The 56,179-nt window shown below is 65.4% G+C and carries 55 protein-coding genes (1 of these 55 cut by a window edge); 14 read left to right on the top strand and 41 right to left on the bottom strand.

The genetic code is table 11. The features are described from left to right. Positions 1–69: the start of a Dps family protein gene (locus LPW26_RS19505; RefSeq protein ID WP_238737268.1), read on the bottom strand. It extends 459 nt beyond the left edge of the window; 69 of the gene's 528 nt are visible here — the first part of the coding sequence; the start codon lies at positions 67–69; the stop codon falls past the left edge of the window. A 272-nt stretch (positions 70–341) separates the two neighbouring features. Here LPW26_RS19505 and LPW26_RS19500 point away from each other — a divergent pair, with 272 nt between their 5' ends. Continuing rightward, positions 342–1,037, top strand: a complete 696-nt coding sequence (locus LPW26_RS19500) for a class I SAM-dependent methyltransferase (protein WP_238737267.1) — start codon at positions 342–344, stop codon at positions 1,035–1,037. Positions 1,038–1,257: 220 nt separating this feature from the next. On the opposite strand, the gene LPW26_RS19495 is transcribed toward LPW26_RS19500, so the two are convergent. Both LPW26_RS19495 and LPW26_RS19490 read right to left on the bottom strand, forming a co-directional pair. Then, a complete protein-coding gene (locus tag LPW26_RS19495) occupies positions 1,258–2,367 on the bottom strand; it encodes an ATP-dependent DNA helicase (RefSeq protein WP_238737265.1) in 1,110 nt (369 codons plus the stop codon). A 57-nt stretch (positions 2,368–2,424) separates the two neighbouring features. Beyond that, a complete protein-coding gene (locus LPW26_RS19490; RefSeq protein ID WP_238737263.1) occupies positions 2,425–3,276 on the bottom strand; it encodes a transglutaminase-like domain-containing protein in 852 nt (283 codons plus the stop codon). Positions 3,277–3,497: 221 nt separating this feature from the next. On the opposite strand from LPW26_RS19490, the gene LPW26_RS19485 reads away from it, so the two are divergent. The 3 genes from LPW26_RS19485 (at position 3,498) to LPW26_RS19475 (ending at position 4,333) form a co-directional block, all read left to right on the top strand. Beyond that, positions 3,498–3,767, top strand: a complete 270-nt coding sequence (locus LPW26_RS19485) for a hypothetical protein (protein WP_238737262.1) — start codon at positions 3,498–3,500, stop codon at positions 3,765–3,767. Positions 3,768–3,809: 42 nt separating this feature from the next. Then, positions 3,810–4,085, top strand: coding sequence for a DUF1488 family protein (locus LPW26_RS19480; protein WP_238737261.1), 276 nt, complete (start codon positions 3,810–3,812; stop codon positions 4,083–4,085). A 92-nt stretch (positions 4,086–4,177) separates the two neighbouring features. Then, on the top strand, positions 4,178–4,333 hold the full coding sequence (locus LPW26_RS19475; RefSeq protein WP_238737260.1) for a hypothetical protein: 156 nt from the start codon (positions 4,178–4,180) through the stop codon (positions 4,331–4,333). A 112-nt stretch (positions 4,334–4,445) separates the two neighbouring features. On the opposite strand, the gene flbD is transcribed toward LPW26_RS19475, so the two are convergent. The 16 genes from flbD to hyfB form a co-directional block, all read right to left on the bottom strand. Then, a complete protein-coding gene (gene flbD, locus LPW26_RS19470; RefSeq protein WP_238737259.1) occupies positions 4,446–5,825 on the bottom strand; it encodes a sigma-54-dependent transcriptional regulator FlbD in 1,380 nt (459 codons plus the stop codon). Between the two features lie 49 nt (positions 5,826–5,874). Further along, the gene (gene fliN, locus LPW26_RS19465; protein WP_238737258.1) at positions 5,875–6,216 is read right to left on the bottom strand and encodes a flagellar motor switch protein FliN; all 342 of its coding nucleotides are present in this window, start codon (positions 6,214–6,216) and stop codon (positions 5,875–5,877) included. A gap of 22 nt (positions 6,217–6,238) precedes the next feature. Further along, on the bottom strand, positions 6,239–6,853 hold the full coding sequence (locus LPW26_RS19460; RefSeq protein WP_238737257.1) for a FliH/SctL family protein: 615 nt from the start codon (positions 6,851–6,853) through the stop codon (positions 6,239–6,241). Continuing rightward, positions 6,853–7,941, bottom strand: a complete 1,089-nt coding sequence (gene fliG, locus LPW26_RS19455) for a flagellar motor switch protein FliG (RefSeq protein WP_238737256.1) — start codon at positions 7,939–7,941, stop codon at positions 6,853–6,855. The genes LPW26_RS19460 and fliG overlap by 1 nt, the downstream gene beginning before the upstream one ends. Positions 7,942–7,947: 6 nt before the next feature. Continuing rightward, complete coding sequence (gene fliF / locus LPW26_RS19450; protein WP_238737255.1) at positions 7,948–9,549, bottom strand: flagellar basal-body MS-ring/collar protein FliF; 1,602 nt, start codon at positions 9,547–9,549, stop codon at positions 7,948–7,950. Between the two features lie 174 nt (positions 9,550–9,723). After that, complete coding sequence (sciP, locus tag LPW26_RS19445) at positions 9,724–9,999, bottom strand: CtrA inhibitor SciP (protein WP_002714638.1); 276 nt, start codon at positions 9,997–9,999, stop codon at positions 9,724–9,726. Positions 10,000–10,337: 338 nt separating this feature from the next. After that, positions 10,338–11,237: a universal stress protein gene (locus tag LPW26_RS19440; RefSeq protein ID WP_238737254.1), complete on the bottom strand. Its 900-nt coding sequence runs from the start codon at positions 11,235–11,237 to the stop codon at positions 10,338–10,340. 43 nt (positions 11,238–11,280) lie between these two features. Further along, entirely contained in the window at positions 11,281–14,016 is a 2,736-nt protein-coding gene (locus LPW26_RS19435) for a cation-transporting P-type ATPase (protein WP_406677940.1), read from the bottom strand. Positions 14,017–14,257: 241 nt separating this feature from the next. After that, a complete protein-coding gene (locus LPW26_RS19430; protein WP_238737251.1) occupies positions 14,258–14,608 on the bottom strand; it encodes a hypothetical protein in 351 nt (116 codons plus the stop codon). A 214-nt stretch (positions 14,609–14,822) separates the two neighbouring features. Then, entirely contained in the window at positions 14,823–16,790 is a 1,968-nt protein-coding gene (locus LPW26_RS19425; RefSeq protein ID WP_238737250.1) for an autotransporter outer membrane beta-barrel domain-containing protein, read from the bottom strand. Positions 16,791–17,022: 232 nt separating this feature from the next. Continuing rightward, positions 17,023–17,556, bottom strand: coding sequence for an NADH-quinone oxidoreductase subunit B family protein (locus tag LPW26_RS19420; RefSeq protein ID WP_238737249.1), 534 nt, complete (start codon positions 17,554–17,556; stop codon positions 17,023–17,025). A gap of 2 nt (positions 17,557–17,558) precedes the next feature. After that, on the bottom strand, positions 17,559–19,070 hold the full coding sequence (locus tag LPW26_RS19415; protein WP_238737248.1) for a hydrogenase large subunit: 1,512 nt from the start codon (positions 19,068–19,070) through the stop codon (positions 17,559–17,561). A gap of 15 nt (positions 19,071–19,085) precedes the next feature. Further along, complete coding sequence (locus LPW26_RS19410; protein ID WP_238737247.1) at positions 19,086–20,537, bottom strand: hydrogenase 4 subunit F; 1,452 nt, start codon at positions 20,535–20,537, stop codon at positions 19,086–19,088. Then, positions 20,534–21,196, bottom strand: coding sequence for a hydrogenase-4 component E (locus LPW26_RS19405; protein ID WP_238737246.1), 663 nt, complete (start codon positions 21,194–21,196; stop codon positions 20,534–20,536). The genes LPW26_RS19410 and LPW26_RS19405 overlap by 4 nt, the downstream gene beginning before the upstream one ends. A gap of 2 nt (positions 21,197–21,198) precedes the next feature. Then, the gene (locus LPW26_RS19400; protein ID WP_238737244.1) at positions 21,199–22,155 is read right to left on the bottom strand and encodes a respiratory chain complex I subunit 1 family protein; all 957 of its coding nucleotides are present in this window, start codon (positions 22,153–22,155) and stop codon (positions 21,199–21,201) included. Next, positions 22,146–24,164 (bottom strand): hydrogenase 4 subunit B, encoded by a 2,019-nt coding sequence (hyfB, locus tag LPW26_RS19395; RefSeq protein ID WP_238737242.1) that lies wholly within the window; start codon positions 24,162–24,164, stop codon positions 22,146–22,148. The genes LPW26_RS19400 and hyfB overlap by 10 nt, the downstream gene beginning before the upstream one ends. Positions 24,165–24,599: 435 nt before the next feature. On the opposite strand from hyfB, the gene cobS reads away from it, so the two are divergent. Next, positions 24,600–25,394, top strand: coding sequence for an adenosylcobinamide-GDP ribazoletransferase (cobS, locus tag LPW26_RS19390; protein ID WP_238737241.1), 795 nt, complete (start codon positions 24,600–24,602; stop codon positions 25,392–25,394). 150 nt (positions 25,395–25,544) lie between these two features. Here cobS and LPW26_RS19385 read toward each other — a convergent pair whose 3' ends face one another. The 7 genes from LPW26_RS19385 to urtA all read right to left on the bottom strand — a co-directional run bounded on the left by LPW26_RS19385 (position 25,545) and on the right by urtA (position 32,592). Next, positions 25,545–25,889: an FmdB family zinc ribbon protein gene (locus LPW26_RS19385; protein WP_238737240.1), complete on the bottom strand. Its 345-nt coding sequence runs from the start codon at positions 25,887–25,889 to the stop codon at positions 25,545–25,547. 229 nt (positions 25,890–26,118) lie between these two features. Further along, on the bottom strand, positions 26,119–27,348 hold the full coding sequence (gene fmdA / locus LPW26_RS19380) for a formamidase (protein ID WP_238737239.1): 1,230 nt from the start codon (positions 27,346–27,348) through the stop codon (positions 26,119–26,121). 45 nt (positions 27,349–27,393) lie between these two features. Next, entirely contained in the window at positions 27,394–28,083 is a 690-nt protein-coding gene (urtE, locus tag LPW26_RS19375) for an urea ABC transporter ATP-binding subunit UrtE (protein WP_238737238.1), read from the bottom strand. Positions 28,084–28,296: 213 nt separating this feature from the next. Further along, positions 28,297–29,052 carry an urea ABC transporter ATP-binding protein UrtD gene (urtD, locus tag LPW26_RS19370; RefSeq protein ID WP_238737237.1) on the bottom strand — a complete coding sequence of 252 codons (756 nt, stop codon included), beginning with the start codon at positions 29,050–29,052 and terminating at the stop codon, positions 28,297–28,299. A gap of 10 nt (positions 29,053–29,062) precedes the next feature. Further along, entirely contained in the window at positions 29,063–30,214 is a 1,152-nt protein-coding gene (urtC, locus tag LPW26_RS19365; RefSeq protein ID WP_238737236.1) for an urea ABC transporter permease subunit UrtC, read from the bottom strand. A gap of 13 nt (positions 30,215–30,227) precedes the next feature. Further along, entirely contained in the window at positions 30,228–31,154 is a 927-nt protein-coding gene (urtB, locus tag LPW26_RS19360; protein WP_238737235.1) for an urea ABC transporter permease subunit UrtB, read from the bottom strand. A 175-nt stretch (positions 31,155–31,329) separates the two neighbouring features. Continuing rightward, positions 31,330–32,592, bottom strand: a complete 1,263-nt coding sequence (gene urtA, locus LPW26_RS19355; RefSeq protein ID WP_238737233.1) for an urea ABC transporter substrate-binding protein — start codon at positions 32,590–32,592, stop codon at positions 31,330–31,332. A 155-nt stretch (positions 32,593–32,747) separates the two neighbouring features. On the opposite strand from urtA, the gene LPW26_RS19350 reads away from it, so the two are divergent. Further along, positions 32,748–36,116 (top strand): hybrid sensor histidine kinase/response regulator, encoded by a 3,369-nt coding sequence (locus LPW26_RS19350; RefSeq protein WP_238737230.1) that lies wholly within the window; start codon positions 32,748–32,750, stop codon positions 36,114–36,116. Next, positions 36,106–37,035, top strand: a complete 930-nt coding sequence (locus LPW26_RS19345; RefSeq protein WP_238737228.1) for a response regulator transcription factor — start codon at positions 36,106–36,108, stop codon at positions 37,033–37,035. The genes LPW26_RS19350 and LPW26_RS19345 overlap by 11 nt, the downstream gene beginning before the upstream one ends. 125 nt (positions 37,036–37,160) lie before the next feature. Here the strand turns inward: LPW26_RS19345 and LPW26_RS19340 are convergent, their stop codons facing one another. Genes LPW26_RS19340 through LPW26_RS19320 form a run of 5 tightly spaced genes read right to left on the bottom strand, consistent with a single transcriptional unit; the run spans position 37,161 to position 40,287 of the window. Further along, on the bottom strand, positions 37,161–37,316 hold the full coding sequence (locus LPW26_RS19340) for a hypothetical protein (RefSeq protein WP_238737227.1): 156 nt from the start codon (positions 37,314–37,316) through the stop codon (positions 37,161–37,163). Positions 37,317–37,318: 2 nt separating this feature from the next. Then, the gene (locus LPW26_RS19335; RefSeq protein ID WP_319942185.1) at positions 37,319–38,035 is read right to left on the bottom strand and encodes a hypothetical protein; all 717 of its coding nucleotides are present in this window, start codon (positions 38,033–38,035) and stop codon (positions 37,319–37,321) included. Then, positions 38,032–38,433: a phage holin family protein gene (locus tag LPW26_RS19330; RefSeq protein WP_238737226.1), complete on the bottom strand. Its 402-nt coding sequence runs from the start codon at positions 38,431–38,433 to the stop codon at positions 38,032–38,034. The genes LPW26_RS19335 and LPW26_RS19330 overlap by 4 nt, the downstream gene beginning before the upstream one ends. Before the next feature lie 2 nt (positions 38,434–38,435). Further along, entirely contained in the window at positions 38,436–39,044 is a 609-nt protein-coding gene (locus tag LPW26_RS19325) for a hypothetical protein (RefSeq protein WP_238737225.1), read from the bottom strand. Between the two features lie 19 nt (positions 39,045–39,063). Beyond that, positions 39,064–40,287 (bottom strand): hypothetical protein, encoded by a 1,224-nt coding sequence (locus tag LPW26_RS19320; protein ID WP_238737224.1) that lies wholly within the window; start codon positions 40,285–40,287, stop codon positions 39,064–39,066. Between the two features lie 348 nt (positions 40,288–40,635). Here LPW26_RS19320 and LPW26_RS19315 point away from each other — a divergent pair, with 348 nt between their 5' ends. After that, a complete protein-coding gene (locus LPW26_RS19315) occupies positions 40,636–42,147 on the top strand; it encodes an AMP-binding protein (protein ID WP_238737223.1) in 1,512 nt (503 codons plus the stop codon). 296 nt (positions 42,148–42,443) lie between these two features. Here LPW26_RS19315 and LPW26_RS19310 read toward each other — a convergent pair whose 3' ends face one another. Then, positions 42,444–43,121, bottom strand: a complete 678-nt coding sequence (locus tag LPW26_RS19310) for a glutathione S-transferase family protein (protein ID WP_238737221.1) — start codon at positions 43,119–43,121, stop codon at positions 42,444–42,446. Between the two features lie 285 nt (positions 43,122–43,406). On the opposite strand from LPW26_RS19310, the gene uvrB reads away from it, so the two are divergent. Further along, positions 43,407–46,406 (top strand): excinuclease ABC subunit UvrB, encoded by a 3,000-nt coding sequence (gene uvrB, locus LPW26_RS19305; RefSeq protein ID WP_238737219.1) that lies wholly within the window; start codon positions 43,407–43,409, stop codon positions 46,404–46,406. 9 nt (positions 46,407–46,415) lie between these two features. Here uvrB and LPW26_RS19300 read toward each other — a convergent pair whose 3' ends face one another. Then, on the bottom strand, positions 46,416–46,991 hold the full coding sequence (locus tag LPW26_RS19300) for a hypothetical protein (RefSeq protein WP_238737217.1): 576 nt from the start codon (positions 46,989–46,991) through the stop codon (positions 46,416–46,418). A 130-nt stretch (positions 46,992–47,121) separates the two neighbouring features. Between LPW26_RS19300 and LPW26_RS19295 the strand changes: the two genes are divergently transcribed. Continuing rightward, a complete protein-coding gene (locus LPW26_RS19295; RefSeq protein WP_238737215.1) occupies positions 47,122–47,406 on the top strand; it encodes an addiction module antidote protein in 285 nt (94 codons plus the stop codon). Positions 47,407–47,434: 28 nt separating this feature from the next. Here the strand turns inward: LPW26_RS19295 and LPW26_RS19290 are convergent, their stop codons facing one another. Next, positions 47,435–47,761 (bottom strand): (2Fe-2S) ferredoxin domain-containing protein, encoded by a 327-nt coding sequence (locus LPW26_RS19290; RefSeq protein WP_238737214.1) that lies wholly within the window; start codon positions 47,759–47,761, stop codon positions 47,435–47,437. A gap of 183 nt (positions 47,762–47,944) precedes the next feature. Further along, positions 47,945–49,198, bottom strand: coding sequence for an acetyl-CoA C-acetyltransferase (locus LPW26_RS19285; RefSeq protein WP_238737213.1), 1,254 nt, complete (start codon positions 49,196–49,198; stop codon positions 47,945–47,947). Positions 49,199–49,374: 176 nt separating this feature from the next. Between LPW26_RS19285 and LPW26_RS19280 the strand changes: the two genes are divergently transcribed. The 3 genes from LPW26_RS19280 (at position 49,375) to LPW26_RS19270 (ending at position 51,285) form a co-directional block, all read left to right on the top strand. Beyond that, the gene (locus tag LPW26_RS19280) at positions 49,375–49,836 is read left to right on the top strand and encodes a hypothetical protein (RefSeq protein WP_238737212.1); all 462 of its coding nucleotides are present in this window, start codon (positions 49,375–49,377) and stop codon (positions 49,834–49,836) included. Positions 49,837–50,239: 403 nt separating this feature from the next. Next, complete coding sequence (locus LPW26_RS19275; protein ID WP_238737211.1) at positions 50,240–50,671, top strand: nuclear transport factor 2 family protein; 432 nt, start codon at positions 50,240–50,242, stop codon at positions 50,669–50,671. A gap of 173 nt (positions 50,672–50,844) precedes the next feature. Beyond that, on the top strand, positions 50,845–51,285 hold the full coding sequence (locus LPW26_RS19270) for a hypothetical protein (protein ID WP_238737210.1): 441 nt from the start codon (positions 50,845–50,847) through the stop codon (positions 51,283–51,285). 209 nt (positions 51,286–51,494) lie between these two features. On the opposite strand, the gene LPW26_RS19265 is transcribed toward LPW26_RS19270, so the two are convergent. The 3 genes from LPW26_RS19265 to LPW26_RS19255 all read right to left on the bottom strand — a co-directional run bounded on the left by LPW26_RS19265 (position 51,495) and on the right by LPW26_RS19255 (position 52,752). Next, positions 51,495–51,644, bottom strand: coding sequence for a hypothetical protein (locus tag LPW26_RS19265; RefSeq protein ID WP_238737208.1), 150 nt, complete (start codon positions 51,642–51,644; stop codon positions 51,495–51,497). Positions 51,645–51,792: 148 nt separating this feature from the next. After that, the gene (locus LPW26_RS19260; RefSeq protein ID WP_238737207.1) at positions 51,793–52,272 is read right to left on the bottom strand and encodes a MaoC family dehydratase; all 480 of its coding nucleotides are present in this window, start codon (positions 52,270–52,272) and stop codon (positions 51,793–51,795) included. A gap of 18 nt (positions 52,273–52,290) precedes the next feature. Further along, on the bottom strand, positions 52,291–52,752 hold the full coding sequence (locus tag LPW26_RS19255; RefSeq protein ID WP_238737206.1) for a MaoC family dehydratase: 462 nt from the start codon (positions 52,750–52,752) through the stop codon (positions 52,291–52,293). An 81-nt stretch (positions 52,753–52,833) separates the two neighbouring features. Between LPW26_RS19255 and LPW26_RS19250 the strand changes: the two genes are divergently transcribed. Beyond that, positions 52,834–53,127, top strand: coding sequence for a DUF4282 domain-containing protein (locus LPW26_RS19250; RefSeq protein WP_238737204.1), 294 nt, complete (start codon positions 52,834–52,836; stop codon positions 53,125–53,127). Between the two features lie 245 nt (positions 53,128–53,372). Here the strand turns inward: LPW26_RS19250 and ychF are convergent, their stop codons facing one another. The 3 genes from ychF to LPW26_RS19235 all read right to left on the bottom strand — a co-directional run bounded on the left by ychF (position 53,373) and on the right by LPW26_RS19235 (position 55,885). Continuing rightward, on the bottom strand, positions 53,373–54,470 hold the full coding sequence (ychF, locus tag LPW26_RS19245) for a redox-regulated ATPase YchF (protein WP_238737202.1): 1,098 nt from the start codon (positions 54,468–54,470) through the stop codon (positions 53,373–53,375). Between the two features lie 77 nt (positions 54,471–54,547). Then, positions 54,548–55,165 (bottom strand): aminoacyl-tRNA hydrolase, encoded by a 618-nt coding sequence (gene pth, locus LPW26_RS19240; protein WP_238737200.1) that lies wholly within the window; start codon positions 55,163–55,165, stop codon positions 54,548–54,550. An 18-nt stretch (positions 55,166–55,183) separates the two neighbouring features. Further along, positions 55,184–55,885, bottom strand: a complete 702-nt coding sequence (locus LPW26_RS19235; RefSeq protein WP_238737198.1) for a 50S ribosomal protein L25/general stress protein Ctc — start codon at positions 55,883–55,885, stop codon at positions 55,184–55,186. Positions 55,886–56,179: the final 294 nt, after the last annotated feature.

Here is a 56,179-nt window from a genome sequence, read left to right as displayed (position 1 = left end):
CGCCTCCTGCGGCAGGTCGGTGGGGGTGTCGAGGTCGGAGGCGACGGAAGCGGATTTGGCTTTGGTCACGGGCGTGATCCTATGCTGATACGAAATGCGGGGGTCGGAGGCTTGCGGCCGTCGGGACCGAGCATGACGGCCGGAAATTCCGCCGTCTTGCCGAAATCTGCGGTTTTTGTTTCCCTCGGTCGGCAAACGCTCTAGACCCCTGTCAACGCGCCGACATCCGACGCGTTCCCGGGAGGGAACAAAATCGGGACGGCGTCTGCCATCCTCGAGGATGTGGCGCCGGCGCCGCAGTGTGCGCCGGGCGGAATGCTTGCGGTGCTTTGCGAGGCCTGATGGACGACTGGATCGACTATTACGACTCGACCCACACGATCTACGTCAGCAAGCTGCATCGGGACGTGCATTTCGACGAAATCGCAACCGACATCATCGGTTATGTTCCTGCGCCGGATGCGACGGTGCTCGATTACTCCTGCGGCGAAGCGCTATCGGCCGCCAAGGTTGCGGCGGCTTGCGGCACGCTGATCCTGGCCGAACCGGCCCCGGGCGTGCGCGGCCGACTGAGCGCGCGCTTCGCGCATCATCCGAACATCAAGGTCCGGGCACTCGACGAATTGCCGGCGCTGCCGGACGGCTCGATCGACCTCGTGGTGATGAACTCGGTAGCGCAGTACATGAAGCCGGACGAGCTGGACCGCGCGCTGGGTCTGGTCCGCCGCCTGCTGAAGCGCTCCGGCAAGCTGGTGCTCGGCGACATCCTCGATCCGAAGGTCGGGATGGGCCGCGATGTCGCCGCGCTGCTGAAGATGGCCGCGCGCCATGGCTTCCTCACCGACGCGCTGTGGGGCCTGGCCCGGACCGCGCTGTCGGACTACCGCCAGCTCCGCACCAAGATCGGCCTGCAGCGCTACAGCGAAGCCGAGATGCTCGCCAAACTCACCACCGCGGGCTTTTCGGCGATCCGTGCGGATACGAATGTCGGCCACAATCCGTGGCGGATGACGTTCGTGGCGAAGCGGGCGGCGTAGCCCCAAGCACCGTTAGAAGTTGTTTACGCAGGCACACTGCCTGGGGCACCCTCACCCCAGCCCTCTCCCGCAAGCGGGAGAGGGAGCGCGCAGTGCAAGCGGCAACGTCGTGCGCAACAAGCGCCGCTCAAGAACAAAGGCCTTACCCCAGGCACGGCGAGCCCCCTCTCCCGCTTGCGGGAGAGGGTTGGGGTGAGAGCGACGCGGGCACGGCCTCGCGCTACACCACCACGCTCAGCCGCTTCGCCGCGCGGGTGATGCCGGTGTAGAGCCAGCGGGCGCGGCTGTCCTGGAACGCGAAGCTTTCGTCGAACAGCACGACGTCGTCCCATTGCGAGCCCTGGCTCTTGTGCACGGTGAGCACGTAGCCGTAGTCGAACTCGTCATAGGGCTTGCGCTGATCCCAGCTGATATCCTCGATGCCGCCGGCGAAGCATTCCTGGCGCACCGAGACCTTGGTGAGACGGCCGCCGAAATCCTCGTCGGGCGTCACCCGCATGGTGATGATCTTGGTCTTGATCGGCGAGCGCGATTTGACCCGCCACAGGCCGCCGTTGAACAGCGCCTTCTTGCGGTTGTTGCGCAGGCACACCAGCTTGTCGCCACCGACCGGGAACGGGTCTTCGATGTTGAGCCGCTGGCGGAAGCGGGCGTTGTAGGCGCGGCGGGTGTTGTTGCGGCCGACCAGCACCTGGTCGGCGTCCATCACCCGCTGCGGATCGAGCTGGTCGCGGGTCACCACCTCGGTCTCGCCGTAGCGACCGCGTTCGAGGCTCCTGCCCTCGCGCACGTCCATCGACAGCCGCACGATCGGATCGTCCTGCGCCTGGCGATGCACCTCGGTGAGCATCACGTCGGGCTCGGCATTGGTGAAGAAGCCGCCGCCCTGGATCGGCGGCAACTGCGCCGGATCGCCGAGCACCAGCAGCGGGCAATCGAACGACATCAGGTCGCGGCCGAGTTCCTCGTCGACCATCGAGCATTCGTCGATCACGATCAGCTTGGCCTTCGACGCGGGCGCATCATCCCACAATTCGAAGCTCGGCTGTTCGACGCCGCTCTCCTTGGTGCGATAGATCAGCGAATGGATGGTCTGGGCGTCGTCGCAGCCCTTGTTGCGCATCACGAGCGCGGCCTTGCCGGTGAAGGCGGCGAACTTCACCTCGCCGGACACGCCCTCGGCGATCTCGCGCGCCAGCGTGGTCTTGCCGGTGCCGGCATAGCCGAACAGCCGGAACACCAGCGGCGTCCCGTTACGGCCGGGCCTGGCTTTCAGCCAATCGCCCACGGCTTTCAGCGCCGCGTCCTGAACTGGGGTGAAGGTGGTCATGCGATCTCGCGGGCGGACACGCCGCGGGCTCACCCGCGGCGATTCGATTCCGGCAAGCTAGCGCGTCGCGCGCTCAGCGCAAGCCGGTGCCGCATCGGCGCTTTCGTCGATCGCGTCGGTCCAGACCTTGAAGCTGACCAGCGTGTTGGGGCCGAAGGTCTGGGTCAGCGGCACATCGGCCGCGTCGCGGCCCTGCGCGATCAGCACACGCGCGATCCGCGGCACGTTGTTGCGCGGATCGAAGGTGTACCAGTGGCCGCCGATGAAGGCTTCGAACCAGCCGGCGAAATCGCCGGCTGCCCATGGCTTCGGCGTGCCGACGTCGCCCAGATAGCCGGTGCAATAGCGCGCCGGAATGTTCATGCAGCGGCACAGCGCGATCGCCAGATGCGCGTAGTCGCGGCAGACGCCGCGGCCCTCGTCGAACGCTTCATGCGCGGTGCGGGTCGCGCGCGCGTGCTGATAATCGAACTTGATGTGGTTGTGGACGAAATCGCAGATCGCCTGCACGCGCGGCCAGCCCGGCGTCGTGCGCTCGAACATCTTCCAGGCGGTGTCGGACAACAGATCGGTTTCGCAATAGCGGCTGCCCAGCAAGTACACGATGGTGTCGGCCGGCAGATCCTCGATCGGATGCTGGATCGCCGACGGCACCACCGGATCGGGCACGCCGAGATCGCGGACGATGCCGTCCGCCGCCAGCCGCACGCGGCCGGCCGGCGCCACCATGCGGCTGCACCAATTGCCGAACATGTCGCGATACGGGTTGATCTGCACCGGCGGATCGACGGTGAGGAAATCCGGAACGATGACGTCGGACGCGCGACTGAAATGGGTTCCGAGTACCACGATCATCGGCGTCGGCTGCGCGAAGTCGTAGATCATCTCGTAACCGACGCGGAGTTTCATGGGGGTGGTCTCCGCAAAGGGCGTGGCAAGAACGGGAGTGATCGCCAGCTGTCCCCTTTAAATGGCGATCGAGAGCCAAAAAGCAAGTCATTGCGTCGCAAGCGGCGCGTAGCCGACGAATTCGATGGCTATCGCGGGCGAAAGGGCGCAGCATCAACCACAATCGTGGGGCGCGAAACGAAGCCGCCGACGCAAGGACGCAGCGGCCAGAAGGAGCGTCCATGACCACACGCACACGCCGCGAGACCATCGTCTTCGCTCATCCGTTTCGACTGCGCGGCCTCGACCGCGAGCTCCCGGCCGGCGCTTACGATCTCGTCACCGACGAGGAACTGATCGAAGGCTTGTCGTTTCCGGTGTTCCGCCGCGTCGCCACAATGATCACCGTGCCGTGCGCGCCGCCGCATCACAGCGCGGTCGAGATGATCGCGATCGACCCCGACGCCGTCAGCGACGCGCGACAAGCCGACAGCGGCACCAGCCGGTCCTAACCTGCGCTCCGCGCGGACGGCCAAACACGAGGATGATCCACCATGACGTTCACCAGCGGCAGCTTCCGCGGCTACGACGAGGACCGCTCGGTCGTGCTGTTTTCGATGATCGATGGTCACAGCGAAGTGCCGTGCGCGATCAGTTCGGATGCGATGGATTTTCTCGACGGCGCCAAGCGCACGGCGCCGGCGCAACGCGAGCAGCAGTTCATGCGGCTGCGCGCCAGCATCGAGAGCCGCGCCGAGCGCAAATTCGCCAATGCGGAGCTGGAAGGCAGGCCCGCGGGGATCATTCTGCGCAGCATCGACTTCCGCTGACGCGAAGCGTGCGCTGACGTTTTACGCCGCAGTGTGATCCGCGTTTGACATTTTCCGGACCTTCGCCATCTGTCGCGAAGGAGGATCGGCGAATGCGACGTGTGGCGACCTGGCTGTTGTATGCGATCGGCGCGCTCGCCTGCGCCTATCTGGCGCTGTACGCCTATGCGGTGCTGACTGCGCCGAAGCTCGAGCCGGGCGCCCCGATCAAGATCTTCCGCAATCCGGACGCGCCGAAATATTCATGAGCGATGACGTCGTAGGGTGGGCAAAGCGAAGCGTGCCCACGCGGACGATGCATTGTGCGCAGCACGCGTGGGCACGGCGCTTCGCGCCTTTGCCCACCTTACTTGATGAGCATTATCCCATCGACACGAATGCGCGCGGTTCGCCGGCGCCGGCGGGGGTGATGGGGAGGCCGCCATCGGCATATTCGTTGAGCTTGTTGCGCAGCGTGCGGATCGAGATGCCGAGGATGTTGGCGGCGTGGGTGCGGTTGCCGAGGCAGTGCTTCAGCGTCTCGAGGATGAGGTCACGCTCGACGTCGGCGACGGTGCGGCCGACCAGCGCGCGGGTGACCTGCTCGGCCGCGAACGTGGCGTGCGCCACGGCCGGCGGCGTCTTGGTCTGATCGAGGCGGTCGCCATCCGGGGTCAGGATCGCGTCGGCGCCGATCTCGTCGCCCTGCGCCATCAGGACGGCGCGGTGAATGGTGTTCTCCAGTTCGCGGACGTTGCCCTGCCAGCGATTGGCGGTCAGCACGCGGCGCGCATCGGCCGAGATCGGCCGCAGCGGCACGCCGTTGGCGTCGGCGTATTTCTTGGCGAAGTGCTGCGCCAGCTCGAGAATGTCGGCGGGGCGCTCGCGCAGCGGCGGGATCTTCAGATTGACGACGTTGAGCCGGAATAAGAGATCCTCGCGGAAGGTGCCGGCGCGGACCGCCTCTTGCAGGTTGCGGTTCGAGGTGGCGATGATGCGGATATCGACCGGCACTGGGCGGCTGCCGCCGACGCGGTCGATCACCCGCTCCTGAATGGCGCGCAGCAGCTTCGACTGCAGCCGCACGTCCATCTCGGAGATTTCGTCGAGCAGCAACGTGCCGCCGGTCGCCTCTTCGAACTTGCCGATACGCCGCGCCACCGCGCCGGTGAAGGCGCCCTTCTCGTGGCCGAACAGTTCGGACTCCAGAAGATGCTCCGGGATCGCCGCGCAATTGATGCTGATGAACGGCTTCTTGGCGCGGTGCGAGCGGGTGTGGACGTAGCGCGCCAGCACTTCCTTGCCGGTGCCGCTCTCGCCGGTGATCATCACCGAGGCTTCCGAGCCGGCGATCTGCTGCGCCAGCTTGACCACCTTGGCCATCGCCTCGTCGCGATACACCAGCTCGCGGGAATCGTTGGCGACCGCCGCCAGCACCGCGGCGATCAGCTCCGGATCGGGCGGCAGCGGGATGTACTCCTTGGCGCCGGCATGGATCGCCGCCACCGCGGCCCGGGCGTCGCTGGCGATGCCGCAGGCGACGATCGGCACAGCGATGTGCTCGGCCTCGAGCCGCATCACCAGATCGCGGATGTCGAGCGCGACGTCGACCAGCAGCAGGTCGGCGCCCTTGCCGCCGCGCAGCACCGCCATCGCCTGCTCGTGGTCGGAGGCGTGGGTGACCGCGGCGCCGTTGTCGATCGCGATCTTGGTTGCGGTGGTGAGCTGGCCCTTGAGGGTGCCAACGATGAGAAGCCGCATGGTTTGCTCCTGTGATCCTTAAGTCTGCCGCGCCGCCGAACGGCTGCGATTAGTTGTCCGCCTTGATGATTTCCGTCATGGTCACGCCGAGCTTGTCCTCGACCAGCACCACTTCGCCGCGCGCCACCAGCCGATTGTTGACGTAGATGTCGATCGCCTCACCGACGCGGCGGTCGAGCTCCAGCACCGCACCGGGCCCGAGCTTGAGCAGCTCGCCGACATCCATCTTGGAGCGGCCGAGCACGGCCGAGACCTGCACCGGGACGTCGAAGACCGCTTCGAGATCGGCGGCGACGCGCGAGGTCTGCTCTTCCTCGTTGTAGCCGACATCCGCCAGCGGCGGCGCGTCTGCGCCGTTCAGGTCCGGAAGCGGCAGGTCATTATCGCCCATGTGAAATCCTCAGATCCGTTGGCTACTTGCGAGACGCCATGTAGCGCCCGACCAGTTCGTTGATTTTCGCTTCGATCGCGGCGCGCTCCAACACCATGCCGCCGTCGGCCCATTCGACCTTGCAGTCGCCGCTGATGATCTCCGGATCCGACAGCAGCACCAGCCGGCCGGCAAAGCCGCTCTGCTTGGCGAGCAGTTCGATGCGTTCGCGCGCGGCTTCGTAGAGGCCGTCGCTGATCCGCACGACCAGATGCGGCGTCGAGACCAGATGCCGGAAGCATTCGCCGACCAGCGCGGTGATTTCCGCGAGCGGTTCGGCGGCGACCAGCTCGGCGCACAGTTTGCGCGCCACCGCCATAGCGACCTCGACCGCCTCGGTCTCCATCCTGCCTTCGACGCTGCCGATGCCGGCCGCGATCAGCTGCATCGCCTGTCCGATCTGCTCCAGCGCCATCGCGCTGCGGCGCTCGGCCTCGAGCTGCATCTCGCGCTGCGCCTGGGCGAAGCCGGACTGATAGCCGCGCTGCTCGGCGGCGGCGACAGCCTGCTGCAACTCGGCGGCGGCCGCGGCCTTTTCGCGTGCCTTATCGGGGGCGCCGAAATCATTGTCGAACAGGAATTTCTGGGCGGCGGCCATCAGTACACCAACTCGTCGTCGGCGCGGTTCTTGGTGAGCACGATCTCGCCCTTGGCGGCGAGGTCCTTGGCGAGATTGACGAGCAGCGCCTGCGCCTCGTCGACGTCGCGCAGCCGCACCGGCCCGAGCGCGCCCATGTCGTCGAGCAGCATCTTGCCGGCGCGTGACGACATGTTGCCGAGGAAGAAGCCGCGAACGTCTTCGTTGGCGCTCTTGAGCGCGATCGCCAGCTTGTCGCGGTCGATGTTGCGCATCAGCGTCTGCGCCGAGCCGGCGTCGAGCTTGACCAGATCGTCGAAGGTGAACATCAGCGCCTTGATGCGCTCGGCGGCTTCGCGATTGTCGTCTTCCAGCGAGGTGATGAAGCGGGTCTCGGTCTGACGGTCGAAATTGTTGAAGATCTCCGCCATCACCTCGTGGGCGTCGCGGCGGCGGGTCTGCGACAGGTTCGACATGAATTCGGAGCGCAGCGTGCGCTCGAGGCTCTCGACCACTTCCTTCTGCACCGACTCCATCCGCAGCATGCGGTTGATGACGTCGAGCGCCATGTCGTCGGGCAGGATCGCCAGCACCTTGGCGGCGTGTTCGGGCTTGAGCTTGGACAGCACCACCGCTGTGGTCTGCGGATATTCGTTCTTCAGATAGTTGGCGAGCACCTCCTCCTGAACGTTGGAGAGCTTCTCCCACATGTTGCGGCCGGCGGGGCCGCGGATCTCTTCCATGATGCCGCTCACCCGATCGGCCGGCAGATAGCGCTGCAGCAGCCGCTCGGTGGCATCGTAATTGCCCATCAGCGCGCCGGAGGCGGACATCCGCGACACGAATTCGAGCAGCAGATCCTCGACGACTTCCGGCTCGATGGTGCCGAGCGTCGACATCACGGCGGACAGCTCGCGCACCTCGTCGTCGTCGAGCATGCTCCAGATCTTGCCGCCATATTGCTCGCCGAGCGCCAGCATGAGGATCGCCGCGCGCTTCGGGCCGGGCAACGGCTTCGACGCCGGGCGGCCGCTCTGACGCTGCGCAAGCGTCGCAACGACACTGGCGATGTCTTCCGAGCCGGCGGTGAGGGCGGGAGTTTCGGCCATGGCTGATTAGGCGGGCTCTGCCAGCCATTGGCGAACAATGGCGGCGGTTTCGTTGGGATTGCGCTCGGCCAGTTCGCCGACGCGGTGGACGGATTGGGCGTGGACCTGGCCCTGCACCTGGGCGATGTCGATCATGTTCGGCTGCGCGACCGGCTGCCCGTCGGAGCCGATCTGCGGCAGGGTGCCGTCGGTCAGCGCCGGCACGCCGGCTTCCGGCGCCGTTTCGGCCGCCAGCACCCGCTTGACCAGCGGCCGGATCACCATGAACAACACCACCAGGCCGAGCACGAACAATACAGCGAGCTGAATCATGTTCATGATGTCGTCCTTGGTGAATTGAAGCATGCCGAGCAGGCCGGCCGGCTCCGGCAGCTTCTCGACCAGCGGGGCTTCGGCGAATTTCAGATTGACGACCTCGACCTGGTCGCCACGCTTCTGATCGAAGCCGATCGCCGAGCGGACCAGCGCGGCGATGCGGTCGAGCTGCTCCTTGCTGCGCTCGGCGTAGACCAGCTCGCCCTTGTCGTTCTTGGTGTAGCTGCCATCGACCAGCACGGCGACCGACAGCCGGTTGACGCGGCCGGCCTCGGTGACTTCGGTCTTGGTGATGCGCGAAATCTCGTAATTGTTGGTCTCTTCCGACTTCTTGCTCTGGTCGCGCGGACCGGCGGCGCCCGCGCCCTGATTGCCGGGCAGCTCATTGTTGACGGTCACCTGGCCGTCATTGGCCTGGGTTTGCGACTGCTCTTCGCGAGTCTGGCTGGAGCGCAGCACCCGGCCTTCGGGGTCGAACTTGTCGGAGGTCTGGGTGATCTTGTTGTAGTCGAAGTCGGCGGTGACCTGGACGCGGGCGCGGCCCGAGCCGACCACCGACGACACGATGCCCTCGACCTCGTTGCGCATCCGCTTTTCGAAAGCGCTGCGGCGCTCGTCGCCAGCGGAGCTGTCGGCCGCATTGGCGGTGGCCGAGCCATCGGCGAGCAGTTGCCCGCCCTCGTCGACGATCGACACCCGCTGCGGCTTGAGGCCATTGACCGCCGAGGCGGCCAAATGGCGGATCGCGCGGACCTGCTGCGGCTCCAGCGCGCCGCGTACCCGCAGCACGATCGAGGCCGACGGCTCCGGCGCTTCGCGCGAGAACAGCGGCCGCTCCGGCAGCACCAAATGCACCCGCGCCGCCTGAACGCGATCGATCGCGCGAATCGTCCGCGACAATTCGCCTTCCAGCGCGCGCAGATGATTGATGTTCTGCACGAAGCTGGTGGTGCCGAGCGCATCCGACTTGTCGAAGATCTCGTAGCCGACGCCGCCGCCCTTCGGCAGGCCGCCTTCGGCCAGCTTCATGCGCAGCCGGGTGACCTTGTCCTTCGGCACCATCAGGGTGGAGCCTTCGTTGCGCATTTCGAACGGGATTGCCTGCCGCTCCAGCTCCTTGATGATGCTGGAGGCGTCTTCGTTGCTGAGGTCCGTATAAAGGGTGGTCATCTGCGGCTGGGACACCCGCATGATGACAAAAGCAAAGAAGCCGAGCAGCGCCACCGTGACGGCGATCATCGCCATCAGCCGGGCGGCACCCAACCCTTTCAGGAAACCCAACACGTTCTGCAAGACCAGCCCCTTGGATTCGGCGCGAAAGGCCGACTAGGCAAATCTTGCCTATGGGATGGTTTCCAGAAGGTTAATAAATCTTAACGAGACGGAAATTGCTTCAGACATGACGAAAGCCGGCTTCCCGTAAAGGCGCCGGCTTTCCGAAATTCGTTAAGCTCCCGGTAACGAAGGTTACTGGCGATATTGCTGGATTCGGGTGGTTCGCAGCCCGGCCAGCCCATGCTGGTCGATCGAGAACTGCCAGGACAGGAACTCGTCCACGGTCAAAGTATAGCGGCTGCAGGCCTCTTCGAGGGAGAGAAGACCACCTCGAACGGCGGCGACCACTTCGGCCTTGCGGCGGATCACCCAGCGCTTCGTCCCCGGGGCAGGCAAATCCGCAATCGTTAACGGACTTCCATCGGGCCCGATGACGTATTTAACCCGCGGGCGGTGGGGTTCTGTCATGGCTTACTCACAACTCTCAAGCACTCAACATACTGTGTGATGAACGTACGTGGGCCGACTTAAAATTTGGCTAAGCCGCATGCAGCAATGTGATGCGCGGTGTTAGTAAAGTCGTAAGCATTGGTAGCCGGCACGCCGGCGGCCGCGAAAGCGCCTGTGCCGGCGGAATTTCCGCCTTTTCGACAAGGCGCGGGCCGGGACGATGAGGAGCGCGGCTGTCACGCCAAGACACCTGGTGAACCGATGTGATCGAGCGTGATCGGGCCCGCTGTGCACGCAACCGTCAACAACAGAGGCGGCGCCGCCTCCGGAATGCGGGTTATCGACGACGGACGCTGCTACGCGGCGTCGCGCGCCGGCACGACGAGAATGTCGCGATTGAGCCGGCGCAGGACTTCTTCGGTGACGCTGCCGAGCAGCAGCCGCACTGCGCCTCGGCGGCCGTGGGTGCCGATCACCACCAGATCCGGCCGCAGTTCGGCGGCAACGTCGACGATCGCGGCCTGCGCGATGCCTTCGCGGACGATGGTCGAGTAGTCGACATCGCCGAGATCGAGCGGCTCGAGAAAGTGCATCAGTTCGCGCACCGCCTCGACACGCGCATCGGCGAGGTAGTCTTCGACATTGCCCTTGTCGACGCCTGCGTAGCTCAGCATCCCGATGGCCGCCGCATCATAGACGTGCAGGATGACCATGCGCAGGTTGACCAGCAGGCCGAGCCGCCGTCCTGTTTTCAGCGCCTGCAAAGAGCAGTCCGACAGATCGACCGGCGCCAGGCAATGGGCGTAGCGCAGCGCCGGATCGATATTGGCCATCAGCACCGGCACCGGACTGTTGCGGATCACCCGCTCGGCCGTGGTGCCGACGAAGATGTCTTTCAGGAACGCGCGGCGGTGACTGCCGATCACGCAGAGATCGGCGCCCTGCTGCTCGGCCGCCTGCACGATGCCGGCGAACGGCGTGCCGCACACCACGAGTGGGCTGCATTGCAGGCCGGCCAGATACGCGTGCTCGCGGATCGCATCGACCAGCGCGGTCTCGGCGAGGTCGCACTCCGCCGCGACGATGCGCTCGGGCTGATCGTCGTCGACCACATGGGTCAGTACCAGACGCGCGCCCGTGTCTCGCGCGATCGCGGCAGCGCGGCGCACCGCGCGATCCGAGCGGGCGGAGAAATCCGTGGCGACGAGCACGACCTTCATATCGGGCCTCATGATCTCGGACGGCACCTGGTCCATCTGCACCTCCTGTTGATTCCTGGATGTCGAGAGATCGCGTGCGCTAGGGCTCGAGCCGGCGCAGCAGGCCGACACGCCGCATCACCAGCTTCTCCAATTCGAGCACCGCCATCATCACCACGCCGGCCACGATGATCACCGCGCCTTCGAGCAGCGACAGCGGCGTGGTGTCGAACAGGGCCTGCATCACCGGCGCGTAGGTGAAGGCGAGCTGCGCTGCGATCACCACGATCAGCGCCGCCAGCACCGCCGGCGTGCCGAGCGCGCCGCGCAGCGAGATCGACGACGTGTGCAGATAGCGGACGTTGAACAGATAGAAGATCTCGAACACCACCAGCACATTGACAACCATGGTGCGGGCCGTCTCGACGGACAGCCCGCTGCCGAGCGCGTAGAAGAAGATCCCCAGCGCTCCGACGGTGAACAGGAACGACACGAAGAAGATGCGCCAGACCAGGAAGCGCGACAGCAGCGGCGCATTCGCCGGGCGCGGCGGCCGCTTCATGACGCCAGGCTCCGGCGGCTCGAACGCCAGCACCAGGCCGAGCGTGACGGTGAGGATCAGATTGATCCACAGGATCTGCACCGGCGTCATCGGCATGGTGAAGCCGATCAGGATCGCCATGATGACGGTGAGCACCTCGCCGCCATTGGTGGGGATCGTCCAGGCGATCACCTTGCGGATGTTGTCGTAGACGGTGCGGCCCTCCTGCACGGCGGCGACGATCGAGACGAAATTGTCGTCGAGCAGCACGACCTCGGAGGCTTCCTTGGCGGTCTCGGTGCCCTTGTGGCCCATCGCGATGCCGACATCGGCCTGCTTCAGCGCCGGGGCGTCGTTGACGCCGTCGCCGGTCATCGCCACCACCGCACCGGTCGACTGCAGCGCCCGGACGATACGCAGCTTGTGCTCGGGATTGGTGCGGGCGAACACGTCCGAGCGCATGACGACGCTGGTGAAATCCGCATCCGCAATGGCGTCGAGATCGGCGCCTGTGACGACGTCCGGGCTCTCGGTGAGCGCGAGCTGGCGGGCGATCGCGGCCGCTGTGGCGGCGTGATCGCCCGTGATCATCTTGACCACGATGCCGGCCGAGCGGCATTCGGCGATCGCCTGGATCACCTCGTCGCGCGGCGGATCGATGAAGCCGACCAGCCCCATGAAGGCGAGGCCCTCGTCGAGATCGGCAAAGCCGAGCTGGTCGCTGACACGCGCCGGCGAGCGCACCGCGAAGCCGAGCACGCGCTCGCCTTCCGCGGCCGCACGCGCGATCTGCTCGGTCCAGAATTCCTGATCGAGCGGCGCGAGGCCGTCGTGGCTGATCTGCGACGCGCACATCGCGAGCAAGCGCTCGGGCGCGCCCTTGACGAAGATCACCTGCCCGCCGGACGCGGCGGCATGACGCGTCGCCATGAAGCGATGCTGCGCGTCGAACGGAATTTCGTCGGAGCGCTTCCACGCGCCGCGCTCCTGCGCCGGATCGAGCCCGGCCTTGATCGCCAGCGCGACCAGCGCGCCTTCCATCGGATCGCCGTCGACCACGTAGTGACCGTTGGCCTCGCGAAGCTGCGCGTCGTTGCAGAGCAGGCCCGATCGGATCAGCTGCAGCGCCGCGGCGACGGCAGCGGGATCGTCGCGACCATCGACGGTCAGCTCGCCCTTCGGGACGTAGCCCGAGCCGGCGACCAGGATGGTGTGCTCTGCGGTGACGATGCGCCGTGCCGTCATCTCGTTGCGGGTCAGCGTGCCGGTCTTGTCGGAGCAGATCACCGAGGTGGCGCCGAGCGTCTCCACCGCCGGCAGGCTGCGGATGATGGCGTTGCGCCGCGCCATCCGCTGCACGCCGATCGCCAGCGTGATGGTGATGACCGCCGGCAGCCCCTCGGGAACGACGCCGACCGCGAGCGCCACCACGGCGATCAGCGCTTCGCTCCACTCATAGCCGCGCACCAGCGTGGCGAAGGCGAAGATCAGCGCGGCGGCGGAGATCGCCACCCAGGTGAAGCGCTCGCCGAACCGGTTGATCTGGCCGAGCAACGGCGTGGTGAGTTGTTCGACGCCCTGGATCAGTGTCGAGATGCGGCCGATCTCGGTGCGTTCGCCGGTCGCGACGACGACGCCGAAGCCCTGCCCGGCCGACACCAGCGTGCCGGAGAACGCCATGCACAGCCGGTCGCCGAGCGGCGCCTCGGGCGCGGCAGGCTGATCATGTTTCTCGGATGCCACCGACTCGCCGGTCAGCATCGCCTCGTCGATCAGCAGGCCGCGGGCGCGGGTCAGCCGCAGATCGGCCGGGACGCGATCGCCGGCCTCGATCATCACCACGTCGCCGGGCACGAGTTCGGCGGCGGGGATGGCGACGCGGTGGCCGTCGCGCCAGGCATGGGCGCGCGGCGAGATCATCTTCTTGATCGCCACCAGCGCCTTCTCGGCCTTGTCCTCCTGCAAATAGCCGACGACGGCGTTGATCGTCACCACCGCGACGATCACGGCAGCGTCGATGCGATGGCCCAGCACCGCCGCGGCGACCGCGGCGGCAAGCAGGAAGTAGATCAGCGTGTTGTTGAACTGCGCCAGGAAACGCAGCACGGCCGAGCGGCGCGGCGGCTCCGGCAGTGCATTCGGCCCCACCGTCGCGAGGCGCTTCGCGGCCTCTGCGCTGCCGAGCCCGCCGCGGCTCGTCTCCAGAGCCGCCAACACGCGGTCGGCATCGATCGCGTGCCACATCTCCTCCGAGGCCTGATCGTTCGGGCCCTTGATCGTGGCTTCCATCGGCATGGTCATGCGTGTGTCCGGGATGTCGGAGTTGAAAGATCGGCGTTGCACGAGATGATCGCGCGGCGCGCTCGGCGATGACGTCGGGGCGCAGCCGCAGCTGCGGGCCTCGCGCCAGACGGGATGATGGGAGAAGCCGGAAGCGGCGGCGTCGCGCGTCGGCACGGCGAGGCACGAAGCCTCGCGCCGTCACGAGACGGCGTGCGGAGCGTCAGTCACGAACGCGGAAGGAATCCGGCGGCTGCTACGCGCCGATCGGCGGGCGCAGCTGCGGTGGCTCGCTGCGATCGAGCATCGCCACGACGAGCGGCAGCCCCATGCGGGTCGACTGATCGCAGGCGATGCTGCGGGTCGAGCTTGGCGTCAGCGCCTGGGCGCTGTCGGTGGTGGTGATTTCAGGCTCGTCGCTGACGTTCGGGGCCGGCACCGCCGGCGGCGTCTTGACGAATTCGAGCTGGTGACGCGGCGCATCGGAAGCCGCGAACGCGGCCGGCGCGGTGCCGAGCACGATCATCGCCAGCGCGCACAGACATAGTGCCGCTTTGAGCCACGTTGCCGATTTGAGCCACGGCGCCGATTGGAGCCAGAGGCGCAAAGCGGGTCGTGTCGGATCAACGCTGTTTCGATCGAGCCGCATGTCTCTCCGGTCGCATGGCAACTTGCCGAGCTTGGCGAGGCTAGACGCGGACCGGATCGTATCATTGACTTCGCGCAAGGGAAGCGCACGCGGAACTGCGGCCGCTCGTCGCAAGGTGCGACGGCATGACGCGCGCTGCGGAAGCGCCCCGCAGTGCGCGCAGTCCGCCCGCTCAGAACGCCAGCTTGACGGCGCCGGTGACGCCGGCGTCGTTGCCACCCTTGCGGGCAAAGCTGCTGGTGCCGGTCAGCGTCGCGGTGACGTTGCTGGCAACCAGCGCCGAGACGCCCGCCGCGACCCGGCCATAAGTGCCGCCATCGGCCGACACCGGCGTCAGGATCGGCAACAGCGGCGCCGACACCAGCGTGGTGGTGATGGTGTGGCTGGAGCCGAGGAAGTCGTGCGCGGCGGTGAGGTTCAGGAACGGCGCATAGAGGCCGTTGCCGAATTGCAGCGGATAGCGGAATTGCACGCCGGCATCGCCGGTCAGCGTATCGAGCGTCTGACGATCGACCGCCATCGTCAGCAGCACGTCGCCGGCTTCGGTGTAGCCCCGGATCGTGGCGCTGGTATAGTTCAGCCCCGCGATCGGACCGACGCGCAGCTGGCCGACATCGAACAGATAGCCGCCGCGCGCCGCGACGGTGACCACGTCGGCGTTGGTGTTGGCGCGGATGATGTCGATGATGCCGCGACGTTCGAGCGTGAAATCCTGCCGGCCGTAAGCCACCAGACCATCGGCGAACCAGTGCGCGTCAGTGTAGGAGCTGTAGCCGGCGAACTGGAACGCATCGATGCGGTTGCGCGCGTCCTGCACCGCAAGCTTCACGTCCGGCTGCGAATAGCCGAACACGCCGCCCACCCGCCAATTGGCGTTGAGCCGATATTCCAGCCCAAGATATCCGCCCGCCGCGTCGTAATCGTAGCCAGTGGCGTAGAACTGCCGGTCGCGGCTACCGCCCGCATAGCTTGCGGCGCCGTAGACCGACCAGCGATCCGCCGGGTCCGCGAGCGTCACGGCCTTGGTGGGCATCGCCGCCATGGCGGCATTGGGGCCGGAAGGCTGAAAACGCCGGCCAGCGTCGAGGCGATCGAACACCGAATTCGAGAAGCTGCCGAGCAGGCTCGTCGCGATGCCGGCCTGCGGCGTCACCGTGGTCGGCGCGTCGATCTGGTTGGCCATGTAGCTGGCGATCAGCGCCATCGCGGCGCCGGTCGGATGCACGGAATTTTCATAGAAGCAGCCCGCGACATTCACCGCGACAGTGGTTGGTGTCGAGCCGGTGCCAAGCCCGGCCTCGCAGCCGGTGAAGCCCGCGGGCACGCCGGCGAAACCGTACAGCGCCGGATTTTCGGCGACGCGCTGCTGCAGGATGCCGAAATTGAACAGGAAGATGCGCACACCGGCCTGCGCCATCGGCGCCAGCATCAGCTGCGTCTGCTGATAATAGGTGTCGGCCCAGGCGTCGCGCTGCGGCGCGCTGAAATTGAAATGGCCGATCGTCGTCCCCTGCGAGCCGAGCGTCGCCTCTGGAAACCACTTCGAGCTGCCGGTGCCGAGCCAGGCGATGTTACGCGCGCCGGCCGCCACCAATTGCTGCACGCCGCCGACCGCGTTGGCGGCCGACTGCAGCGCGCTCGACACGATGATGGCCGTCTGCGAGGCGACATCGCCGGTGCCGACATTGATGCCCGACAGGTCGTTGCCGCCGATCGACAGCGCAATCAGGTCGCGCTCGGTGAGGCGGATGCCGCTGGCGGCGAACTGTTGCAGCTCGTACGGCAGCCCGTAGCTGCTCGACAGAAACGGCATCGTATTGGTGTTATTGGTGCGGGCGCCGCCGATCGAGAAGTTCGTCAGTCCCGGCAGTCCGTAGATCGATTGCAGCGAGTCGACGAAATTGGTGCTGCCGGTGAAGCGGCAGCTCGTATAGGTCGGGCTGGGACAGGGCCAGAAGTCTGATGGGACCAGCGTATAGGGCGGAAACGGGACATTGATGGTGCCGGTGCCGTACAGGCCGATGAGTCGATACGCACCGCCGGGCGCCGCGCCGGTATCGGCATAGCTATCGCCGAAGCCGTACAATCGCGCGAACTGCGCCTGCGCGGGAGCGAGCGAGGCGCCGAACATTACCGTCATGACGGCGCTTGTCAGGAATGCAGCGCGAATGCGCGAGACTGAAATCGGCGCACGATCACCCGCGCCACCCCTTGAAATACCAAATATCACGAATCACCCCTTCCCCGCTGATGACTATCGGTGAGGTGATCGAATGGGAGCAGCAACTGATAGAAATACGAAATGCACGACTCATTAGTCGTGGTGCTGAGCCCGTCACGACGATGATCGCGATCTGCGGTATCGGCCTATGTCAACGCGAGGTCTCGCCTGTGGCGACGCGATCGAGAAGCGCCAGCAGGCCGCGCAGGATCTGCAGCGGCGGCGGCGGACAGCCGGGAATGTGCAAATCGACCGGGATCACCGCGGAGACGCCGCCGACGACCGCGTAGCTGCCGGCAAAGCAGCCGCCGTCTTTCGCGCAGTCGCCGACCGCGACCACCCATTTGGGTCCGGGCACGGCGTCGTAAGTCAGACGCAGCGCCTCACGCATATTATACGTCACCGGCCCGGTGACCATCAGCACGTCGGCATGGCGCGGCGACGCGACGAAGCGCAGGCCGAACCGCTCGGCGTCGTAATACGCGTTGCTCAGCGCGTGGATTTCCAGCTCGCAGCCGTTGCACGAGCCGGCATCGACCTCGCGGATCGCAAGGCTGCGGCCGAGCGCACGGCGCGCGCGGGTGCCGACCAGCGCGGCGAGTTCGGCGGCCGCCGCATCATCCGGCGCGGGCGCGACCTCCGTCAGAGATCTTGCGAACAGGCTTTCGAACAGCAGCTTGCGCATCGCTACAGATCCACGCCCGAATAGGAGCAGTTGAACGACTTATTGCACAGCGGGAAGTCGGCGATGATGTTGCCCTCGATCACCGCTTCCAGCAGCGGCCATTGAAACCACGACGGATCGCGCAGATGGCAGCGCTCGACGACGCCGCCCTGCAGCCGCAGCCAGACCAGAATATCGCCGCGAAACCCTTCGACCAGCGCCATGCCTTCGCAGACCTGCGCCGGCAGCGTCGGCGCGACGAAAATGTCGCCGCGCGGCAGCCGGTCGAGAATTTGGTCGACCAGTGCGAGGCTCTGCTCGGTCTCGCGAATCCGGATCCAGACCCGCGCGTCGACGTCGCCCTCGGTCAGCACCGGGACATCGAAGCGCAGCTCGTCATACGGCGCGTAGCCGAGCGTGCGTCGCGCGTCGAAGGAGCGGCCGGAGGCACGGCCGACGAAGCCGCCGGCGGCGTATTGATCGGCCAGCGCCGGCTTCAGCGTGCCGGTCGCGACGGTGCGGTCCTGCAGCGACGCTGTGCTGTCGTAGAGCGCGATCAGCGCCGGCAGCTTTGTCCGCACCACGGCCAGGGCCGCGCGGAGCGCCGCCACGCCAGCATCGTCGAGATCGCGCGCGACGCCGCCGGGCGTCACCACGTCGCGCATCAGGCGATGGCCGAAGGCTGTGTCGGCGGCGCGCAGCACGTTCTCGCGCAGCACGCCGAACTGCGCCAGCATGATGGCGAAGGCCGCATCGTTGCAAATCGCGCCGATGTCGCCGAGGTGATTGGCGAGGCGCTCGAGCTCGGCGCACAGCGCCCGCAGCCACACCGCGCGAGCAGGCACGGCGATCTCCGCCGCGGCCTCGACCGCGCGCGCAAACGCCAGCGCATACGCCACCGTCGAATCGCCCGAGACGCGGCCGGCGAGCTGCGCGGCGCGGGGCAGATCGGCGCCGGCGATCAGCCCGTCGATGCCCTTGTGGACATAGCCGAGCCGCTGCTCCAGCCGCACCACGGTCTCGCCGCTGACGGTGAATCGGAAATGGCCGGGCTCGATGATGCCGGCATGCACCGGACCGACCGCGACCTGATGCGTGCCGGCGCCTTCGACCGGCAGGAAACGATAGGCAGGCGACGGCGCATCTGCTTCAACGCGCTCGCCGAGCGGCGTGCGGACGCCCCATTGGCCGTGATCGAGCCACGGCCGGTCGTCGATCGCACCTTCGGGCTTCAGGCCGAACAGATCGGTGATCGTGCGTTCCAGCCGCAGCGCCGGCAGATGCCTCGCCGCGACCGAGGGAAATGTGCCGTTCGGGCAGTCGAGGCTGATGACGCCGATCTCGCCGCTGCGCGGATCGAACAGCGCCATGTGCACGCGCGAAGGCTCGCCCCACAGCGACAGCAATTGCCACTGCCGCTCGCTCAGCATCCGGACCGCGAAGCTCCACACCGCGCGATCGACCACCGTGCGGGGCCACGGCCGATGCCGCGCCACCTGCAGGCCTTCGAGGTTGAGATCGATCAGCGACGGCATCGGATCAGTTGCTCCCTAACCCAACAGCTTGGCGACGTGCTGGAACCAGGCCACCACCGGCGCCGGCAGATACACGCCGGCGACGAGTACCAAGGTCAGATGCGCGAACATCGGCACGTAGGACGCCTGCACCGGCTGCCGGCTGCCGCGCGGCGCGCCGAAGGCGATGCCGGTGAGCCGCAGCGTCAACGCGCCGAACGCCACCAGGATGCCGAACACCAGCAGCAGCGCCAGCCAGGGCGAGCGCGCGAAGGTCGACGACACCAGCAGGAATTCGCTCATGAAGATGCCGAGCGGCGGCAGCCCGGCGATCGCCACCACGCCGACCACGAGCCCCCAGCCGAGCACCGGATGGGTCTCAGTGATGCCGCGGATCTTCGCCAGCGACTGCGTGCCCTTGACCTGGGTGATGTGGCCGACCGCGTAGAAGATCGCCGACTTGGTCAGGCTGTGCATCACCATGTGCAAGAGGCCTGCGAAATTCGCCAGCGGCCCGCCCATGCCGAACGCGAACACGATGATGCCCATGTGTTCGATCGACGAATAGGCGAACAGCCGTTTGATGTCGCGGCGGCGATACAGCATGAAGGCGGCGAACAGCAGCGACCCCAGCCCCATCACGATCATCAGCACGCCGGGCGGCATCGCGTCGCCATTGGCGGCGAGCAGCATCTTGAAGCGCAGCAGCGCATACAGGGCGACGTTGAGCAAGAGGCCGGACAGCACCGCCGAAATCGGTGTCGGGCCTTCGGCGTGCGCATCCGGCAGCCAGGCATGCAGCGGCGCGAGGCCGACCTTGGTGCCGTAGCCGAGAAACAGGAACACGAAGGCGACGTTGAGCAGCGCCGCGTCGAAGCCGGAGGCGCGCGCCACCAGCACGGTCCAGATCATGCCGTCCGGCCCCTCGCCGACGACCGGCCGCGCCGCCATGTAGATCAGGATGGTGCCGAACAACGCCAGCGCGATGCCGACGCTGCCGAGAATGAAGTATTTCCACGCCGCCTCGAGCGCCGCCGGCGTCCGATAGATGCCGACCATCAGCACCGTGGTCAGCGTCGCCAACTCGACCGCCACCCACATCAGGCCGATATTGTTCGACATGAACGCCAGGTTCATGCCGAACATCATGATCTGATACATCGCGTGGTAGAACCGCAGATAGGTCGGCGTCAGCTTGCCGGTCTCGAGTTCGTGGGCGATGTAGCTGGCGCTGAACAGACTGGTGGTGAAGCCCACGAAGGTGTTCAGCACGATGAAGACGATGTTGAGATCGTCGACCAGGATGTACGGCCCCGGCGCCGGGCGCGGCAGCACCAGTAGCGAGGCGGCGCAAAGGAAACTGCCGAGACTCGCCAGCACGTTGAGTTTCGCGGTGAGCTTGTAACCCGGCAGCAGTGCCAGCACGACAGCCGCGCAGACCGGGATCAGCAGCACGCCCACCACCGGATCGATCCCGGACATCGTCATGTCCGCTCTCCGCGCGAGACGTCGAGCTGCGAGACATCGACCGAGTCGAAGCGTTCGCGGATCCGGAACAGCACGATGCCGATCACGATGAAGGCGATCAGCACCGAGAACGCGACGCTGATCTCGACCACCAGCGGCATGCCCTTGGCGCCGGCGGCGGCGAGGATCAGCCCGTTCTCCAGCGACATGAAGCCGACCACCTGGCTGACGGCGTTGCGCCGCGTCACCATGAACAGCAGGCCGAGCAGCACCACGGACAGCGCGAAGGCGAGATCTTCGCGCGCCAGCGCATCGGCATCGGCGGTGACGCGCAGCATCAAGGCCAGCGACAATGCCACCAGCCCCATGCCGGCCAGCATGGTCGGGCCGATGCCCACCACGGTCTCGATGTCGCGATGGATTCCGAGCCTGTAGACGATCCGGCGCAGCGCCACCGGAATGATGATCGCCTTGAACAACAGCGCGATCGCCGCGGTAACGTAGAGATGCGGCGCGTCCTGGATCAGCGCCTGCCACGCCACCGCCGCCGACAGCATGATCGCGTGCAGCGCGAACACGTTGAGCAGCGACGTCAACCGGTCCTGATACAGCATCATGAACGAAACCAGCACCAGGCCGCCGGCCAGCGAATGCGAGATGTCGAAAGCGAGCCCGTGCATCGCTACAGCCCCTTCGACACAAAGAGGAGAAGCGTGCCTAGCAGGCCGAGCATCAGCGCCGCGCCGAGGAACTGCGGCACGCGGAACACCCGCATCTTGGCGGTGGCGGTTTCGAACACCGCCAGCAGGAAGCCTGCGATGGTGATCTTGAGCAGATACAACGCGGCGCCGGCCACGTAGGCCGCGAGGCCGGCGCCGAAGATGCCGATGCCCCAGGGATAGAACAGGCAGACGATCAGCGAGACATAGAGCAGCAGCTTGAGCTGCGCGCCGAATTCGATCAGCGCCAGATGCCGGCCGGAATATTCCAGGATCATCGCCTCGTGCACCATGGTGAGCTCGAGATGGGTCGAGGGATTGTCGATGGGGATGCGGGCGTTCTCGGCGAGCGCCACCATCACCAGCGCGATCATGGCGAGCCCGAGCGAGACGCGCAGGCCGACCGCGGTGGAGGCGATGTAGTCGGCGACGGTCGACAGATGCGTCGAGCCGGCCACCAGCGCGACGCAGAACACGATCATCAGCATTGCCGGCTCGGCGAGCGCCGCGATCATCACTTCGCGCGACGAGCCGATGCCGCCGAACGAGGTGCCGATATCCATGCCGGCGAGCGCGAGAAAGAACCGCGCGGTGCCGAGCAGCGCGACGATGACGATCAGATCGGCGGTCCAGTTGAATAGCAGCCCGGTGGCGAAGGTCGGCACCAGCGCGGCCGCGACCCAGATCGCCGCGAAGGTGACGTAGGGCACGGCGCGGAACAGCCATGAGGCGTTGTCGGCCAGCACGACTTCCTTGCGCAGCAGCCGGATCAGATCGCGATAGGGCTGCAGCAGCGACGGGCCGCGGCGGCGCTGCAGCCGCGCCTTGATCTTGCGGATGAAGCCGGTGAGCAGCGGCGCCAGCAGGAACACCAGCAGCATCTGCACGCCCTGCACGGCAATGTCGGTGATCACATCCATATCGCGAGCACCAACAGCAGCGTGACGAGGGTGGCGAACACCAGGCTGAGATAGCCCCGGATGGTGAGGAGCTGCAGCCGGTTCAGCCGAACGGCCGTGCCGACGATGCCGTTCGCGAGCGGCGCGTAGATCCGTTCCCACACCTGATCGTGCAGTTCGATCCGCAGCCGCGCCGGTGCGACGTCGCCGGGCGGCGGCATTGTGACGTGGTCGCGGGCGCGGAAGATCAGCGTGCCGAACACCCGGCGGATCGGCTGCGCGAAACCGGCCGCGGAATATTGCGCGAGCGGTGCCGGCTCGGTGAAGCCGCAGCCCCAGGCCGGCCCGCGGCGCACCGCGCCGGACGAGACCAGCCGGATCGCCACGAAGGCCAGCGATGCCGACACTGCGATGAACACCGCGACCAGGAGCCCATTATACGAGCCGCGGCTCTCGGTGATCGGCACGATCGACAGCCACGCCAGCGGCGTCTGCGCCGGAAGACGGCCGCCGAGAATGTCGGCTGCGATCGGCGCCAGCGCGTCCATCACGAAGCCGGGCAACACGCCGGCGGCAAGGCACAGCACGGCGAGGATGATCATCGCCGACAGCGAGAAGCGATCGACCTCGTGCGCCTGCCTCGGCGCTTCGCCGCGCGGCCGACCGAGGAAGGTGACGCCGTAAGCCTTGACGAAACAGGCCGCCGCCAGCGCCGCCGCGAGCGCCATCAGCGCGCCGACTGCGGGCACCAGAATCTTCAGGCCCCATTGCGGCAGCTCCGGGCTCTGCAGCACCGCCTGGAAAATTAGCCACTCGGAGACGAAGCCGTTGAATGGCGGCAGCGCCGAGATCGCGATGCTGCCGGCAAGAAACACCGCGCTGGTCACCGGCATGCGGTGGATCAGCCCGCCGAGCCGGTCCATGTCGCGCTCGCCGGTCGCGCTCAGCACGGCGCCGGCGCCGAAGAACAACAGGCTCTTGAACAGCGAGTGGTTGAAGACGTGAAACAGCGCCGCCGTGAACGCCAGCGCCGCCGGCAACTTCTCGTCATTGGCCTGAAACGCCAGCGCGAGGCCGAGGCTGACGAACACCACGCCGACGTTCTCGATCGTCGAATAGGCCAGCAGCCGCTTCAGGTCGCTTTCCATCAGCGCATAAAGAATGCCGACCGCCGCGGTGACGCCGCCGAACGCCAGCACCACGCCGGAGGTCGACCAGTCCGGCGTGCCGAGAAGATCGAACACCACGCGGATGAAGCCGTAGATCGCCACCTTGGTCATCACGCCGCTCATCAGCGCCGAGACGTGGCTCGGCGCCGCCGGATGCGCCAGCGGCAGCCAGACATGCAGCGGCACTAAGCCGGCCTTGGAGCCGGCGCCGAGCAGCATCAACAGCAGCACCAGCGTCGCCACCCAGGGCGCATGCGGCGCGATGCGGATGGTGGCGAAATCGTAAGCGCCCGCGGTGCCGGCGAGCAGCCCGAACGCGAGCAGCAGCATCAGCGTGCCGAAACTCGCCATCAGCAGATACACATAGCCGGCGCGGCGATTGGCGGGGTCGCGGTGATGCGCCATCACCAGCGCCCACGACGCCAGCGACATGAACTCCCAGCTCAACAGATAGGAGAACGCATCGGCGGCGAGCACCACCATGTTCATGCCGGCGAGGAACGCCGGATAGAACGGCAGTACGCGATGCGGCGCGTGCTCGTGGCGGCCATAGCCGAGCGCGTACAGGCTGGCGAGCGTGCCGCCGAGATTGACCACGACGAGGAAGAACGCGGCGAGTGCGTCGAGCCGCAGATGCGCGCCGAGCCACGGCAGCCCGATCGGCAGGACGCGCTCGGCGGCGACGTTCGCGTGCAGCAGCAGCCAGCTCAGCGCACTGCCGGTGGCGACCGCGCAGCACAGCAACGTCGCGGAATAGATCACGACCGTGGCGAACCGTGGGCTGCGGCTGAGCGCGACGGCAACCACCGCGAGCGCCAGCAGCGCGGTCACGCACCAGAGCTGAACCGCAAGGGCACTCATCAACCGCGCACTCCCGCGGCGCGCCAGATTCGGCGCGCGAGGGACGTCTGTATGCGATCCTGCGGCCGAGCCATCATCTGCGATCTCGCCCCATGCGCATCGGGGTCGACCTCAATTCCATTCCCAGCGCTGCACTCGCGTGAGCGGCAACGCGCAGCGCCGCCTCGCTCGCGGAGCCAGGCGTATGACGATCTCTCATTATCCGAATTGCAGCACGTCTATCAATCATCTATTTTTGATCCGCATAAATGATATTTCAGATATCACATCGAGCCTTTCCGCTGGAGTTTGCCATCAGCCCTCGCTTTCGATTTATGCCAGCTCAAGGTTCCATTGCGGCGATCAACCCGCAAGCCTGCGGGACCGACGTCCAAGGTCGCAGTTGACCGAGGCCCGAGGCGGCGCGCAGTAAGGCGCTCCCCGCAAAGGACCGCCATGTCCGACGACACCCCGACCCGGCCGACGCCCAGTCTCGCACAATTGCTCGACGCGATCCGCTTCCTCACCATCCTGCCAGTGCCGAATTCGGAGCGTGCGCCGGAGCCGGACTGGCTGACGCGCGCCATGACATTCTTCCCGGTCGTCGGTGTCGGCATCGGCGTGATCTCGGCGATGGTGCTGGTGCTCGGCAATTCGCTGTTCGGCCCCGGCGTCGCGGCTCTGCTCGCCGTCGCCGCCTCGGTGATGGTGACGGGCGCGATGCACGAGGACGGCCTAGCAGACACCTTCGACAGTTTCGGCGGCGGCTGGTCGGTCGAGCGGCGACTGGAGATCATGAAGGACAGCCGGCTCGGCACCTATGGCGGGCTGGCGCTCGGCCTCGACGTCGCGCTGCGTGCCACCGCGCTGGCGCAGCTGCCGCTATGGGCCGCACTCGCCGCTTTGGTCGCCTGCCACGCCGCGGCACGGGCGACGCCGGGATTCGTCACCCGGAAACTATCCTATGCCGGCAATATCAGCGGCATGAAGGTGAGCTACGCCGACGCGCCGATGCGCAAGGACGAGTTCGTGCTGGTGCTGATCACCGTCGCGCTCGCATCGCTGCCGCTGCTGCTGGTGTCGCCGGTGGCTCTGATCGCAGGGCTCGGCGGCGGCGCCGCGCTGGCCGCGCTGATGACGAGGTGGGCAAAGCGCCTGCTCGGCGGCTACACCGGCGACGTGCTCGGCGCGGTGGAGCAGATGTTCGAGATCGGGTTTCTGCTGGGCGTGGCCGCGGTGCTGGCTGCGTAGTTGATCCGAAAGCCTCTCCCCGTCATTGCGAGGAGCACCCGGATCGACGCTTCGCGTCGTCCGAGTACAGGCTCCGCGACGAAGCAATTTAGCGCAGCGTTCGGCGCTTCTGGATTGCTTCGCTTCGCTCGCAATGACGGAGAGAACGCGTCAGTGGCTGATCATCCACGGCCTTGCCGTCGGAAAGCCCTTGGCGCCGCTCTTGGTGCGGGTCTGCAGGCGCGCGGGCTTCTTCAGGCCGGAGCAGCAGCCGCAGCCCGGGGCGTGCTTGGCCTTGTACTCGCCGACGCTCATCGGCGCGTGGCGGCTCTTCTCGTTGGTGGCGTGCGCACTCCGCTGCGCCGCCGGCATGCAGGAGAAGTTCGGCGCAGTGAGGATCACCCGCGGCGAGGTGGTCTCGCACACCGGGCACGGCTGCGGCGCTTCGTATTCAGCCATCGGCCGCAGATCGGTGAACGGCCCGCAGGCGTCGCACATGTATTCATAGACTGGCATCGTCGTTTTCCCTTGCGCAGACGATTGGGTTCCTTGCGCTGGGAGCGGGGCGGAAAATACACACCGTCCCGCTCCCTTCGCGCAGGGAAGTCTGAGAGTCCGATTGAAGACCTCTCCCCGTCATTGCGAGCGAAGCGAAGCAATCCAGCGCCGAGCACTGGGCTTCTGGATTGCTTCGTCGCTTCGCTCCTCGCAATGACGTTGGGGGGTCGCTCGGACTCGAACGCTGTTACTTGTCCTGCGAGATCGGCATCTGGATGTCGCCCTTGATGTGTTTCACCGGGCCGGCCGAGCTCGGCATCATGTCGAAGTCGAAGATCTCGGTCGGCAGCCATAGCGTGGCGCAGGCGTTGGGGACGTCGACGACGCCGGAGATGTGGCCCTGCACCGGCGCGGTGCCGAGGATCGAATAGGCCTGGGCGCCCGAGTAGCCGAACTTCTTCAGATACTCGATGGCGTTGAGGCAGGCCTGGCGATACGCGACGGTGACGTCGAGATAATGCTGCTTGCCCTGCTCGTCGACCGAGATGCCCTCGAAGATCAGATAGTCCTTGTAGTTCGGCGTCACCGGCGACGGCTTGAAGATCGGGTTCTTGATGCCGTATTTCGAGACGCCGTCCTTGATGATGTCGACCTTGATGTGCAGCCAGCCGGCCATCTCGATGGCGCCGCAGAAGGTGATTTCGCCGTCGCCCTGGCTGAAGTGCAGATCGCCCATGGAAAGACCGCCGCCCGGCACGTAGACCGGGAAGTAGATCTTCGAACCGCGCGACAGATCCTTGATGTCGCAATTGCCGCCGTGTTCGCGCGGCGGCACGGTGCGGGCGCCCTCGGCACCGGCCTTGGCTTTCGCATCGCCGGTCAGCTTGCCCATGTGGGCGGTCGGGCCGAACGGCGGGTTGGCGAGGCCGGGCACGCGGGTCGGGTTGGTGGCGATCAGGCCGGTCTCGCGCTCGTTCCAGGTCGCCAGCAGCTTCGGATCGGGCAGACAGCCGATCAGGCCGGGATGGATCAGGCCGGCGAAGTTCACGCCCGGGATGTGGCGCGACGAGGTGTACATACCCTTGAAGTCCCAGATCGACTTCTGCGCCAGCGGGAAGTGATCGGTGAGGAAGCCGCCGCCGTTCTGCTTGGAGAAGAAGCCGTTGAAGCCCCACAGGCTCTCCTTCATCGGGCCGACATCGAGCAGGTCGACCACGAGCAGATCGCCAGGCTCCGCGCCCTTGACGCCGATCGGCCCCGACAGGAAGTGCACGATCGACAAATCGATGTCGCGGACGTCGTCGGCGCTGTCGTTGTTCTTGATGAAGCCGCCGGTCCAGTCGTAGGTCTCGACGATGAAGTCATCGCCGGGATTGACCCACGCGGCCATCGGGATGTCCGGGTGCCAGCGGTTGTGGACCATCTCGTTGTCGTAAGCGGACTGCGTGAGATCGACCTTGATCAATGTCTCTGGCATCGGAAGCTCCCTTTTGAACCAGTGGACTTAGTTAGAGAAACAGACTCAGACGGACAGATATTTGGCGACCTGCGCCTCATCGACGCTGGCGCGCGGATCGTCGCGGACGATCTCGCCGTTCTCGATCACCAGCACGCGGTCGGCGACGTCGAGCGCGAAGCTCAGCACCTGCTCGGAGACGATGATCGACAGCCCCTTGGTGTCGCGGATTCGCTTCAGCGTTCGCCCCATCTCCTTGATGATGGACGGCTGGATGCCCTCGGTCGGCTCGTCGAGCAGCAGCACTTTCGGCTTGGTGGCGAGCGCGCGGGCGATCGCGAGCTGTTGCTGCTGGCCGCCGGACAGATTGCCGCCGCGCCGGCTCTTCATTTCGAGCAGCACCGGAAACAATTCGTAGAGATCGCCCGGCACATCCTTCTCGCCGGAGACGACGAGCCCGGTCTCGATGTTCTCCTTCACCGTCATGGTCGAGAAGATCATGCGGCCCTGCGGCACGTAGGCGAGGCCCTTGGCGACGCGCTCGTAGCTCTTCAGCCCGCCGAGCTCGGCACCTTCCATCGAGATCGAACCCGAGCGCTGCGGGATGATGCCCATCAGCGATTTCATCAGCGTGGTCTTGCCCATGCCGTTGCGGCCCATGATCGCGACGATCTCGTTCGGCGCGACATTGATGTTGAGCCCGTGCAGCACCTCGCTCTGGCCGTAGGCGACATGCAGATCGTTGATAGCAAGCATGATCGTGCTCTCCTTACCCGTTGCGATAGGCTCCCTCTCCCCGCGCGCGGGGAGAGGGTCGGGGTGAGGGGGCGTCGCCGCGAGTCGCAGAGGCTCGGCCTCGAGGAGACGCTCCCTCACCCGGCCCGCATCTGACGATGCGTGCCGACCTCTCCCCGCACGCGGGGAGAGGTGACGTCGCGTTGCTTTGCAGTTGACGAACGAACAGCATGCTCAGTGGCCCAGATACACTTCGATGACCTTGGGATCGTTCTTCACCGTGTCCATGGTGCCCTCGGAGAGGATCTGGCCCTGGTGCAGCACGGTGACCTTGTGGGCGATGTCTTCGACGAACTTCATGTCGTGCTCGATCACCAGCACCGAGCGGTCCTTGATGATGGTGTGCAGCAGCTCGGCGGTCTTGACGCGCTCGGATACGCTCATGCCGGCGACCGGCTCGTCGAGCATCAGCAAATCGGGGTCCTGGATCAGCAGCATGCCGATCTCGAGCCACTGCTTCTGGCCGTGGCTGAGCAGGTCGGCGCTCATGCCGAGCTTGTCCTTGAGGAAGATCGCTTCGGCGACTTCCTCCACCCGTTCGCGCACCGCCGGCGTACGCTGGAACGCCAGCGCGCCGAACACCGAGCGGCCCTGCGGATAGGAGATCTCCAGATTCTCGAACACCGTGAGGTCTTCGTAGATCGACGGCGTCTGGAACTTGCGGCCGACGCCGGCCTGGACGATCTGGTTCTCCTTCATCTTGGTAAGATCCTTGCCGCGAAAATGGATCGCGCCGGACGTCGCCTTGGTCTTGCCGCAGATCAGATCGAGCACCGTGGTCTTGCCGGCGCCGTTGGGGCCGATGATGACGCGGATCTCGTTCTCCTCGACGTAGAACGACAGATCGTTGACCGCCTTGAAGCCGTCGAAGGACACGGTGAGCCCTTCCACCGCCAGCAGGAAGTCGGGCTGTTGATGGCCGATCAGCATGGTTGCCTCCCTATTCCGCAGGGGCGCCGTCGGCGACCCTGCCGAACGACTTGCCGCTGGTGTGATCCGATCCGGGCTTGCGCTTGCTGATCAGTCTGTCGATCAGCGGCTGGACGTAATCGCGCCAGATCCCGGCGAGTCCGTTCGGGAAGATCAGCACCACCGCGATGAACAGCGCGCCGAGGCCGAACAGCCAGAGCTGCGGGAAGGATTCCGACAGGCTGGTCTTGGCGAAATTGACCAGCAGCGTTCCGTAGATCGCGCCGAAGATCGACAGCCGGCCGCCGACCGCGGTGTAGATCACCATCTCGATCGACGGCACGATGCCGACGAAGGACGGCGACATGAAGCCGACGTTGAGGGTGAACATCGCGCCGCCGATCGCCGCGAACATCGCCGCGAGGCAGAACGCGAAGATCTTGAAATTGGCGACGCTGTAGCCGGAGAACCGCACCCGGTCCTCCTTCTCGCGCATCGCCACCAGGATGCGACCGAGCTTGGAGTGCCGCACGAATAGCGCCAGCAGGATGCAGCCGAACAGGAACGCGACCTCGACGAAGTACAGCACCACCTTGGCGTGGTCGGGACGGATGTCCCAGCCCTTCAGCGTGCGCAGATCTGTGATGCCGTTGATGCCGCCGGTGTAGCCCTGCTGGCCGATGATCAGGATGGTCAGGATCGCGGCGATCGCCTGGGTGATGATCGCGAAATACACGCCGCCGACGCGCCGCTTGAACATCGCCGCGCCGATCAGATAGGCGAAGAAGGCCGGGATGATCAGGATGGCGAGGATCGTCAGCGTCAGGCTGTGGAACGGCTGCCAGAAGAACGGCAGCTGGGTGATCTGATTCCAGTCCATGAAATCCGGGATGCCCGGAGTGGACTGGATCTTGGTGTTCGCGACGCTGGAGGCCTCCAGCTTGAGATACATCGCCATGCCGTAGCCGCCGAGGCCGAAGAACACGCCCTGCCCGAGGCTGAGGATGCCGCCGAAGCCCCAGCACAGCACCAGACCGAGCGCGACGAACGCGTAGGTCAGGTACTTCGCCACGAGGTTGAGGCGGAAGACGTCCAGCGACAGCGGCAGGATGACGACCAGCAGCAGGGCAAGCGCGGCGAGACCGATCAGATCCGAGCGGCTGAGGAAGCGTGGGCTTTCCATGTCGGTCATCCTCTTACTTGCGGACCTTGAGGGCGAACAGGCCTTGCGGGCGCACCATCAGGATCGCCACGATGGCGAGCAGCGTCAGCACCTTGGCCATCGAGCCGGACATGAAGAACTCCATGGTCGACTGCGCCTGCGAGATGCTGAAGGCCGAAGCGATGGTGCCGAACAGGCTGGCGGCGCCGCCGAACACCACGACCAGGAAGGTGTCGACGATGTAGAGCTGGCCCGAGGTCGGCCCGGTCGAGCCGATCATGGTGAAGGCGCTGCCGGCGACCCCTGCGATGCCGCAACCGAGCCCGAAGGTGTAGCGATCGACCTTCTCGGTGTTGATGCCGACCGCGCCGGCCATCACCCGGTTCTGCACCACGGCCCGGACCTGGCGGCCCCAGCGCGATTTGTACATCACATAAGCGACGGCCGCGGTGATCAGGAATGTCAGGCACATCACGAAGATGCCGTTGATCGGCACTTCGATGGTGTCGGTGATCTGCTTGGAGCCGAGCATCCACTGCGGCAACTCGACGCCGACTTCGCGCGCGCCGAAGATCGACCGATAGGCCTGCTGCAGGATCAGCGACAATCCCCAGGTCGCCAGCAGCGTATCGAGCGGGCGTTTGTACAGGTGCCTGATTAATCCCCATTCGACCAGCATGCCGAGCGCGCCGGAGGCGAAGAAGGCGAGGATCATCGCGACGAAGAAGTAGCCGGGAAACAGCGCCGGCAAGTAGGTCTGAAATGCGTTCGACGTCATCCAGGTGACGTAGGCGCCCAGGATCATGAACTCGCCGTGCGCCATGTTGATGACGCCCATCTGGCCGAAGATGATCGCCAGCCCCAGCGCCATCAGCACGTAGACCGAGAACAGGATCAGGCCGGCAAAGCCCTGCATCGCGAAGATCGCGCCGAGATCGCCAATCGAATAGTCGCCGAACATGGAGGCTGCCCCTGCTAGTTGAAATGATCCGGACGCGGTGAGTGACCGGCGCCAGCCCCGCTCACCGCCGTCATGCGCGGGCTTGACCCGGGCATCCATCTTCTTGCGAAGAGGATGGATCGCCGGGTCGGGCCCGGCGATGACGGTTGTGTGCGGAGCGACGCTGGCGCGCTGCTTACTGATAGCCCTTCGGGAACGGATCGGGCTCGACCAGGTCGGCGGTCTCGTAGACCAGTTCGTACTGACCATCCGCCTTGGCCTTGCCGACGCGGGTCTTGGACCAGAGGTGATGGTTCTCGTGGATCCGGACGTAGCCTTCCGGCGCGCCCTTGAACTCGACGCCCGGAGAGGCCGCGGCGATCTTGTCGACATCGAACGAGCCGGCCTTCTCGACGGTCAATTTCCACAGCCACGGGCCGAGATAGGCAGCCTGGGTGACGTCTCCGATCACCGTCTTTTCGCCCCACATCTTCTTGAAGTCTGCGACGAACTTCTTGTTGTTCGGATTGTCGAGCGACTGGAAGTACTTCATGCAGGCGTAGGCGCCCGCGATGTTCTCGCCACCGATGCCGTCGATTTCGTCCTCGGTCACCGAGATCGTCAGCAGCGTCTGCTTGGACAGGTCGATGCCGGCCGCCTTGAGCTGCTTGTAGAACGCCACGTTGGAGCCGCCGACGATGATCGCGTAGATCACGTCCGGCTTGGTCAGCTTGATCTTGTTGATGACCGAGTTGAACTGGGTGTGGCCGAGCGGGAAGTATTCTTCGCCGACGACCTTGCAGCCCTGCAGATGGCCCTCGATGTGCTTGCGAGCGATCTTGTTGGAGGTGCGCGGCCAGATGTAGTCGGAGCCGAGCAGGTAGAAGCTCTTGGCATTCTTGGTCTTGTTGACCCAGTCGAGCCCCGCGATGATCTGCTGGGTCGCTTCCTGGCCGGTGTAGATGACGTTCTTGGACTGCTCGAGGCCTTCATAGAAGGTCGGGTAGTACAGCATGCCGTTATACTGTTCGAACACCGGCAGCACCGCCTTGCGCGAGGCCGAGGTCCAGCAGCCCATCACGGCTGCGCATTTGTCGTTGACCAGCAGCTTCTTGGCCTTCTCGGCGAAGGTCGGCCAATCGGACGCGCCGTCTTCCTGCACGAACTTGATCTTGCGGCCAAGCACGCCGCCGGCGGCGTTGATCTGCTCGATCGCCAGCTTTTCGGCCTGCACCGAGCCGGTTTCCGAGATCGCCATCGTGCCCGTGACCGAGTGCAGGATGCCGACGGTGACTTCGGTATCCGTCACCGCGAGCCCGGTGGTGTTGACGGCGGAGGTTGCCGGCGCCTGGGCGAACGACGTGCGCGGCAGCATCGTCATCGCCGGAATGGCGGCCATTCCCATCAGAAGCTTGCGCCGGAACGGTGAGTGAAGGCCCTGCTGTTTGTCGTCTGCCATGAACTACCCCTTCGTTGTGTTGGACGCGTGTGCAGCCGGGGCAAACGATCGGCGAATTTTAGCGCTGTACCGATACGCAAGATCACGTATGTTGCATCGCAAGATCGCGACGTAGGTTTTTCACGCAAGGGAGCGTGGCAGCGGGGAGAGCGGCATTGGCGGGGCGGCAGCGCATAGACCGCGTTCGGCGCCAGTATAATCAGTGGGTCGCTAATCAGACCCTCGAGGACTACGCGCTTCGCTTCACCGCCAAAAGCGCGCGGCGCTGGTCCGCGCTTCGCGTCGCCAACACCGCGCTCGGCGCGATTTCGTTTCTGGCACTGGAGGCGATCGGCGGCACCATCACGCTGAACTACGGTGTCACCAACGCCACCGCCGCGATCCTGGTGGTCAGCGTGATCATCTTCTGCTGCGGCCTGCCGATTGCCTATCACGCAGCCAGATGTGGCGTCGATATAGACTTGCTCACGCGCGGCGCCGGATTCGGCTATATCGGCTCGACGGTCACGTCGCTGATCTATGCCTCTTTTACATTCATCTTCTTCGCCATCGAGGCTGTTATCCTGGCCAAGGCGCTGGAGATGTGTTTCGGCCTGCCGCTGGCGTTCGGCTATCTGTTCAGCGCGGTGGTGATCATTCCGCTGGTGATGTACGGCATCACGCTGATCAGCCGGTTTCAGCTATGGACCCAGCCGTTCTGGATCCTGCTGCACATCCTTCCGTTCGCGGCGATCGCCATCAAGAGCCCGGAGTCGTTCGTCGAGTGGAGGAGCTTCTCCGGTGCCCATGGCAATCCGGACGGTCACCTCGATCTCTTGCTGTTCGGCACCGCCGCCTCCGTGGTGTTCGCCCTGGTGGCGCAGATCGGCGAACAGGTGGACTTCCTGCGCTTCCTGCCGCGCGACCGCCGCACCTCGAAAACGGCATGGTGGATGGCCATGATCAGCGCCGGCCCAGGATGGATCGTGCCCGGCGCGCTCAAGCTGATTGCCGGCTCGTTCCTGGCGTATTTCGCGCTGAGCCACGGCGTCGGCGCCGAGGACGCCGCCGAGCCGTCGCACATGTATCGCGAGGCGTTCCGCTACGTGCTGGCGCAGCCGGAACTGGCGCTAGCGCTGACCGGCGCATTCGTGATGCTGTCGCAGATCAAGATCAACGTCACCAACGCCTATGCGGGTTCGATCGCCTGGTCGAACTTCTTCTCGCGGCTGACCCACAGCCACCCCGGCCGCGTCGTCTGGCTGGTGTTCAACGTGCTGGTGGCGCTGCTGCTGATGGAGATCGGCGTCTACAAGGCGCTGGAACATACGCTGGCGCTCTACTCCAACGTGGCGATCGCCTGGGTCGGCGCGCTGGTCGCCGACCTCGTGATCAACCGCCCGCTCGGGCTGCGGCCGCGGCAGATGGAGTTCAAACGCGCGCATCTCTACGACATCAACCCGGTCGGCGTCGGCTCGATGGCGATCGCGACCGTGATGTCGATTACCGCGTTCTACGGCGTGTTCGGGCCCACCGCGAAGGCGCTGGCGCCGTTCGTCGCGCTGCTGGCAGCGTTCGTCGCCGCACCGGCGATCGCGCTGCTCACCGGCGGCCGTTACTACATCGCGCGCAAGCCCAAGCGAAGCTGGCAGAACCTGCCGGCGATCAAGTGCTGCATCTGCGAGCATGCGTTCGAGCCGGAGGATATGGCGCACTGCCCGGCCTATGCGGGGCCGATCTGCTCGCTGTGCTGCTCGCTCGATGCCCGCTGCCACGACCTCTGCAAGCCGCACGCGCGGTTCGATGCGCAGTTCGCCGACACGCTCGGCAAGGTTCTGCCGCAGCGCGTCCTGGCGCTGCTCAACTCACAGGTCGGGCACTATCTCGGCGTCTTCACGGTGTCGGTCGGCCTGGTCGGCATCACCCTGCTGATGATCTATCTGCAGGCCGCCCCCGCGACCGATGCGCAGCACATTCTGCTGTCGGAGATCCTGTGGAAGCTGTTTTCGGCGCTGGTCATCATCGTCGGCGTCGTGACCTGGCTGTTCGTGCTGGCGCGGCAGAGCCGGCAGGCCGCCGAGGCAGAGACCCGGCGGCAGACCACGCTGCTGATGCAGGAGATCGACGCGCACAGCCAGACCGACGCCGAACTGCAGCGCGCCAAGGAAGTCGCAGAATCCGCCAATCTGGCGAAGAGCCGCTACGTCGTCGGCCTCAGCCACGAGCTGCGCTCGCCGCTGAACGCAATCAGCGGCTACGCGCAACTGCTCGAGCAGGACAACACGCTGCCACCGCGACCGCGCGATCAGATCCGGCTGATGCGGCGCAGCGCCGATCACCTCTCCGGCCTGATCGACGGGCTGCTGGACATCTCCAAGATCGAGGCCGGCCGGCTGTATTTGTCGCGCGACGAAGTGCGGTTCGGCGAATTCCTCGACCAGCTGGTCGGCATGTTCCGGCTGCAGGCGGCCAGCAAGGGCGTCGAGTTCGTCTTCAAGCGCCCGCAATATCTGCCGCCGGTGGTCTATGCCGACGAGAAGCGGCTGCGCCAGGTGCTGATCAACCTGTTGTCCAACGCCATCAAGTTCACCCAGCAGGGCAGCGTCCACTTCATCGTGCACTACCGCAACCCGGTGGCCGAGCTCGAAGTCCGCGACACCGGACCCGGCATCCATGCCGACGACCTCGAGCGCATCTTCGCGCCGTTCGAACGCGGCGCGCTCGGCGTGTCGCAGCCGCACACCGGCACCGGGCTGGGTCTCACGATCAGCAAGCTGCTCGCCGGCGTGATGGGCGGCGATCTCAGCGTCACCAGCACGCTCGGTCAGGGCTCGACATTCCGTGTCAAGCTGCTGCTGTCGGAAGTCGCCAACCCGACCCGCACCCGCGCGATCCGCGCGCCGGTTCTCGGTTATCACGGCCCGCGCAAAACCATTTTGATCACCGACGACGATCCGGCGCAGCGCAATCTGCTGCAGGAACTTCTTTCGCCGATCGGCTTCATCGTGTTGAGCGCGCCGGACGGCTTCACCTGCGTCAGCCTCGCCGAGCATTGCCAGCCCGATCTGTTCCTGCTCGATATTTCGATGGCCGGCATGGACGGCTGGACCGTGGCCGAAACGCTGCGCACCAACGGCCATCACCACGCCCGCATCCTGATGGTGTCGGCGAGCGCCATCGAGGCGCACGGCGCACCGCTGGCGCAGCCGTTCCACGACGGCTACCTGATGAAGCCGGTCGACATTCCGCGGCTGCTCGAACAGATCGGGCAGCTCCTCAAAGTTGAATGGATCTACAAGGGCGAAGCGCTCGAAACGCACGAAGCCTTGGGCGAAATTCTGACCCCGCCGATGCAGCACGTCGAGGAATTGATCGAGCTCGGCAAGATCGGATACATCCGCGGCATCGAATCAAAGCTGGATCAGATCAACACCGACTATCCGGAATCGGGGCTGTTCGTGTCGCAGATGCGCGTGCTGGTCGAGCAATTCGATCTCGATCAGTACATGAAGACCTTGGACACGCTGTATCGCCATGACCAATGACCTGAAGAAGCGCGATATCGTTCTCGTCGTCGACGACTCCCCGGAGACGCTGCGGATGCTGACCGACGCGCTCGACGGCGCCGGCATGACCGTGATGGTGGCGCTCGACGGCGCGGCGGCGATGCGGATCGTGGAGCAGATCACGCCCGACATCATCCTGCTCGACGCGATGATGCCGGGGCTCGACGGCTTCGAGACCTGCCGGCGTCTGAAGCGCAGCCCGGTGCTGTCGGACGTGCCGGTGATCTTCATGACTGGCCTCACCGAGAGCGAACACATCGTGCGCGGGCTCGAGGCCGGCGGCGTCGACTACGTCACCAAGCCGATCGTGATCGCCGAGATGCTGGCGCGCATCCGCGTGCATCTCGGCAATGCGCGGCTCAGTCAGAGTGCGCGCGCGGCGCTCGACGTTTCGGGCAGATTTCTGCTGGCGGTCGACCGGGTCGGCAAGGTGCTGTGGGCGACCCCGCAGGCGCAGAAGCTGCTCGCCGCTGGCGAAGCGTCGGAAGACGGGGTGAGGCTCGACCTGCCCAAACCCTGGCTCGATTGGCTGGAGCAGGTGCATAGCGGGCTCGCGCAGGCGAAGGCCCCGATGAAAGCCTCATTGCTGCGCAATGACGAACTACGGCTGCAATATATGGGGAAGCTCGGTCCCAACGAATTCCTGCTGCGGCTGGCGCGCGAGAGTTCGACCGAATCGCCGAAGGAGTTCGCGACGGAGTTCGGGCTCACCAGCCGTGAAAGCGAAGTGCTGGCCTGGCTGAGCAAGGGCAAGACCAACCGCGACATCGCGCAAATCCTCGGCCTCAGCCCCCGCACCGTCGATAAGCATCTCGAACAGATCTACGCCAAACTCGGCGTCGAAAACCGCACCGCGGCGGCCGCGATTGCAACCGGGGCGAACCGGCGGGACAATTGAGTGGCCGGCATGACGTGGGAGGCCCGAGTTGCAAATCCGCTGAACCAACCCGAGCGCTGCTGAGCACAAGGCTCAACGCAAAATGGCCGGGACGAGCCCGGCCATGACGACGATTGTGCGGGAGTTCAGTGCGTGTTGCTGTCCTGCCAACGCTCCAGGTCGGGCTTGGAGGGCGCGTCCTTGGTGGTCTGCGAGCTCTGATCGGGCTTCTTCCAAGGCTCGCGGGTGCCGCTCTTCATCGCGTCGCCGGGACGATCGTCGGGCTTTTTGTCGTCGTCCATGCTTACTCCAATCTGAGGTTGTCCTCGGCGGCGCTGACCACGCGTTTGGCTTTGTTACCAACCTCGCCGACGGCGTTCATCACGCCTTCGGGCGTCAGGCCCTGCCGCCGCGCCTCTTCGGTCGCCGCACTTACAGCGTCGCGCGCGGCGGCGCCGACACGCTCATTGGCGTGGCTGACGAACTCACGCGCCTGGTTCTTGAAGTCATCGCTGGTTTCGCCGAACAAATCGGCCTCGACTGTCGTCGATGGCAACGACGCCGCAATCCCGGCGCCGATGGCGAGACCCAGCGCGCCGAGAAGCAGTGGCTGCTCTTCGAACAGCTCGCTGACCTGAGACCGGGCGGCGCCGAACAGTTCTGCTCCACGCTCCGGAATCTCGCGTCCCGCATCGCTCACGCGATCGAACGCTGCCGTCCCGGTTTCACGAACCGCGCTGACGACACTCGAGGCTTTGGCGTTCGCGTCGCTCAGGCTGTCACCGATCCGATCCTGCACATCGTGCATCCGGGCCCGGCCGGCATCGACGAGATCAGAGGCCATGTCGGGCACGCGATCGAGCCCGGTGCTATGCGCCAGCCGCGACACGCGTTCACCGGTCTTAGCGCCGGTGAACAGCCACAATACGCCCATTCCGATCAGCGCCGTGGACACGGGATTACGGCGCACCGCGTCGCCGAGTTCGTGAATGAAAGGCATCGCCTTTTTACTGTCGGTCACTTCACCATCTCCTTGGCCGCGACCTTGTCGCGCTGCAACTGATCAATCGTAACGGTCGGCTTCAAGGTCTCGGGCGACAAACGGCTGACGCCGATCCACATCAAGGCGCCGGCAACGATCACGGCGCCACCGCCCGTGATCAGATAAGCCACCGATGCGGAGAAACCGTTCTCGATGAGCAGGGCCGCGAGCGCGAACAGCAGCACCACCAGCCCAGGGATCAGGATCACTGCCCCTGCACCCAGCATCGCCACCGCGCGGCCGATTTGTCCGATCTTGTCGGACATCTCGGCACGCGCCAGATCGAATTCGTTGCTGATCAGCTTGGAGAACTGGTTGAAGGCGTCTCCGACCAGTTCAGGAATCGATCGATTTCCCGGTCCCGAGGACATGGTCATCGTCAGCTCCGATCCTCGTCATTGAAGCGAGGCGCTGCCGCGCTCTGCTGCCGCGCGCTCCCAGAGCTCTTCAGGAAACGCACCGCGCCAAACCCTGCAAGCACGGCCAACCCGAGGAATGCGGTCGGCTGACGGCGGGCGAAGTCCTGAACACCACGGACCAGCGTCGAAATATCGCCCTGCTGCACGGTGTCGGAGATCTCTTCGACCTTCGAGGCCGCCTTGCGCAAGTAAACGCCAGCGACCGGCAAGTCGTTATCGAACTCTCGCGATGCCCGGCGGATCGCCTCGGCAACGCCGCCGATGTAATCGGCGCCCGCCGCTCGCTGCTCGTTGGCTCGGCTCTTTATAGCTTCCGTCGCCTCAGAGGCGAACTCGCGTGCAGCCCCGGCCAATCCCTCCGCCTGGGCGCGGGCTGCGTCGACCGATTCCTCGGCTAGACCGACCACCCGATCCTTGAGATCGCGTCCGGTGTCGGACGCCTGATCCGCGACATCGTTGACGGCGTTCTGCGCATCCTTCTTGACCGCCTTGAGCGGCTGGGCGGTCCGCGCCCCGGCACCGTTGCCAGCTTTGTCGTTTTGTCCCGTCTTCTCGAACTGCTCAGCCATCCCGGATCTCCGTCCTAATTCAATGTTTGTTCTGCGAAGGCGACTCGAAGGACGACACCGCGGCGTCGGCGACCTTGCGGGCGCGTTCGCCGACATCGCGCACCTGATCGCCGAGCTTGTTCGGGGTCAGCCCCTCGTCCTCAGCGGCATCCACCGCGCTCTGATACACCTCTCGGCCCTTCTGCTTCACCGTCTCCATGCCGCGGTTCACCGTGTCCTCGGCCTGCTCGCGGAGCTTCCGACCCGCGGGGCCGAAGACTTGCTTCTCGGCGCGCAGACGCGGGATCGCGCTGGCGATAAGCCCGCCGACGACGAGCCCTATCCCGGCCACCAGCAGCGGATTGTTGCTGACGGTCTGGGTGACGTTCTTGCTGGCACGCTGGCTCAAATCACTGGCCTGATCGCGCATGCGGGCAGCCGCATGAAGGCCGGCGTCCGCCGTATCGCTGACCTTGTGGCCGAGCCGCGCCGCAGCCTCGGCCGCCGTCTCACGAACGGAAGCCGCCGTATCGCGAACCGACGCGGCCGTATCACGGATCGCTCCGGTGACGGCGTCCGCAAGGCCCGCGCCACGATGCGCAGCGTGATCGACTTCGCCCGCGAATGCTTCGCCGGCCGCAGCCGCGGTGCGGCCGAGCTGATCGGTCTGCGACGACATCGAGCGGCTCAGGTCTTCACCCTTGTGGCGAAGGTCTGCGGCCGTCGAAGCCGCCACACGGCGAAATTCGTCGGCGCGGGTGCTGGCGGCGTCGCCGGCCGCCTGAATGGCACCGGAGGCGTAATCTCGCGCAGCGACTGCCGTATCGGCCACATCGGCGCTGAACGAGCGGGCGCGGCGCTCGACCTCGCCGGCAAGATCGGCCGCCGCCTCCGAGGCACGCTGCGTCAATTGCTGGCCGGACTTCGAGCCGGCCAGATAGAGGCCAGCGCCAACCATCAATACCGGGGTCGGGATGGCACGAACGATCTTCCACAGCGGATAGGCCAGCGTGGCGCCCACCGCGACGGCCTGGACCGGATTGTTACGGATCGTATCGCTGACCTTGTCGGCCAGCTCCTCGCCACGGGTCTTGATGTAGCTGGTGACGTCGTCCTTGATGGCTTGCGGCGAATAGCGCTCGCGCAGGTCGCTCGCGGTGTCCGCAACGGTCGCCTTCAGCTCGCCGACGGTCTGCGTCAAGCCGGCCCGGGCGCTTTCCGTTTCGCGTCGGATCTCGTCCAAAGTTCGAGCATCGTGCGCCATCGGTTCCTCCAGAAGTTGTGAGCGTCCAACTCGGTCAGGCTGACGATGTTCCTCACGGTGGGACATTCAGCCTGACCCGTCCGACACATGGGCGTCCGGGTGAACGATCGGAAGATCACGAGGCCGGTCCTGCGACGAAAATCCTCTGAGCGACGGGCCTGCGCAACCCCGCAGGCGCCGCCATCCGGTAATCCGATCAGTCATGAAGTGAGTGCCGCAATGTACGCCAACTTTCAGGTGTCCCTCGCCGGCCAAACTTAGCTACAAAGCGAACGATTGCCGCCGCGCGCGGCCGACAAGCAAGGGAGCCGGCCAGACTGCGGCCCGAAGCTCCGAAGGGGGAAATGCATGGCGCTCCACGACTTCACCCTGGGCGATGTCTATCGCCGCAACGCGGCGCTGTATCCGAACCGCACGGCCTTCGTGTTCGACGGCGGCAGCCGCGTCAGCCACGGCGACTATCTGCGTCGGATCGAGCGGCTGGCGGCGGGACTGCAGCGCGACGGCGTGCAGCGGGGCGACCGAGTTGCGATTCTGTCGCAGAACTGCGTGGAGATGGTGGAGCTGATCGGCGCGGTCGCGCTGGTCGGCGCGATCCTGCTGCCGGTGAACTATCGCCTGAACGCCGAGGAGATCGGCTTCGTGCTGAGCGACGGCGCACCGGTCGTGCTGGTCGCCGGGAGTGACTATCGGGACATGGTGGCCGGGCTGCAGCCGTCGCTGCCGAGCGTCCGGCGCGTCTACGCGATCGGTGCCGATCCGGCCCCGTTCGCGCCGTTTGCGGAGCTGTCATCGGATCAGGCTTTCGTCCCGCCCGAGGTCGCGGCGGCGGACGGATTCGTCATCATCCACACCGCGGCGGTCGGCGGCCGGCCGCGCGGCGCGCTGATCTCGCAGGGCAATCTGCTGATCGCGCAGAGTTCGCTGGTCGAGGCCTGGCACCTGACCGAGCGCGACGTCAATCTCGGGATGCTGCCGCTGTTTCACGTCACCGGGCTCGGGCTGATGCTGACGCTGCAACAGGCCGGCGGCGCCAGCGTGATCGCCGCCAAATTCGACCCGGCTCAGGCGGCCCGCGACATCGCCGCCGAGCAGGTGACGGTGTTGGCCGAATTCGCCCCGATGCTCGGCAACATCCTCGACCAGGCGACGCCGGCGCAGTTGCAGAGCCTGCGCGCCGTCACCGGGCTCGACACCCCGGCGACGATCGAGCGTTTCGAACAGCTTTGCCCGCAGGCGACGTTCTGGGCGACCTTCGGCCAATCCGAGACGTCGGGGCTGTCGACCTTCGCGCCGTATCGCGACCGGCCGGGCTCAGCCGGACGGCCGCTGTTCTGGCGCACCGTCGCCGTGGTGGACGCCGACGACAAGCCGCTGCCGCCCGGCGATGTCGGCGAGATCGTGCTGCGCGGCCCGACCGTGTTCAAGGGCTACTGGAACAACGAGGCCGCCACCGCCCACGCCTCCCGCAACGGCTGGCACCACACCGGCGACATGGGACGGTTCGATGCCGACGGTTACCTGTTCTATGCCGGCCGCGCGCCGGAGAAGGAGCTGATCAAGACCGGCGGCGAGAACGTCTACCCGGCCGAGGTCGAAGGCGCGCTGAAACAGCATCCGGCGATCGCCGAAGCGGTCGTGATCGGCGTGCCCGACCCGCAATGGAGCGAGGCCATCAAGGCGGTGTGTGTGCTGAAGCCCGGTCAAAGCGTCGAGGCCGAGGCTCTCGCCGACTTCGTCGCCGCGCTGATCGCGCGCTACAAGAAGCCGAAGCACATCGTGTTCGTCGACCAGCTGCCGACCACGTCGGCTGGTGCGATCGACCGTACCGCCGTCAAGGCGGCGCATGGGGGCAGCTGACGAAGCGCGGCTCGCGAGTTGCGCGAGGAACCTTCGAAAGCAACGACCTGGTTCGAGAGCAGCGGCTCGGCGCGGGCCTCTCCGCGAGTCATTCCGGGGCGCTCGCGCAGCGAGCGAACCCGGAATCCCTGCGGCCGCTTCTTTTCCATCACATCGGGATTCCGGGTTCGCGCAGCTTCGCTGCGCGCCCCGGAATGACGGTGCTGGATAGCGACGTTCCACGCTTTGCTATGGCCATCACGTCACGTTGGCGCGCACATCGAAGCTCGATCGTTGGCTCAGACCGGATAGCCGCCCTACTTGCGCGCCATGCCGCCGAATGCATCGAGCAGCTTGTCGCGCCACGCATAGACCGGATCCGATGTCTCCAGCAGCGCGAAGGAACTCACGACCCGCGCCCACTGAAACCCGCCGAACACGATGTAGTCCGCGTAGTTCGGCTGAGCACCGCCGAGGAACGGCTGCGTCTTGAGCGTCATCCGCATCGGATCGAGCGACTTGCGGAATCCGGTGACGGCGGCGTCACGGCCGGCGGTGACCTCCTCCAGCGACTTGTCGAACCGAGCACCGCGTGTCTTTCGGAAGTACGCCGCGTCGTCGGGGCCGAGATGAGGCGGAATGTCGGCGACGATCATCGGGAAGATGCCGCCGACCACGACGAGATCGCCCCACGCATTCAGCATCCGCGCCATCGCGCGCCCGCCCTCGCCGCCGAATAGTGACGGCCGATCCGGATAGGTGTCCTCCAGATACAGCGCGATGCTCCAGGAGTCGGCGATCGCCTTGTCGCCGTCGAGCAGCACCGGCACTTTCTCGGACCCATAGGGCACCAGCGCGCTCTTCTCGGTGAACCGCCACGGGATCGATTCCGCGTCGAGCCCCTTATGCGCCAGCGCCATCCGCGTCCGCCAGCAGAACGGCGAAAACGGCCGCGCGGCGTCGGTGCCGACCAATTCGAACAGCTTCAAAGTCATGGCGCTTCCCTGCGTTGGATCGTCTTGTAAGCGAAGCGACGATTCAAGAGACGGCCCCGCCGGTCAAGCCATTCCCACCCCGTCATGCCGGCCACCCCCGTCATTCCGGGGCGCTCGCGCGAGCGAGCGAACCCGGAATTCCGACGAGTTCTGCATCTTCCGGCTTTGCAACGAGGTCGGCCGGAACCGTGTGACGCAGCAGAAACGTCGTCGCCGATCGATCGGATCGTCTTCCGCATCACGCGCTCTTTTATCGACCGCCGACTCTGCCCATATTCGTCGACGATGGCGAAATCTCCTGACACTCCGAAAAAGCCGGCCGCCAAGACCTCGCGCGCGCCGAAATCCAAGGCGCACCGGCCCGACGTGAAGCCGATCGGACCGGCGCTGGCCGAGCTGCTGAACCCCGCGCTGAACCGCGGCGAAGCGGGCCTCGGCTCGGGTACCGGCCTGCAGCCGCCGCCCGACAACTCACGCGATCGCCGCACCGGTGGCGAGGCTGCGGTGCATCGCGGCCGTGCTTCGACGCCGAAGACATTCCCAGGCGACGGCGGGGCGCCGCGACCGACACCGCTGCAGCCTTATCCGCAGCCGGGCAGTGCCGGCGGAGGCCGTCTGGAAGAGGCGCCGCAAGCCACCTTCGAGGCCGGCGAGGCCAGACCGAACTTCGGCACCGCCGCCACCATCCCGACGCTCGATCCGGAACTCGCACGGCAGCTCGGGCTGCCGACCGAGGAGGACGACGCCGAAGCGCTGGCGCGGCCACCGCGCAACAAGATGGAGGCGCTGGGCGTCAAGGCCACGGCCGACGCGCTGGAAAGCCTGATCCGCGAGGGCCGCCCGGAATTCAAGGGCGACGACGGTGGCGTCAAGCTGTGGGTGCCGCATCGGCCGCCAAGGCCGGAGAAGTCCGAAGGCGGCGTGCGCTTCGTCATCAAGTCGGACTACGAGCCGAAGGGCGACCAGCCGACCGCCATCAAGGAACTGGTCGAGGGCATCGACCGCAACGATCGCACGCAGGTGCTGCTCGGCGTCACCGGCTCGGGCAAGACCTACACCATGGCCAAGGTGATCGAGGCCACGCAGCGCCCGGCGATCATTCTGGCCCCCAACAAGACGCTGGCGGCGCAGCTCTACGGCGAGTTCAAGAACTTCTTCCCCGACAACGCCGTCGAATACTTCGTGTCGTATTACGACTACTATCAGCCGGAGGCCTACGTCCCGCGCACCGACACCTACATCGAGAAAGACTCCTCGATCAACGAGCAGATCGACCGGATGCGGCATTCGGCGACGCGCGCGTTGCTCGAGCGTGACGACGTCATCATCGTCGCCTCGGTGTCGTGCATCTACGGTATCGGCTCGGTCGAGACCTATACGGCGATGACCTTCGCGGTGAAGCGCGGAGAGCGCATCGACCAGCGCCAGCTGATCGCCGACCTTGTGGCGCTGCAGTACAAGCGCACCCAGGCCGACTTCACCCGCGGCACCTTCCGGGTGCGCGGCGACGTCATCGACATCTTTCCGGCGCACTACGAGGATCGCGCCTGGCGGATCAAGACGTTCGGCGACGAGATCGAGGCCATCGAGGAATTCGACCCGCTCACCGGCCACAAGCAGGACGAACTGGAATTCGTCAAGATCTACGCCAACTCGCACTACGTGACTCCGCGCCCGACGCTGATCCAGGCGATCTCGTCGATCAAGACCGAGCTGAAATGGCGGCTCGAGCAGTTGCACGCGCAGGGCCGCCTGCTCGAGGCGCAGCGGCTCGAGCAGCGCACAACGTTCGACATCGAGATGATGGAAGCGACCGGCAGCTGCGCCGGCATCGAGAACTACTCACGCTACCTCACCGGCCGCCGGCCGGGCGAGCCGCCGCCGACACTGTTCGAATACGTGCCCGACAACGCGCTGGTGTTCGCCGACGAAAGCCACGTCACCGTGCCGCAGATCGGCGGCATGTTCAAAGGCGACTTCCGGCGCAAGGCGACGCTGGCCGAATACGGCTTCCGGCTGCCGTCCTGTATGGACAACCGGCCGCTGCGCTTCGAAGAGTGGGATATGATGCGCCCGCAATCCGTCGCCGTGTCGGCGACGCCGGCGGCGTGGGAGTTGAACGAGAGCGGCGGCGTGTTCGTCGAGCAGGTGATCCGCCCCACCGGACTGATCGATCCACCGGTGGACATCCGACCCGCACGCACGCAGGTCGACGATCTGGTCGGCGAAGTCCGCGCCACCGCGAATGCCGGTTATCGCTCGCTGATCACCGTGCTGACCAAGCGGATGGCCGAAGACCTCACCGAGTTTCTGCACGAGCAGGGCATCCGCGTCAGGTACATGCATTCGGACATCGACACCATCGAGCGCATCGAGATCATCCGCGATCTGCGGCTCGGCGCCTTCGACGCGCTGGTCGGCATCAACCTGCTGCGCGAAGGCCTCGACATTCCGGAATGCGCGCTGGTCGCGATCCTCGACGCGGATAAAGAAGGCTTTTTGCGCAGCGAAACGTCGCTCATCCAGACCATCGGCCGCGCCGCGCGAAATGTCGACGGCAAGGTCATCCTCTACGCCGACCACGTCACCGGCTCGATGCAGCGCGCGATGGATGAGACCTCGCGGCGTCGCGAGAAGCAGGTCGAGTACAACATCGCGCACGGCATCACGCCGGAGAGCGTCAAGAAGTCGATCGGCGATATTCTGAATAGCGTGTACGAGCGCGACCACGTGCTGGTCGAGATCGGCGATGGCAAGGGCTCGGGCTTCACCGACGACGCCGCGGTGATCGGCCATAATTTCGAGGCGGTGCTGGCCGATCTCGAAACAAGGATGCGCGAGGCCGCGGCCGATTTGAACTTCGAGGAAGCCGCGCGGCTGCGCGACGAAGTCAAACGCCTGCGCGCCACGGAGTTGGCGGTGATCGACGACCCGACCGTGAAGCAACGCGGCGTGGCGGCGAAAGCCGGCAGCTACAAGGGCGACAAGAAATACGGCGCGTCCGCCAATCTGCCAAAGCTCTCGACCGAGCGCGGCGGCAACAACACCCCGCGCAGCAAGGTGCACAAGCCCGACCTCGATGAGATGGGGATCGCCGGCTACCACGAAGTCAAGAAAGTGCAACGCGCCAAACCGCGCAAGCCGACCCTCGACGAAATGGGCCCGGGGACCGAGAGCAAGATCTATCAGCCGAAGAATTCGCGCGAGTCAGGGCCTGAATTCGGCCCCGCCCCGCGCAGCAGCGGCGGCGCGCCGGGGCATCGGGGTGGGTGGAAGAAGAGGTAGGACAGTTATCTAGAGCTTTTGGCTAGCCGCTCTCAGTGCGGCCTTGAGAAGCTCACACTGACGGATGAATTCTTCGGCCTCGAAAGTCGTCACTACATTGCGGTGACCGTGCGCAGCCGCGTTGCGCGCGCTTCGCATAACTTTGAAGAGTTGCTCTGAGGCAGGATCAATCAAGTTGCGATCTCTGAGTACGCGGAGCAACTCCGTTTGATTCGACCAACGTGGCTTTTCTAACTGTTCAGCGAGGCGTTGAATTTCGCGATCGACTTCAATAAAGGCAAGAACAATCGCGCCATCAGGCGCTTCAGCCGCTAGCCGCTGAATTACCTCGCTCCGAGTATTGGCTTCGCTACCTACTCCTGCATCATCCTGTATGGGAGATGACATCTCTGAAGCGATGACCCGCCCCGCCTCAAGCCGTTCTTCGAACGACATCTTTGCGCCACCAGGAAGGGTTAGCTCCTTGAATCTCAACTCAGAGACGAGCGCATTCAATTGAGGACGAAAAACCAAGGGCAACACTAAGATCACTAAAGGCCAAGCCAAATGACCAATAAGTTCGGATATAAACTGGAGCACACTCATAAGTGGCGACCAAAATAGCACAATCAAAATATCAGGGACCTGAGCCGAATTTTGATGTATTTTTGGCAGTTCTTCAAGCTAAGCTTTGTGGAAATTTCTCAGAATAAAGAACTGCCTCGTGGGATCCGCCATGAACACCACACCGTTCGACGCGGCCGATTACCTCGACAGCCCGGAGACGATCGCAGAGTATCTCACCGAAGCGTTCGAATCCGAGGATCCGGTGCTGATCACCAAGGCGATCGGCACCGTCGCCCGCGCCAAGGGAATGACCGGCGTCGCTGAGGACACCGGATTGTCGCGCGAGAATCTGTATCGCGCACTCGGCGGTGATACCAAACCAGAATTCGCGACCGTGCTAAAAGTACTGCATGCGCTTGGGATCAGTCTGGTCGCCCAGCCGAAGGTAGCCTGAGCTGATCGCCTCGGCCTAACGTCAGCGCCTAGTCAATCTGTGCGGGCAACAACACCGCCATCGCCTCACGCACGGCCTTCGCCTCCTCAACCAGCACATACTCCCCTCGCCCCAGCGTCGCTGCGCTGGCGGTCACGACGGCGCGCTTCGGGCAGATGCCGAGGCAGCCGGTGGTGACGAGCTTGGCGCGTTTGCCGCCTCGCGCGGCGGCGGCATGTTTCAGTTCCGATTTCAGCGCCTGTTTCAGCTTCTTGCCGTCGTCGATGCGCGAGAGGCATTTGCCGCAGATCAGCACCGGCGGCGGGCGTTTGGGGTGGGCGATGGTGGGAGAGGATTTGGTGGGCATGATCGTCATATAGGGACGATCATCGATCGTAGGATGGGTTGAACGCAGCGAAACCCATTGGCCCCCATGCACGGAAGTGATGGGTTTCGCTGCGCTCAACCCATCCTACGGTCGCGAAACGAAAATGGCCGGGACGAAGCCCGGCCATTCTGCAGTTCCGAAAAGGCGCTGAGCGCGTCGGCTATCGTTCGCTCACACCCGCTCGATGATGATCGCCGGCGCCATGCCGCCGGCGGCGCACATCGTGACGAGGCCGCGCTTCAACCCACGGCGCTCGAGTTCGTCGAGCACGGTGCCGATCAGGATAGCGCCGGTGGCGCCGATCGGGTGGCCGAGGGCGATCGAGCCGCCGTTGACGTTGACCTTTTCGCGGTCGAGGTCGAGGTCGCGGATGAACTTCTCGGCGACCACCGCGAAGGCCTCGTTGATCTCCCAGAGGTCGATGTCTTCCTTCTTCAGACCAGCCTTCTCCAGCACCTTCTTGGCGGCCGGAACCGGGGCGTTCAGCATCAGCGTCGGATCGTCGCCGATATTGGCCATCGCCACGATCTTCGCACGCGGCTTGAGGCCGTGAGCATCGGCGTAGGACTTCGACGTCAGCAGCACCGCGGCGGCGCCATCGACAACGCCCGACGAGTTGCCGGCGTGATGGACGTGCTTGATCTCGACGTCCGGATACTTCTGGTTGATCAGCTTGCGATAGGTGGTGCCCTTGTCGTCGAGCGGATAGTCGGCAATCGCGGTGAAGGCCGGCTTCAGCGCGGCGAGGCCTTCGGCGGTGGTCTCGGGACGCGGATATTCGTCCTTCGCCAGCACGACATTGCCGTCGTCGTCCTTGACCGGAACGATGCTCTTGTCGAAGCGGCCTTCCTTGATGGCGACCGCGGCGCGGCGCTGGCTTTCCAGCCCGAGCGCGTCGAGCGCCTCGCGGCTGATGCCTTCCATCGAGGCGATCGCGTCGCCGCAGATGCCCTGATGCGACTGCGGATGGACCTGGGCGAGCCGCGCATTGCCCGAGCCCATGCCGAGCGGCGGCTTGCCGGCCGCCATGTCCTCGGCTGCCATCGCGCCGGTGAGCGACATCATTTCGGTGCCGCCGGCGATCACCACGTCTTCCATGCCGGACATGATCTGCGCCGCGGCGAAGTTCACCGCGGTGATGCCGCCGCCACAGAAGCGATCGAGCGTGGTGCCGGAGGCCTTGATGTCGTAGCCGGCGTCGAGCGCCGCCATGCGGCCGAGGTCGCCGCCCTGCTTGCCGCGCTGGGTCGAGGTCGACCAGATGATATCATCGACTTCCGCGGTGTTGAGCTTGTTGCGCTCGGCGATCGCCTTGAGCACGGCTGCGGCGAGATGTTGCGGATGCATGTCCGCCAGTTTGCCCTTGCCGACCTTGCCGATGCCGCGGGGGGTGCGGACGGCGTCGATGATATAGGCGTCAGCCATTTCTTGTTCTCCCTGTTGTTGTCTGATTTATCGGGGCTTGGCGGCGAGATTGTCCGAGCCGGCCGTGAAGTCAAGCCTTGTACGCGGTGTGGCGAATTGCCATTCCGAGTTGGCGCACGCATATTCCGCCGCGACGAATGTCAGGCGACTTGAGACGATTTTGGGGGACGACAAGAATGGCCGAGGCCGATCTGGATGGCATCATCCGGCAGCTCGCGAAGCAGCAGCACAAGACGCTCACCGGCGCGGTGAAGGCTCGTCGCGATCACTATCTCGGCCTCGCCGCCAAGGCGAAGGACGCGAGCGGCAAGGCCCGCGCCAAGGCGCTCGCCCAGGCGGCGATGGAGCAAGGCGCCGCCGCGGCGAAGCGCCTCCAGGTCGCGGCTGATAACGCCGCCGACGCCTATGCGCGCGCCATGCGAAAGGCGGCTGAGCTCGCGGCCAGCGAACAGGCCAAGGCGACCGCGAAAGCCGCCGAGCCAGCTCCGACTGCCAAACCCGCCCCTAAGCCGTCCGGCGGAAAAGCCAAAACGCCGACGCCTTTGCGCAAGGCAACAGCCGCCGACCCAAAGGCTGCCAAGACCGAGGCTCCTAAGACCAAGGCTCCTAAGACCAAGGCTCGCAAGACCAAGGCCTGATCGGGCGTCGCTGCCCGCGGCGCCCCTCGGCAAAGTCGGGCGAATCAGCGCCCCAAAGCGTTCGTGCCCGCTCGTCGTTGGGTCACAGACGCTCGTCTTGAGCGGCCCAGGCGATGCATGGCAGGCAAGCACATCACGCCGATCGAGGGCTGCGCGCGGGTCTTGAATTCGATAGTCGCAGCATTTTTCGAGCAGACTAGGCGGCGGATCGGCTGATTTGCCTTCGTCGAAGGCATTTTTTGGCCGAGACGATTTTTGTGCATCGCACAAAATCGTTGCGTTTCCGTCATAACGCTTCTAATTCGCGCCTCACCAAGCGCAGCAAATGTCCAAGGGCGCGGCGACGAAGATGTCGCCTCGGCGCCGCTGCCGGCACCTCCATTTCATCTATCCGGAATTCTTCATGACAGAGCACAATCTCTGGCGTTTCTCGCGGGCATTGCATCGCGCTTTGAACGAAGATCGCCACCAAGAACTGGCCGACATGATCGACGAGGACATCGATTGGGCGATGTACGGCCCGATCGAGATGTTTCCGTTCTTCGGCTCGCGCCACGGCAAAGCGGCAGTCCTCGAGGTCTGCCGGCAGATCGCCGACAACATCCGCATCCATCGCTTCGACCGCGAGGCCATCATGCTGGGCGTCGACACCTCGGCGTCGATGATCCGCTACTCGCTCACTGCGCTCGATACCAACAAGCCGATCAGCCTGCGAATGGCGCAATTCGCCCAGTTCAGACACGGCAAGCTGGTCAACATGCGGATCCTGATCGACACGTTCGATCTCGTCGAGCAAGCGATGGGGCAACCGATCAGCCTGCCGCGGTTCGCCTGACGGCAGCGCCAACCCGCCGTCATCGTTATCAAATCGTTAGTGATTTCGTCGAAACATCGGGCCAATGCCGCAGATTGGCCGCGATACCGTCAAATTGCGCTGTAGTGTTGTTTCGCAACTTGGCGTGCGGGGGACACACCGCGCTGCTCGACGCTCATGCAAAGGAACAGCCGATGAATGCCATTCCATCCGAGAAGGCCGACACTCCGGAGATCGACGAGAATCTCGCCGCGGTCTCCGAAGTCGAAGCGGGTATCCGCGACTTCGTCCGCAACGACATCGCCTATCTGCGCCGGCCGTCCTCGGGTGCGCCGAGCACTGAGGCGCCCGCTGCCGCCCCCTCTGCGTCCGCGCTCGACGCCAGCGCCGAAGCCACGGTGTCGAACGTCAATTCGCTGATCCAGCGCGTTGCCGGCACCTCGCTCGCCGAGATCGAAAACCTGATCGGCGAACTCGAAGCCCTGCGCGACCTGCTGCATGCCGAAGGTCAGCGCGTGCAGCGTGAGATCTCCGGTTATGCCCAGCTCAGCCAGCAGGCGATGAAGTCGACCCGCATGATCGCGGACAATGTTTCGCAGTGGAAGCGCAGCGCCGAGAATCTGCGCAACGGCTGATCGCCGTTCTCACGCATCGCACGCCGAGATCAGTGCAGCCATCGATCAATGCAGCCATCGTCAGGTGGCTGCATTTTTCGTTTCAACATTGCCACGGACCAAACGGCTTCGCCGCCGCCATCGATCGATGGCTGCGCGACGCTTGCTGATCCGAGGTGGTTAAGGAAAGATAAAAGCCGCGCGCCTGTGGAGCACGGCGCCTCGACAGCTCAGTTGCTGGAGGCGGTCGCGGCCGGAACGTCGAACGAATAAGCGCCGTCGGCATAGCCCTTCACCACCATGCCGGTGGTGATCATGACGGCCAAAGTGATGGTGGCGAAAATGAAGCCCACCCATTTCAGTCCAGCCTGGTCCGCCATCATCGTCTAGTCCCCTCGTCCCCAACTCTGTCGAGCAATGCCCGTCCGCGGTTCACAACGTCTTAATAGAATGGCCGTTCCGCGGCCGTCGCGCAGAAAACGGCCACATTTGGTTAAAATCAGAACGGCTGTTGCCTGCTCGCCTCAGTTACCCCGTCGTCCGCTTGGGTACGAACGCCGTCGCGAGGAACGAGAACACCAACTCGCCTCGCTGATTAGTGCCGGTGTTGCGTCCCTGAACGATTCCCCATTCGGGCCGCGAATCAGAAGCCCGCAACGAGACGAGTTCGTTAGCATAACTGATCGTGTCGCCGGCCAGCACCGGCTTGTGCCAGCGCAAATCCTTGAAGCCAGGCGAAGGTCCCCAGACCGCGATCGTCTCACCGCGCGCCGCCTCGGCGGCCGCTTCCTTCTGACGCTCGAGCACCAACAGCCGCATGCAGGCGGAGGCGATGTGCCAGCCGGATGCGGCGAGCCCGCCGAACAGCGAGCGGCGGCCGGCCTCCTCGTCGAGGTGAAACGGCTGCGGATCGAACTGCTTGGCGAACGCCACGATGTTCTCGGCAGTGAACTCGTATGAGCCGAGCTCGCGGCGCTGCCCGGCATGCAGATCCTCGAAGAAACGCATCGGATGACTCGCTATCTGCTAATTCGACTCGGCCGCGTCGCGGCGCCGGATGATGATCGGCGAGACCATCTCGCACAGCATCTGGCCCTTGGCGTTGCGGACGTGGCACTTGAAGGTGACGATGCCGGTTTCAGGTCGGCTGTTCGAGACCCGCGCTTCGACGACGTCGACCTCGATGGTGAGATCGTCGCCGGGCCGCAGCGGCGCCATCCAGCGCATCTCGTTGACGCCGGGCGAGCCCATTGAGGCCGTGTCCTTGATGAAGCCATCGTACATCATCCGGAACATCACCGACGACAGATGCCAGCCGGAGCCGGACAGGCCCTGCAGCATCGACTCGGCGGCGGCGCGCTCGTCCAGATGCATTGGCTGCGGATCGAATTCGGCGGCGAAAGCGACGATTTCCTCGCGCGTCACGCGGCGTGGACCGAAGCGGCCGAAGTGCCCGGGGGGAAAGTCTTCGAAGGTCAGGAGGGTCATGACATTTGCTGGTGGGAGGCCCGATTGTGGCCGCACTTGACGGCAATCACAAGCCGCGATCCGATTGCTGGGGAGATCACTATGTTCAATTTTCGCGACCTGTTTCAATGGGACCGCTTCATTACGCCAGCGATTATCAAGCCTTTCTACTGGCTGGTGATCGCCGTGACGGTGCTGTTCGGCATTTCGGGGGTGTTCTCAGGCCTCGCCGCGATGGCGGTGAGTCCGTTCGGCGGCTTCATCCTGGTGCTGTCCAGCCTCGCTTCGATCCTGGTCGGCATCGTTTTGACCCGTATCGTCTCGGAATTCATCCTGATCGTCTTCCGCATCAACGAACATCTCGGCGCGATTCGCGATCAGCAGGGATTCAGGTAGCGGGGGCACTGCCCTCTCAACTTGTCATTCCGGGGCGCGCCTCTTCGGCGCGAACCCGGAATCCCGAGATTGTTGCGAAGAGAGATTCCGGATTCGCTCGCTGACGCGAGCGCCCCGGAATGACTCGTGGAGAGGTGGTTGCCATGGAATCGTAGGGTGGGCAAAGGCGCGCAGCGCCGTGCCCACGCGCATATTGCATATCCCCGCGTGGGCTTCGCTGCGCTCAGCGCCACCCTACGACTTCGTCAGGTATTGAACCGGAAGTGCATCACGTCGCCGTCGGCGACGATGTATTCCTTGCCTTCGAGCCGCAGCTTGCCGCCGTCGCGGGCGCCGGCTTCGCCGCCGAGCGTCACGTAATCGTTGTAGGCGATGGTTTCGGCGCGGATGAAGCCCTTTTCGAAGTCGGTGTGGATCACCGCCGCGGCCTGCGGCGCCTTGGTGCCCTTGGTGATGGTCCAGGCGCGGGCTTCCTTGGGGCCGACCGTGAAGTAGGTGATCAGGTGCAGCAGCTCGTAGCCGGCGCGGATCAGCCGGTCGAGCCCGGCCTCGTGCAGCCCGAGCGTGTCTAGGAAGTCGGTGCGCTCTTCACGTGACAGCGTCGCAATCTCGGATTCGATCTTCGCCGAGATCACCACCGCGACCGCACCCTCTTCCTTGGCGCGCGCCATCACCTGCTGCGAGAACTGATTGCCCTCGGCGGCGGAGCCTTCCTCGACGTTGCAGACGTACAGAACCGGCTTCGAGGTCAGCAGGCCGAGCATCCGGAACGCCCGCTCCTCGTCGGGCTTGCGCTCGAGGAACCGTGCCGGCCGGCCGTCGCGCAGCAGCGTCAGCGCGCGGGTGACCAGTTCGAGCTGCTCCTTGGAGTCCTTGTCGCCGCCCTTGGCTTTCTTGGTCAGGTTGTCGACGCGCTTCTCCAGACTTTCGAGATCGGCGAGCATCAGCTCGGTCTCGATCGTCTCGATGTCGGCGAGCGGCGCGACGCGGCCTTCGACATGAGTGATGTCGCCATCTTCGAAGCAGCGCACGACGTGGGCGATGGCATCGACCTCGCGGATCGTGGCGAGGAACTGGTTGCCGAGGCCTTCACCCTTGGAGGCGCCCTTCACCAGGCCGGCGATGTCCACGAATGTCAGACGCGTCGGAATGATCTGCTGCGACTTGCCGACTTCAGCCAGTTTATCGAGCCGCGGATCCGGCACCGCGACCTCGCCGACATTCGGCTCGATGGTGCAGAACGGATAGTTCGCCGCCTGCGCCGCAGCCGTCTCGGTGAGCGCGTTGAACAGTGTCGACTTGCCGACGTTCGGCAGCCCGACGATCCCGCATTTGAAACCCATGGTATATCCCGCTGTTCGAGCTTGGCGCCGCCACTAAGGTGATGCGTCATACGCGGGCTTGACCGCGTATGACGCTCCTACTTGTTGCTGCCCTTCGGCTCGCCCTTGTCGTTGTCGTAAAAACCCTTGGCCTGCATCGCCAGATGCACCTTGTTGGCGAAGGTGGCATCGTTGCCTTTGGCGATCAGGCCGGCATTGTCGGCGGCGATGTCGCACAGCGCTTCGACCCACGGCCGTTCGCTCTTGGCGAAGTCACCGAGCACGTGGTTGTGCACCAGCTCCTTCACGCCGGGGTGGCCGACGCCGAGCCGCACGCGCAAGTAATCATTGCCGATATGTGCCGAGATCGAACGCAGACCGTTGTGGCCGGCGATGCCGCCCCCGACTTTGACCCGCACCTTCGCAGGCGGCAGCTCGATTTCGTCGTGAAACACCGCGACCTCACCTTGCCCGATCTTGTAGAAGCTCGCGGCGTCCTGCACCGCGCGACCGGACTCGTTCATGTATGTCAACGGCTTGAGCAGCGTGACGCGCTCGCCGTCGAGCGTGCCGTCCGCGGTCTCGCCCTGAAAGCGACGGCGCCATGGCGAGAAGCCATGACGCCGTGCGATCTGGTCGATGACCATGAACCCGATGTTGTGCCGGTTGTCCTGGTACTTCGACCCGGGATTGCCCAACCCAACAAACAAGCGCATGCCGCGGCGTTCCGCGGTTTACTTCTTTTTGGCCGGAGCCGCAGCGGCCGGAGCCTTGGCGGCGGCAGCGGGGGCCTTGGCTGCGCCGGCCTTGGCGGCGGGCGCCGCGGCAGCAGCAGGGGCCGCCGTGCCGGCAGCGGCAGTCTCTTCCTTGAAGCCCGACGGCGGCACGATGGTGACCAGCGTGACGTCCTCGCGCGACACCGACTTGACGCCGGTCGGCAGCGCGATGTCCGACAGATGCAGCGACACGCCGATGTCGAGGGTCGACACGTCGGCTTCGATGAACTGCGGGATGTTCTCGGCCGGGGCTTCGAGATCAACCGTGTGGGTGACGATGTTGAAGGTGCCGCCGCGCTTCACGCCCGGAGCGACTTCGAGACCCTTCAGATGCAGCGGCACGGAGACGCGGATGGTCGCGCCGGCGCCGAGCCGCAGGAAGTCGACGTGCAGCGGGAAGTCCTTCACCGGATCGAGGTGATAGTCGCGCGGAATCACGCGATGCTTCTGGCCGTCGAGGACGACGTCGAAAATCGTGGTCAGGAAGCGGCCGGCCTGGATGCGCAGGCGCAGTTCCTTGTCTTCGACCGAGATCGGCAGCGGGGGCTGGTTGTCACCATAGATCACTCCCGGCACTCGGCCGGCGCGACGCTCTGCCCGGGCGGCCCCCTTGCCGCTCTTCGGACGCGCGGTCGCCTTCAATTCCAAGACGTTCGCCATCGTTGTAAGTCCTTGATTTGTCAAAAATTAAAGGCCGCTAGGCGGCCTCGTACACACGCCGCGGCAAGCCTCCAGGGGTGCGGGGGCCGCAGTCGTGCCGGCGTTCTAGCCGCAAAGGCCGCAAATTACAAGGAAATCGCAAGTTACCCTCCCCCTTGCGGGGAGGGTGGCCGGCCGTAAGGCCGGTCGGGTGGGGGTAGCCACAGGCGCAGTGCTCGGGGCCCCCCCCCCCCCGCGCCGCGGGGGGGGGGGGGGGCCCCCCCCCCCGGGGGGGGGGGGGGGGGGGGGGGGGGG

The organism is Rhodopseudomonas infernalis (assembly GCF_022271405.1).
Taxonomy (GTDB): Bacteria; Pseudomonadota; Alphaproteobacteria; order Rhizobiales; family Xanthobacteraceae; genus Rhodopseudomonas; species Rhodopseudomonas infernalis.
Note: the sequence above shows the minus strand (reverse complement) of the source record. Positions and strands in the feature narration are given on the sequence as shown.

Bases quoted from the DNA above. Each gene is read 5' to 3' on its own strand.
- sciP (WP_002714638.1), bottom strand. From the start codon at position 9,999: ATGACAGAACCCCACCGCCCGCGGGTTAAATACGTCATCGGGCCCGAT.
- LPW26_RS19320 (WP_238737224.1), bottom strand. From the start codon at position 40,287: ATGGCGCACGATGCTCGAACTTTGGACGAGATCCGACGCGAAACGGAA.
- urtB (WP_238737235.1), bottom strand. From the start codon at position 31,154: ATGTTCGGCGACTATTCGATTGGCGATCTCGGCGCGATCTTCGCGATG.
- LPW26_RS19495 (WP_238737265.1), bottom strand. From the start codon at position 2,367: ATGACCACCTTCACCCCAGTTCAGGACGCGGCGCTGAAAGCCGTGGGC.
- LPW26_RS19285 (WP_238737213.1), bottom strand. From the start codon at position 49,198: ATGGCTGACGCCTATATCATCGACGCCGTCCGCACCCCCCGCGGCATC.
- LPW26_RS19345 (WP_238737228.1), top strand. From the start codon at position 36,106: ATGACCAATGACCTGAAGAAGCGCGATATCGTTCTCGTCGTCGACGAC.
- LPW26_RS19435 (WP_406677940.1), bottom strand. From the start codon at position 14,016: ATGCCGATGGAAGCCACGATCAAGGGCCCGAACGATCAGGCCTCGGAG.
- LPW26_RS19440 (WP_238737254.1), bottom strand. From the start codon at position 11,237: ATGGACCAGGTGCCGTCCGAGATCATGAGGCCCGATATGAAGGTCGTG.
- urtE (WP_238737238.1), bottom strand. From the start codon at position 28,083: ATGCTTGCTATCAACGATCTGCATGTCGCCTACGGCCAGAGCGAGGTG.
- fliG (WP_238737256.1), bottom strand. From the start codon at position 7,941: ATGGCCGAAACTCCCGCCCTCACCGCCGGCTCGGAAGACATCGCCAGT.
- LPW26_RS19460 (WP_238737257.1), bottom strand. From the start codon at position 6,853: ATGGCCGCCGCCCAGAAATTCCTGTTCGACAATGATTTCGGCGCCCCC.
- LPW26_RS19270 (WP_238737210.1), top strand. From the start codon at position 50,845: ATGAATGCCATTCCATCCGAGAAGGCCGACACTCCGGAGATCGACGAG.
- LPW26_RS19250 (WP_238737204.1), top strand. From the start codon at position 52,834: ATGTTCAATTTTCGCGACCTGTTTCAATGGGACCGCTTCATTACGCCA.
- LPW26_RS19400 (WP_238737244.1), bottom strand. From the start codon at position 22,155: ATGGATGTGATCACCGACATTGCCGTGCAGGGCGTGCAGATGCTGCTG.
- LPW26_RS19325 (WP_238737225.1), bottom strand. From the start codon at position 39,044: ATGGCTGAGCAGTTCGAGAAGACGGGACAAAACGACAAAGCTGGCAAC.
- LPW26_RS19280 (WP_238737212.1), top strand. From the start codon at position 49,375: ATGGCCGAGGCCGATCTGGATGGCATCATCCGGCAGCTCGCGAAGCAG.
- LPW26_RS19235 (WP_238737198.1), bottom strand. From the start codon at position 55,885: ATGGCGAACGTCTTGGAATTGAAGGCGACCGCGCGTCCGAAGAGCGGC.
- cobS (WP_238737241.1), top strand. From the start codon at position 24,600: ATGTCCGACGACACCCCGACCCGGCCGACGCCCAGTCTCGCACAATTG.
- LPW26_RS19425 (WP_238737250.1), bottom strand. From the start codon at position 16,790: ATGACGGTAATGTTCGGCGCCTCGCTCGCTCCCGCGCAGGCGCAGTTC.
- LPW26_RS19415 (WP_238737248.1), bottom strand. From the start codon at position 19,070: ATGCCGTCGCTGATCGATCTCAACCTCGAAGGCCTGCAGGTGGCGCGG.
- LPW26_RS19420 (WP_238737249.1), bottom strand. From the start codon at position 17,556: ATGCGCAAGCTGCTGTTCGAAAGCCTGTTCGCAAGATCTCTGACGGAG.
- LPW26_RS19410 (WP_238737247.1), bottom strand. From the start codon at position 20,537: ATGACGATGTCCGGGATCGATCCGGTGGTGGGCGTGCTGCTGATCCCG.
- LPW26_RS19485 (WP_238737262.1), top strand. From the start codon at position 3,498: ATGACCACACGCACACGCCGCGAGACCATCGTCTTCGCTCATCCGTTT.
- LPW26_RS19315 (WP_238737223.1), top strand. From the start codon at position 40,636: ATGGCGCTCCACGACTTCACCCTGGGCGATGTCTATCGCCGCAACGCG.
- LPW26_RS19255 (WP_238737206.1), bottom strand. From the start codon at position 52,752: ATGACCCTCCTGACCTTCGAAGACTTTCCCCCCGGGCACTTCGGCCGC.
- LPW26_RS19490 (WP_238737263.1), bottom strand. From the start codon at position 3,276: ATGAAACTCCGCGTCGGTTACGAGATGATCTACGACTTCGCGCAGCCG.
- uvrB (WP_238737219.1), top strand. From the start codon at position 43,407: ATGGCGAAATCTCCTGACACTCCGAAAAAGCCGGCCGCCAAGACCTCG.
- urtC (WP_238737236.1), bottom strand. From the start codon at position 30,214: ATGGAAAGCCCACGCTTCCTCAGCCGCTCGGATCTGATCGGTCTCGCC.
- urtD (WP_238737237.1), bottom strand. From the start codon at position 29,052: ATGCTGATCGGCCATCAACAGCCCGACTTCCTGCTGGCGGTGGAAGGG.
- fmdA (WP_238737239.1), bottom strand. From the start codon at position 27,348: ATGCCAGAGACATTGATCAAGGTCGATCTCACGCAGTCCGCTTACGAC.
- LPW26_RS19475 (WP_238737260.1), top strand. From the start codon at position 4,178: ATGCGACGTGTGGCGACCTGGCTGTTGTATGCGATCGGCGCGCTCGCC.
- LPW26_RS19295 (WP_238737215.1), top strand. From the start codon at position 47,122: ATGAACACCACACCGTTCGACGCGGCCGATTACCTCGACAGCCCGGAG.
- LPW26_RS19275 (WP_238737211.1), top strand. From the start codon at position 50,240: ATGACAGAGCACAATCTCTGGCGTTTCTCGCGGGCATTGCATCGCGCT.
- pth (WP_238737200.1), bottom strand. From the start codon at position 55,165: ATGCGCTTGTTTGTTGGGTTGGGCAATCCCGGGTCGAAGTACCAGGAC.
- LPW26_RS19300 (WP_238737217.1), bottom strand. From the start codon at position 46,991: ATGAGTGTGCTCCAGTTTATATCCGAACTTATTGGTCATTTGGCTTGG.
- flbD (WP_238737259.1), bottom strand. From the start codon at position 5,825: ATGCGGCTTCTCATCGTTGGCACCCTCAAGGGCCAGCTCACCACCGCA.
- fliN (WP_238737258.1), bottom strand. From the start codon at position 6,216: ATGGGCGATAATGACCTGCCGCTTCCGGACCTGAACGGCGCAGACGCG.
- LPW26_RS19385 (WP_238737240.1), bottom strand. From the start codon at position 25,889: ATGCCAGTCTATGAATACATGTGCGACGCCTGCGGGCCGTTCACCGAT.
- ychF (WP_238737202.1), bottom strand. From the start codon at position 54,470: ATGGGTTTCAAATGCGGGATCGTCGGGCTGCCGAACGTCGGCAAGTCG.
- LPW26_RS19265 (WP_238737208.1), bottom strand. From the start codon at position 51,644: ATGGCGGACCAGGCTGGACTGAAATGGGTGGGCTTCATTTTCGCCACC.
- LPW26_RS19330 (WP_238737226.1), bottom strand. From the start codon at position 38,433: ATGACCATGTCCTCGGGACCGGGAAATCGATCGATTCCTGAACTGGTC.
- LPW26_RS19500 (WP_238737267.1), top strand. From the start codon at position 342: ATGGACGACTGGATCGACTATTACGACTCGACCCACACGATCTACGTC.
- LPW26_RS19340 (WP_238737227.1), bottom strand. From the start codon at position 37,316: ATGGACGACGACAAAAAGCCCGACGATCGTCCCGGCGACGCGATGAAG.
- hyfB (WP_238737242.1), bottom strand. From the start codon at position 24,164: ATGAGTGCCCTTGCGGTTCAGCTCTGGTGCGTGACCGCGCTGCTGGCG.
- LPW26_RS19405 (WP_238737246.1), bottom strand. From the start codon at position 21,196: ATGCACGGGCTCGCTTTCGACATCTCGCATTCGCTGGCCGGCGGCCTG.
- LPW26_RS19480 (WP_238737261.1), top strand. From the start codon at position 3,810: ATGACGTTCACCAGCGGCAGCTTCCGCGGCTACGACGAGGACCGCTCG.
- urtA (WP_238737233.1), bottom strand. From the start codon at position 32,592: ATGGCAGACGACAAACAGCAGGGCCTTCACTCACCGTTCCGGCGCAAG.
- LPW26_RS19260 (WP_238737207.1), bottom strand. From the start codon at position 52,272: ATGCGTTTCTTCGAGGATCTGCATGCCGGGCAGCGCCGCGAGCTCGGC.
- LPW26_RS19310 (WP_238737221.1), bottom strand. From the start codon at position 43,121: ATGACTTTGAAGCTGTTCGAATTGGTCGGCACCGACGCCGCGCGGCCG.
- LPW26_RS19290 (WP_238737214.1), bottom strand. From the start codon at position 47,761: ATGACGATCATGCCCACCAAATCCTCTCCCACCATCGCCCACCCCAAA.